This is a genomic window from Sphingobacterium spiritivorum ATCC 33861 (assembly GCF_000143765.1).
GTDB classification, from domain to species: Bacteria; Bacteroidota; Bacteroidia; order Sphingobacteriales; family Sphingobacteriaceae; genus Sphingobacterium; species Sphingobacterium spiritivorum.
In genome coordinates this window covers 345,565-403,235 of sequence record NZ_GL379772.1, presented here as the reverse complement: position 1 = coordinate 403,235, position 57,671 = coordinate 345,565, and the positions used below count along the sequence as shown (strand labels likewise).

Annotated in this window: 49 protein-coding genes and 3 tRNA genes (2 of these 52 only partly in view); 28 read left to right on the top strand and 24 right to left on the bottom strand. The window is 39.0% G+C overall.

Features of this window, described 5'->3' with window-relative positions; all coding sequences use genetic code 11:
* On the top strand, positions 1-289 hold the 3' portion of the coding sequence (locus tag HMPREF0766_RS16225; RefSeq protein WP_002999502.1) for a hypothetical protein. It extends 215 nt beyond the left edge of the window; only the last 289 of its 504 coding nucleotides appear in the window; its start codon lies beyond the left edge, outside the window; its stop codon occupies positions 287-289.
* A gap of 39 nt (positions 290-328) precedes the next feature.
* On the opposite strand, the gene HMPREF0766_RS16220 is transcribed toward HMPREF0766_RS16225, so the two are convergent.
* On the bottom strand, positions 329-2,068 hold the full coding sequence (locus HMPREF0766_RS16220) for a M61 family metallopeptidase (protein ID WP_002999501.1): 1,740 nt from the start codon (positions 2,066-2,068) through the stop codon (positions 329-331).
* Positions 2,069-2,261: 193 nt separating this feature from the next.
* Between HMPREF0766_RS16220 and HMPREF0766_RS16215 the strand changes: the two genes are divergently transcribed.
* Both HMPREF0766_RS16215 and HMPREF0766_RS16210 read left to right on the top strand, forming a co-directional pair.
* The gene (locus HMPREF0766_RS16215; RefSeq protein ID WP_002999499.1) at positions 2,262-3,128 is read left to right on the top strand and encodes a hypothetical protein; all 867 of its coding nucleotides are present in this window, start codon (positions 2,262-2,264) and stop codon (positions 3,126-3,128) included.
* Positions 3,129-3,139: 11 nt separating this feature from the next.
* Positions 3,140-3,652, top strand: coding sequence for a glutathione peroxidase (locus tag HMPREF0766_RS16210; protein WP_002999497.1), 513 nt, complete (start codon positions 3,140-3,142; stop codon positions 3,650-3,652).
* Between the two features lie 238 nt (positions 3,653-3,890).
* Here HMPREF0766_RS16210 and HMPREF0766_RS16205 read toward each other — a convergent pair whose 3' ends face one another.
* Positions 3,891-4,469, bottom strand: a complete 579-nt coding sequence (locus tag HMPREF0766_RS16205; RefSeq protein WP_002999496.1) for a thymidine kinase — start codon at positions 4,467-4,469, stop codon at positions 3,891-3,893.
* Between the two features lie 221 nt (positions 4,470-4,690).
* Between HMPREF0766_RS16205 and HMPREF0766_RS16200 the strand changes: the two genes are divergently transcribed.
* Positions 4,691-5,752, top strand: coding sequence for a hypothetical protein (locus tag HMPREF0766_RS16200; protein ID WP_002999494.1), 1,062 nt, complete (start codon positions 4,691-4,693; stop codon positions 5,750-5,752).
* Between the two features lie 61 nt (positions 5,753-5,813).
* Here the strand turns inward: HMPREF0766_RS16200 and HMPREF0766_RS16195 are convergent, their stop codons facing one another.
* Positions 5,814-6,467 (bottom strand): substrate-binding domain-containing protein, encoded by a 654-nt coding sequence (locus HMPREF0766_RS16195; RefSeq protein WP_236590424.1) that lies wholly within the window; start codon positions 6,465-6,467, stop codon positions 5,814-5,816.
* Positions 6,468-6,551: 84 nt separating this feature from the next.
* On the opposite strand from HMPREF0766_RS16195, the gene HMPREF0766_RS16190 reads away from it, so the two are divergent.
* Together HMPREF0766_RS16190 and HMPREF0766_RS16185 are read left to right on the top strand one after the other, a co-directional pair.
* Entirely contained in the window at positions 6,552-6,866 is a 315-nt protein-coding gene (locus tag HMPREF0766_RS16190) for a YbaB/EbfC family nucleoid-associated protein (RefSeq protein WP_002999491.1), read from the top strand.
* Between the two features lie 12 nt (positions 6,867-6,878).
* On the top strand, positions 6,879-7,562 hold the full coding sequence (locus tag HMPREF0766_RS16185; protein ID WP_002999489.1) for a metal-dependent hydrolase: 684 nt from the start codon (positions 6,879-6,881) through the stop codon (positions 7,560-7,562).
* 80 nt (positions 7,563-7,642) lie between these two features.
* Here the strand turns inward: HMPREF0766_RS16185 and HMPREF0766_RS16180 are convergent, their stop codons facing one another.
* Together HMPREF0766_RS16180 and HMPREF0766_RS16175 are read right to left on the bottom strand one after the other, a co-directional pair.
* A complete protein-coding gene (locus HMPREF0766_RS16180) occupies positions 7,643-8,500 on the bottom strand; it encodes a hypothetical protein (RefSeq protein WP_002999488.1) in 858 nt (285 codons plus the stop codon).
* A 257-nt stretch (positions 8,501-8,757) separates the two neighbouring features.
* Positions 8,758-10,485 (bottom strand): MFS transporter, encoded by a 1,728-nt coding sequence (locus tag HMPREF0766_RS16175; RefSeq protein WP_002999486.1) that lies wholly within the window; start codon positions 10,483-10,485, stop codon positions 8,758-8,760.
* 341 nt (positions 10,486-10,826) lie between these two features.
* Between HMPREF0766_RS16175 and rho the strand changes: the two genes are divergently transcribed.
* Both rho and HMPREF0766_RS16165 read left to right on the top strand, forming a co-directional pair.
* The gene (gene rho / locus HMPREF0766_RS16170; RefSeq protein WP_002999484.1) at positions 10,827-12,314 is read left to right on the top strand and encodes a transcription termination factor Rho; all 1,488 of its coding nucleotides are present in this window, start codon (positions 10,827-10,829) and stop codon (positions 12,312-12,314) included.
* A gap of 79 nt (positions 12,315-12,393) precedes the next feature.
* A complete protein-coding gene (locus HMPREF0766_RS16165) occupies positions 12,394-13,083 on the top strand; it encodes a CDP-alcohol phosphatidyltransferase family protein (protein ID WP_236590425.1) in 690 nt (229 codons plus the stop codon).
* On the opposite strand, the gene HMPREF0766_RS16160 is transcribed toward HMPREF0766_RS16165, so the two are convergent.
* Both HMPREF0766_RS16160 and folK read right to left on the bottom strand, forming a co-directional pair.
* Positions 13,080-13,430: an Hpt domain-containing protein gene (locus tag HMPREF0766_RS16160; protein WP_236590426.1), complete on the bottom strand. Its 351-nt coding sequence runs from the start codon at positions 13,428-13,430 to the stop codon at positions 13,080-13,082. The two genes, HMPREF0766_RS16165 and HMPREF0766_RS16160, sit on opposite strands and share 4 nt — an antisense overlap.
* Positions 13,431-13,437: 7 nt before the next feature.
* Complete coding sequence (gene folK, locus HMPREF0766_RS16155) at positions 13,438-13,920, bottom strand: 2-amino-4-hydroxy-6-hydroxymethyldihydropteridine diphosphokinase (RefSeq protein WP_002999477.1); 483 nt, start codon at positions 13,918-13,920, stop codon at positions 13,438-13,440.
* 109 nt (positions 13,921-14,029) lie between these two features.
* On the opposite strand from folK, the gene sppA reads away from it, so the two are divergent.
* Both sppA and HMPREF0766_RS16145 read left to right on the top strand, forming a co-directional pair.
* The gene (gene sppA / locus HMPREF0766_RS16150) at positions 14,030-15,799 is read left to right on the top strand and encodes a signal peptide peptidase SppA (RefSeq protein WP_002999475.1); all 1,770 of its coding nucleotides are present in this window, start codon (positions 14,030-14,032) and stop codon (positions 15,797-15,799) included.
* Between the two features lie 115 nt (positions 15,800-15,914).
* A complete protein-coding gene (locus tag HMPREF0766_RS16145; protein ID WP_002999473.1) occupies positions 15,915-17,105 on the top strand; it encodes a phosphoglycerate kinase in 1,191 nt (396 codons plus the stop codon).
* Positions 17,106-17,188: 83 nt separating this feature from the next.
* Here the strand turns inward: HMPREF0766_RS16145 and HMPREF0766_RS16140 are convergent, their stop codons facing one another.
* Positions 17,189-20,014, bottom strand: coding sequence for a BamA/TamA family outer membrane protein (locus HMPREF0766_RS16140; RefSeq protein WP_002999471.1), 2,826 nt, complete (start codon positions 20,012-20,014; stop codon positions 17,189-17,191).
* Between the two features lie 757 nt (positions 20,015-20,771).
* Between HMPREF0766_RS16140 and mgtE the strand changes: the two genes are divergently transcribed.
* The 8 genes from mgtE to HMPREF0766_RS16095 all read left to right on the top strand — a co-directional run bounded on the left by mgtE (position 20,772) and on the right by HMPREF0766_RS16095 (position 30,934).
* Positions 20,772-22,151, top strand: coding sequence for a magnesium transporter (gene mgtE / locus HMPREF0766_RS16135; protein ID WP_002999469.1), 1,380 nt, complete (start codon positions 20,772-20,774; stop codon positions 22,149-22,151).
* A 126-nt stretch (positions 22,152-22,277) separates the two neighbouring features.
* Positions 22,278-22,351, top strand: a tRNA-Asn gene (locus HMPREF0766_RS16130).
* Positions 22,352-22,987: 636 nt separating this feature from the next.
* Positions 22,988-26,164 (top strand): SusC/RagA family TonB-linked outer membrane protein, encoded by a 3,177-nt coding sequence (locus HMPREF0766_RS16125; RefSeq protein WP_002999467.1) that lies wholly within the window; start codon positions 22,988-22,990, stop codon positions 26,162-26,164.
* 11 nt (positions 26,165-26,175) lie between these two features.
* Positions 26,176-27,708, top strand: coding sequence for a RagB/SusD family nutrient uptake outer membrane protein (locus tag HMPREF0766_RS16120; RefSeq protein ID WP_002999466.1), 1,533 nt, complete (start codon positions 26,176-26,178; stop codon positions 27,706-27,708).
* A gap of 18 nt (positions 27,709-27,726) precedes the next feature.
* Complete coding sequence (locus HMPREF0766_RS16115) at positions 27,727-28,425, top strand: hypothetical protein (protein ID WP_002999465.1); 699 nt, start codon at positions 27,727-27,729, stop codon at positions 28,423-28,425.
* Positions 28,426-28,433: 8 nt separating this feature from the next.
* Entirely contained in the window at positions 28,434-29,504 is a 1,071-nt protein-coding gene (locus HMPREF0766_RS16110) for a DUF5007 domain-containing protein (RefSeq protein WP_236590427.1), read from the top strand.
* Positions 29,505-29,880: 376 nt separating this feature from the next.
* A tRNA-Asn gene (locus HMPREF0766_RS16100) sits at positions 29,881-29,954 on the top strand.
* 59 nt (positions 29,955-30,013) lie between these two features.
* Positions 30,014-30,934: a PfkB family carbohydrate kinase gene (locus tag HMPREF0766_RS16095; protein WP_002999463.1), complete on the top strand. Its 921-nt coding sequence runs from the start codon at positions 30,014-30,016 to the stop codon at positions 30,932-30,934.
* A gap of 19 nt (positions 30,935-30,953) precedes the next feature.
* On the opposite strand, the gene HMPREF0766_RS16090 is transcribed toward HMPREF0766_RS16095, so the two are convergent.
* From HMPREF0766_RS16090 to murB, 3 genes are all read right to left on the bottom strand, one after another.
* Positions 30,954-31,202: a cytochrome b5 domain-containing protein gene (locus tag HMPREF0766_RS16090; RefSeq protein WP_002999462.1), complete on the bottom strand. Its 249-nt coding sequence runs from the start codon at positions 31,200-31,202 to the stop codon at positions 30,954-30,956.
* Positions 31,203-31,247: 45 nt separating this feature from the next.
* Positions 31,248-31,751, bottom strand: coding sequence for an RNA polymerase sigma factor (locus HMPREF0766_RS16085; RefSeq protein WP_002999461.1), 504 nt, complete (start codon positions 31,749-31,751; stop codon positions 31,248-31,250).
* Between the two features lie 310 nt (positions 31,752-32,061).
* Complete coding sequence (murB, locus tag HMPREF0766_RS16080) at positions 32,062-33,117, bottom strand: UDP-N-acetylmuramate dehydrogenase (RefSeq protein ID WP_002999460.1); 1,056 nt, start codon at positions 33,115-33,117, stop codon at positions 32,062-32,064.
* Positions 33,118-33,187: 70 nt separating this feature from the next.
* Between murB and HMPREF0766_RS16075 the strand changes: the two genes are divergently transcribed.
* Positions 33,188-33,793, top strand: coding sequence for a TetR/AcrR family transcriptional regulator (locus tag HMPREF0766_RS16075; protein WP_002999459.1), 606 nt, complete (start codon positions 33,188-33,190; stop codon positions 33,791-33,793).
* Positions 33,794-33,795: 2 nt separating this feature from the next.
* Here the strand turns inward: HMPREF0766_RS16075 and HMPREF0766_RS16070 are convergent, their stop codons facing one another.
* The 3 genes from HMPREF0766_RS16070 to HMPREF0766_RS16060 form a co-directional block, all read right to left on the bottom strand.
* Entirely contained in the window at positions 33,796-34,764 is a 969-nt protein-coding gene (locus tag HMPREF0766_RS16070) for a YpdA family putative bacillithiol disulfide reductase (RefSeq protein ID WP_002999458.1), read from the bottom strand.
* Positions 34,757-36,955 carry an FUSC family protein gene (locus tag HMPREF0766_RS16065; protein ID WP_002999457.1) on the bottom strand — a complete coding sequence of 733 codons (2,199 nt, stop codon included), beginning with the start codon at positions 36,953-36,955 and terminating at the stop codon, positions 34,757-34,759. Before HMPREF0766_RS16065 ends, HMPREF0766_RS16070 begins: the two co-directional genes overlap by 8 nt.
* A 91-nt stretch (positions 36,956-37,046) precedes the next feature.
* A complete protein-coding gene (locus HMPREF0766_RS16060) occupies positions 37,047-37,460 on the bottom strand; it encodes an organic hydroperoxide resistance protein (RefSeq protein WP_002999456.1) in 414 nt (137 codons plus the stop codon).
* Positions 37,461-37,666: 206 nt separating this feature from the next.
* On the opposite strand from HMPREF0766_RS16060, the gene HMPREF0766_RS16055 reads away from it, so the two are divergent.
* The 6 genes from HMPREF0766_RS16055 (at position 37,667) to HMPREF0766_RS16030 (ending at position 45,114) form a co-directional block, all read left to right on the top strand.
* Complete coding sequence (locus tag HMPREF0766_RS16055; protein WP_002999454.1) at positions 37,667-40,243, top strand: phosphoenolpyruvate carboxylase; 2,577 nt, start codon at positions 37,667-37,669, stop codon at positions 40,241-40,243.
* A gap of 63 nt (positions 40,244-40,306) precedes the next feature.
* Positions 40,307-40,882: a hypothetical protein gene (locus tag HMPREF0766_RS16050; RefSeq protein WP_002999452.1), complete on the top strand. Its 576-nt coding sequence runs from the start codon at positions 40,307-40,309 to the stop codon at positions 40,880-40,882.
* 18 nt (positions 40,883-40,900) lie between these two features.
* Positions 40,901-41,923, top strand: coding sequence for a Gfo/Idh/MocA family protein (locus HMPREF0766_RS16045; protein WP_002999450.1), 1,023 nt, complete (start codon positions 40,901-40,903; stop codon positions 41,921-41,923).
* Positions 41,924-42,033: 110 nt separating this feature from the next.
* On the top strand, positions 42,034-44,082 hold the full coding sequence (gene ppk1 / locus HMPREF0766_RS16040) for a polyphosphate kinase 1 (RefSeq protein WP_002999448.1): 2,049 nt from the start codon (positions 42,034-42,036) through the stop codon (positions 44,080-44,082).
* Complete coding sequence (locus HMPREF0766_RS16035) at positions 44,079-44,963, top strand: Ppx/GppA phosphatase family protein (protein ID WP_002999446.1); 885 nt, start codon at positions 44,079-44,081, stop codon at positions 44,961-44,963. The genes ppk1 and HMPREF0766_RS16035 overlap by 4 nt, the downstream gene beginning before the upstream one ends.
* A gap of 67 nt (positions 44,964-45,030) precedes the next feature.
* Positions 45,031-45,114 (top strand) — tRNA-Leu (locus tag HMPREF0766_RS16030).
* A gap of 87 nt (positions 45,115-45,201) precedes the next feature.
* Here the strand turns inward: HMPREF0766_RS16030 and HMPREF0766_RS16025 are convergent.
* Complete coding sequence (locus HMPREF0766_RS16025) at positions 45,202-45,597, bottom strand: hypothetical protein (protein WP_236590428.1); 396 nt, start codon at positions 45,595-45,597, stop codon at positions 45,202-45,204.
* A gap of 361 nt (positions 45,598-45,958) precedes the next feature.
* Here HMPREF0766_RS16025 and HMPREF0766_RS16020 point away from each other — a divergent pair, with 361 nt between their 5' ends.
* On the top strand, positions 45,959-46,693 hold the full coding sequence (locus HMPREF0766_RS16020; RefSeq protein ID WP_002999443.1) for a class I SAM-dependent methyltransferase: 735 nt from the start codon (positions 45,959-45,961) through the stop codon (positions 46,691-46,693).
* An 82-nt stretch (positions 46,694-46,775) separates the two neighbouring features.
* Here HMPREF0766_RS16020 and HMPREF0766_RS16015 read toward each other — a convergent pair whose 3' ends face one another.
* Both HMPREF0766_RS16015 and HMPREF0766_RS16010 read right to left on the bottom strand, forming a co-directional pair.
* Entirely contained in the window at positions 46,776-47,570 is a 795-nt protein-coding gene (locus HMPREF0766_RS16015; RefSeq protein WP_002999440.1) for a (Fe-S)-binding protein, read from the bottom strand.
* A 14-nt stretch (positions 47,571-47,584) separates the two neighbouring features.
* Positions 47,585-48,880 carry a 4Fe-4S dicluster domain-containing protein gene (locus HMPREF0766_RS16010; RefSeq protein WP_002999438.1) on the bottom strand — a complete coding sequence of 432 codons (1,296 nt, stop codon included), beginning with the start codon at positions 48,878-48,880 and terminating at the stop codon, positions 47,585-47,587.
* Between the two features lie 311 nt (positions 48,881-49,191).
* Here HMPREF0766_RS16010 and HMPREF0766_RS16005 point away from each other — a divergent pair, with 311 nt between their 5' ends.
* Complete coding sequence (locus HMPREF0766_RS16005; RefSeq protein WP_002999436.1) at positions 49,192-49,515, top strand: hypothetical protein; 324 nt, start codon at positions 49,192-49,194, stop codon at positions 49,513-49,515.
* Positions 49,516-49,785: 270 nt separating this feature from the next.
* On the opposite strand, the gene HMPREF0766_RS16000 is transcribed toward HMPREF0766_RS16005, so the two are convergent.
* The 7 genes from HMPREF0766_RS16000 to HMPREF0766_RS15970 form a co-directional block, all read right to left on the bottom strand.
* Entirely contained in the window at positions 49,786-50,358 is a 573-nt protein-coding gene (locus tag HMPREF0766_RS16000) for an OmpH/Skp family outer membrane protein (RefSeq protein ID WP_002999434.1), read from the bottom strand.
* A gap of 112 nt (positions 50,359-50,470) precedes the next feature.
* The gene (locus HMPREF0766_RS15995; protein WP_002999432.1) at positions 50,471-51,004 is read right to left on the bottom strand and encodes an OmpH/Skp family outer membrane protein; all 534 of its coding nucleotides are present in this window, start codon (positions 51,002-51,004) and stop codon (positions 50,471-50,473) included.
* Positions 51,005-51,078: 74 nt separating this feature from the next.
* Positions 51,079-53,655, bottom strand: a complete 2,577-nt coding sequence (bamA, locus tag HMPREF0766_RS15990) for an outer membrane protein assembly factor BamA (protein ID WP_002999431.1) — start codon at positions 53,653-53,655, stop codon at positions 51,079-51,081.
* 117 nt (positions 53,656-53,772) lie between these two features.
* Positions 53,773-54,510, bottom strand: coding sequence for an undecaprenyl pyrophosphate synthase (gene uppS / locus HMPREF0766_RS15985; RefSeq protein WP_002999429.1), 738 nt, complete (start codon positions 54,508-54,510; stop codon positions 53,773-53,775).
* 22 nt (positions 54,511-54,532) lie between these two features.
* Positions 54,533-55,351, bottom strand: a complete 819-nt coding sequence (gene porG / locus HMPREF0766_RS15980; RefSeq protein WP_169311221.1) for a type IX secretion system protein PorG — start codon at positions 55,349-55,351, stop codon at positions 54,533-54,535.
* A 100-nt stretch (positions 55,352-55,451) separates the two neighbouring features.
* A complete protein-coding gene (locus tag HMPREF0766_RS15975; protein ID WP_002999425.1) occupies positions 55,452-56,336 on the bottom strand; it encodes an NAD kinase in 885 nt (294 codons plus the stop codon).
* Between the two features lie 71 nt (positions 56,337-56,407).
* Entirely contained in the window at positions 56,408-57,070 is a 663-nt protein-coding gene (locus tag HMPREF0766_RS15970) for a CBS domain-containing protein (protein ID WP_002999423.1), read from the bottom strand.
* Positions 57,071-57,279: 209 nt separating this feature from the next.
* Between HMPREF0766_RS15970 and glsA the strand changes: the two genes are divergently transcribed.
* A protein-coding gene (gene glsA / locus HMPREF0766_RS15965; protein WP_002999421.1) for a lyso-glycine lipid O-acyltransferase GlsA crosses the window boundary here: on the top strand, positions 57,280-57,671 show its start. Its footprint extends 442 nt past the window's final position; 392 of the gene's 834 nt are visible here — the first part of the coding sequence; the start codon lies at positions 57,280-57,282; its stop codon lies off the right edge, out of view.

The following is a 57,671-nucleotide window of genomic DNA, read 5'->3' as shown; positions in this document are numbered from 1 at the left end:
TTTATATGAGTTTCACAAACCTTTGACCGGAGATTTTACCTGGTACTACGGATTTGGGGGAAGTGTGGGAGGATATACACGTAAGCCGTATACAGATGGAAACGGAAATCGTTTCAGCAGATCTTCTGAAGCTATTATCAGTGTGGATGGTATTGTCGGTATAGAATACAGCATTCCGAATGCTCCGGTTTCTATTTCTCTGGATGTCAAGCCTTATCTTGATTTTATTCAAAGCAGTAGCCTTAAGTTGATTGACCCGATCGGTTTTTCTATCCGGTATAAATTTTAATCTAACAAAAAAGACCTTGATCATTCAAGGTCTTTTTTGTTATCTGCTATTCAGCCAATACTGAGCCAGTTGTTTCTGTGCTGCTGTTGCTGCAGGCAGAGGGGATATTTTAAGTGATTTTTTGTTACTGATCCCTATCATAATCTCTAATTCCCGCATCAGACCATCGCGTGCAACGAGAATAGTTAATGTATCTCCCGCATTACCGGAGTTGAGTGCATATTCGAGTTCGCGCCCTGCAGGATCGAGTCTCACGCCATTGATTGCGATAAGTTCATCCTTTACGCTTAATCCTCCGGCCCAACCTGTGCTGCCGCGTTCCACATGAGTGATCATGACGCGTTGATCGTTTTTACTGAGCACGATACCCAGACTATGGGTCTGTGTGTCTGCCAGCGTATCCAGCATTTCGTAACCTACAAGATTGAAATAGCGGTTGTAGTCCAGTTCTTCATGAGCATATACGGCCTCGAATATTTCCTGAAATTTCTGACCTGTTACTTCTTTAGTTAGTGTTCTGAATTCCTCTTCTTCAAAACCTCTTCCTTTTTCTACATAAAACCGCTGATATGCTGCTCTGATGACGTCATCCAGGCTCTGTTTTCCATTGCTGTGCGCTATAATACTGATATCAAGAGCGCAGGCCAGCATCGCACCTTTGTTATAATACGAGATGGAGGTATTAATACTGTTTTCGTCAGGGCGGTATTGTTTGATCCAGGTGTCAAAACTGGACATTCCTACAGATTGCAATTCATAGCCTGGACGATTATAGACGGTATTGAATTCAGCTGCCAGCAGTTGTAAATACTCGTCCTCTGAAGTAAATCCGCATCTGCGAATGATATGATTATCATAGTAAGCTGTAAATCCTTCCATAATCCAGAGACCAGTAGTATAATTCTCTGCTTCATAATCAAATGGACCGAGAGCTTTTGGACGCAGTCTTTTGACATTCCACAGGTGAAAGTATTCGTGTGCGGCGAGACTTAGAAAATTTTTATAGATTGTTTCCTGATTATAACCATTACGTGTAGCCCCCAAAACGGTAGAATTGAGATGTTCCAGACCTCCGCCACCTGAGTAATAATTGTGTGTGATAAAGACATAACGATCATTAGGATTGGTTCCCCAGATACGCGTCTCTTCTTCGATGATAAGCTTAAGATCCTGCGATAAGCGCTCTTTGTCATAATTGCCACCGCCGACCATCGCAAATTCGTGCGGGATATCAGCTGCTTCAAAGTACCAGATATCCTGATTTCCTATTTCTATCGGACTATCAAACAGAATATCAAAATCCGGCGCATAATAAGTATTTGTCTTATCAGGGACAGCCGCTAATCCGGTCGAAATTTTATCCCAGTTCAGATAAGGAATTAATGTGACTTCAGAATCATGATCCAGATGGCCGTCAATATAGAAAAACGTAGCTGCAGGTACTATAAATGCATGTGTGTCATCTACAAAGTTTGTTCTTACGGATACTTCAAAACAATACACCCTGTAGTATACATGGATATCCTTTTTGCCGGCAAATATCCGCCATGTATTTTTAGACAGTTTTTCAAATGTTAAAGGCTTATCATCTGTATCTGAAGCACAAAAAGACTCCAGATTTTTAGCATATTCACGTATCAGATAAGATCCGGGTGTCCATACAGGCATCTTTACATCAATGTAATCCTGATTAAAGTTTGAGACAGACATTTTGATATCGGCATAATGCGCCTGAGGTTCAGAAAAGGATACTTGAAATGCTATGGATGTTTTTGCCATGTGTTACGATTAAGTTGCAACTGATAGTTATCGTGAATTTGTTACAAATGTAAGGGTATGTATTTGTTAAGCCAAATAAATCCGGATGTTATTGATTGTCTGTCTGCGGAATTCCCGATTAAGTTCTTTTTTTGATTCTGCTTTTTGCGTATATTTGAAGTTAGGGGATCTCCCACTTTTTGAATAAACACATATGATATTAGTTGCAGACAGTGGTTCGTCAAAATCAGATTGGATTTTGGATTTGCCGGATAGTAAACCGTTAACCTTCTCTACAAAAGGATTAAATCCCTTTTTTGTGAGTGAAAAAGAGATTGAAAGAGTTTTGAAGGAAGTTCCGGAGATTATTCCGTATGCTGATGAAATCAAAGAAGTATATTTTTACGGTGCCGGCTGTGTGACTCCGGACCGCCGTGAATTGGTTTCCAATGCGCTGACCCAATTGTTTCCTTCTGCTTTTATATCCGTTGAGTCTGATCTTCTTGGTTCTGCTCTGGCGACTTGTGGTATGAATAAGGGCTTTATTGCGACTATGGGTACAGGATCTGATGTTAGCTTTTTCGATGGAGAGCTTTTGCTAGCCAGTCACAATGGAAACGGATATGTATTAGGCGATGAAGGCTCGGGAGCGTGGTTTGGAAAACAGTTGATTACCAGTTTTCTTTATGGTAAAATGCCAGTTGATCTGGCTGGTAAATTTGAAGAGAAATATCGTATATCAAAAGATGTCGTCATTAAGAATGTCTATCAGAAAGAAAGACCTAATACTTATCTGGCCAATTTTGCCGAATTTATGGATGCAAACAGACTACATCCGTTTATAGATAGTCTGTTACGTAAGGGAATGGATGAGTTTGTCAAAACAAATATTCTTACTTATCCCAAATATTGGGAGTATGAATGCCACTTTGTAGGTTCTATTGCCTTTCATTTTGATTTGATATTAAGAGATGTCTGCAGAATCCATGGGGTTCGTGTAGGATCGATCCTTAAATCTCCGATTCAGGAAATTTTCAGTTTTGTAATAGAACGGGAAAAAAACTCTATCTTAGATATTTAAATGTTATAACTATGATTTTAATGACTTTAATGGTGTGTATGTCGATGATTACGAATACCCCTACAGTGTATGATTACAGTTTTAAAGATATGGAAGGGAAGACAATCAATCTTTCGGATTATAAAGGAAAAAAGATACTGATTGTCAATACAGCTTCCAAGTGTGGGTTTACCAAACAGTATAAAGATCTTCAGGCTCTTTCTGAGCAATATGGTGATAAAGTAGTGGTTATAGGCTTCCCTGCAAATAACTTCGGAGGTCAGGAGCCCGGTTCAAATGAAGAAATTCAGGACTTTTGCGAAAAGAATTTCGGAGTGACTTTTACACTTTCTGAAAAGGTAGAGGTAAAGGGAGATCAGATTGACCCCTTATTTAAATTTCTGACTAATCAGGAGAACCCGGATTTCAAAGGCGAGATTAAGTGGAATTTTGAAAAATTCCTTATCGATGAAAATGGTAAACTAATTCATCGCTACCGTTCAGCAGTGAATCCTTTAGATAAATCCATTACATCGCAATTATAAGACTGTAAAAAAATAAGAGAGCCGGAATATTATTCCGGTTTTTTTGTTTTATATCAAAAAGAAGCGACTCCTGTGGGGCAGGAGTCGCTAACTAACCAATTATAAACCTAAATTATGAAAAGTATTTTGTCGCTTATTACTAAGCTATCTTATTTGCTATATAAGGTATATATCAAATAGTTTGCCAAAATTATTTTTCAATATTAATATGATGTTAAGATTTTGTTAATTTTAATGTTTAATCCAGATTGTAATAGCATGAACGGCATCTGGGCTCATAACTTTCTTTTTCTCCTAATAAAACCTGCTTATCATTATTGGTTAAACGGTAAGAATAATTAGCAGGAGCACCACACCGGACACATACAGCATGCACTTTTGTCACGTGTTCTGCTACAGCCATAATGGCGGGGATAGGGCCAAACGGTTTTCCTTTAAAATCCATGTCCAATCCTGCCACAATGACACGTAATCCTTTGTTTGCTAATTGTACACATACATTAGGCAATTCATCATCAAAAAACTGGGCTTCATCTATTCCTACAACACGGGTGTCTGCGCTTAGCAGTAAAATGGCTGAAGAGTTAGATACCGGAGTAGAGGAGATACTATTCTGATCATGAGATACTACACGCTGTTCATCATACCGGATGTCTACAGAAGGCTTAAAAATCTCTACATTCAGTTTTGCAAACTGTGCTCTTTTAAGCCTTCTGATCAGTTCTTCTGTTTTACCGGAAAACATCGATCCGCAGATCACCTCAATACTTCCGTAGGTCGCTCTTCGCGCTCCAAAATTATGTTCAGAAAATAACATCTCTTAAAAAAATATGTGTCGAAATTATAAAATATAAGGGCTTGAAAAACGTTAGAATATTGACGTTTAACCGATATTACAGGACGCTAATATCGAAATAAAATGTTAGATTTGACATAGACAATTAGAGAGTCTTTCCGAAATTGGTAATTATCAATAACTTGAATTTCTAATTGTTCATTCCTTCGTTTGTATAAAAACATAACAGAAAAAATATCAGGATGGCAGCTACAAAACAAGACATCTTCGCTAAAATCGGCGATCTACTTTTAGAACTAAATGATCAATATGCTACTTGCAGTGAGCATGAAAACTGTGACTTGATTGAAATTTCACTGTTAGAAGCCAAAGCCAGGTTTCTGGCAGATCATATTAATATTTTAAAAACATTGAACCTGCAGGAGACTACCACTAACAACCAACAGCCGGTACATGAAGTGACTGAAACCTACAAAGTCAATTCGGAGGTCGAGAAAGTTCCTTTTGAAACATATTTTACACCTTCTTCTCAGGTCGAAAAAGAGGAAGTAGATGAGCAGCCTGTGCATGAAGAGATTGTTGAAAATATGCCGGAGACAACGAATATCGTTCAGGAGGAATCAGCGATACAGGAAGAAACAATTGAGGAATATACAGAAGCTAATGATACGGAGCAATATCATAATGATATTACAGGCGAGTCAGAAGAGGAACTTGTACAGAACAGTGAACCGGAAGAAATAGTAGCCGATAAAGCAGAGCCACAGCCTGTACAGGAAAACATTCGCTTTGAAACACCAGTTTCGTTTTCCCAACCGGAATCCGCTCCCGTTCAGCCGGCACCTGTTTCAACAACGCCTGTACAACAGCCTGAGCCACTTAATGAGCCGCCGATTGCAGAACCTGTAGTAAATACTGTTATTATTGAAGAAAAATCAATTGTTGTGGAAGAGTCTGTAGAGGAAAAACCCTCCAGACCGTTAACCCTGAACGAGCTGATTTCTCAACAGAAAAAAGCAGGGTTAGGACAAGGTAATATTTTTCAGACTTCACAAAACGGTACGGAAAGAATCAGTGATCTGAAAGTTGCAGTAAGTCTTAATGATAAACTGTTATTTATCAAAGACTTGTTTAATGGATACAGCCTTGCGTACAGTGAAGCTATTGAACTATTAAACAGGTTTGATAATCTGGCAGAAGCGGATGCATTTTTGCAAACAAACTATGCGTTGAAAAATGGCTGGAGTGATAAACCGCAGACAGTAGAAAAGTTGTACGCCATACTCCGTAAGAAATTTATCTAAAGAACTAACGGGATTATATAAAATAAGAGCAGGCATTCCAGATGGAATGCCTGCTCTTATTTTATCCCAGATCAAAGTTGATCCAGTCAACGCCATGATGACCAAAAATAAAATATTTGGGCTGTATGATCTCTGCCAGTATTTCCAGTTCCAGTAAATAATCTTTACCCGGTACATTTGCGAAATCATCTTTTTTAATAATATAGATTTTATTATTCTTAATAGCAGGAATACTGCTCCATTCTTCCTGTTGAATAAACTGGGGCAATTGTCCGTATAGTAAGAATTCGTCCTGCTTGATCAGGAGAATATCAGCATCCTTATATTCCTGAATCTCTAGAGGTACTCCACCAGCAATACGAATGCTCTCAGTTATCAAGGCAGACTGAAGAGGGGAGGCTGGGTCTATATTTTCAAGTAAGAGTACTTTTGGACGTGTCTCTGTCGGTATAAATTTTAGCTTGTGAACCAGTATATCTACCTCTTCTTCCAGTTCTTCTGCAAGATTACTGGCGGGCGTATGCATATGTGTAAATCGTTCAATGAACAATTTGAGGTCTTCAAAGGAAGCGATATCTTGTGCGGATTGTACGAGTGCAGGTTCAATGCTGATCGGTTGCAGATTTAATTTTTCTACCAATTCATCAATCAGTGCGTTTTTATATTCAAGCATGCTGCAAAGGTAATAAGGATCAGGATAACTACCTAATTCCATTGGTTTGCCACAAGTAAATTTGTTATTTCAGCGCTGTATTTTGTAAATTGCATCTTCAAAACAGCTAAATAAATATATAAAGATATGTTTGATAAACTTTTCGAAGCCCAACAAAAGGCACAGGAGATTAAAAAGAGACTGGATAATATTTCTGTTTTTGGCGAAGCAGAGGGAGGTGTGATCAAAGTGGTGGCCACAGCAAATAAAGAAATCAGAGAGATTACTATAGATCCTGTTTTTCTGGATAATGCAGACAAGGAAGAGTTGGAGGAACTATTGATCGTTGCGCTCAATAAGGCCCTTGTACAAGCCGAAAATGTCAGTCAGTCTGAAATGCAGGCTTCTGCCCAGGATATGCTGGGTGGTTTTGGTGGATTGGGTAATTTGTTCAATAAATAAACGGTACGCTATATGAAAATTACTTATTACGGTCAATCCTGTGTGTTATTCGACTTTGACGGACATCAGGTATTATTAGATCCTTTCGTTACATATAATCCGATTGCAGAGCATGTCGATGTCAATGCACTTAATCCTGAATATATATTTGTCAGTCACGCACATCAGGATCATGTCGCGGACTTGCTGACGGTACAAAAGAATAGCAATGCTATCGTTGCTACAGTCGTGGAAACTGCTGCATGGGTAAGAAAACAAGGTGTTCCTGACGATAAAGTTGTGGAGTTCAATCTAGGAGGTACTATTGAGACGACTTTTGGAAAAGTCAAAATGGTAATCGCTATTCATACCAACAGCACTCCGGACGGAGCATATGGGGGCTGGCCTGTAGGTTATGTATTTTTTGCAGGAGATAAAAAAATCTATTTTGCAGGGGATACAGCATTAACATACGATATGAAATTATTGGAAGATTTGCAACTGGACTGGGCATTTTTACCGATCGGAGGTCATTATACTATGGATGTAGAGGATGCTGTAAAGGCAGCTCAGTTTATTAACTGTAAACACATTGTAGGTATTCATTATAATACATTTCCTCCGATTACAATTGATGTAGAAGTAGCTAAGCGTAAGTTTAGTGACGCCGGATTGCAATTGTCTTTGCCGGGAATAGGAGAGACAATCTCACTTTAGTACAGGGTTGGGAAATGCAAAAAACATGTAATATAAAAAAAACCGGAAAATTAGTTTTCCGGTTTTTTTATGTTTAATTCTTATTTTTTTGCTGCACGGTTCATGTGGAACTGTACCAGATCATCGATTGGAGAACGCAGGATTTTTCCAACTTTCATTCCATATTGACCAGCTTTTTCTTCCAGTACATTGCGGAAATTGTAACCCACAGAACCGATACAATTGAATGTATAGCTCTGGTAGTCTGGATACTTACTTACCAGGTTGCTGAAGAAGGCCTCAAAAGAGTCTTCTACAATTTTGCGGGTATATTGAATATTGACATTGTTGTCATATACGAATTTGCTAAAACTTGCACAGAAACGGTTAGCTAACGGCTTAGTGTATACGCTGTCCATAATTTCATCAGGTAATAGCTTATAAGTTTCATAAAATACTTTTTTTACATCTGCAGGCATAAGATCACGGATATAATCTATCAGTAATTTTTTACCGATGTAGCTTCCGCTTCCCTCATCTCCTAATATATAGGCACCTGAGTCAATGTTTTTTGTAATCTCTTCACCATCATATATACAGCTGTTGGTACCTGTGCCTAAAATAGCTGCAAAGCCAGATTCTGTACCTAATAGTGCTCTTGCTGCCGCAAGCAGATCGTGACCAACTTCAACTTTAGAATTAGGGAAAACCTGCTGAATAGCATTGACTACGATTTGAGCTTTCTCCTGATTGTGAACTCCTGCTCCGTAATAGTTTACTTCAGAGATTTTGTCAAATGGTAAGTCAAGAGGAAGTCCTTTTTTTAATGAATTAACGATGTATTCACTATCCACAAAGTATGGATTGTATCCTTCAGTATTAAAGTAAATTTTCTTGTTGGAATCATCTAACAAACACCAGTTTGTCTTGGTAGATCCTCCGTCAGCAATTATAATCATTATGTATGAAGTTAATTTGTGTTTATATTGTTTGTTTGTTGTTTCTTGTGCTAAAATGATATGTTTATCTCTCCGAAAATACGTTTTTTATGCATAAAACAATAATATTTAGATTGTTTATTTTGAATAATAATGAGTCGGTCATTACTTTTTAATAAAAAACGCCGCTTACAGTGCTGTAAACGGCGTTTGTGAATTTCGTCACAATTTTATTCAATAGTGTACTAAATACAATTAGTCATTCAGTTTTTGCTTAATTAATGACCTCCTTCAGCTTCTATTTCATCAATATTGATTCCTTGTTTCTTTAAGAATCCTCTTACCATTATGGCAAAGATGACAATATAAACGAAACCGAATAGTGGTAATATATACGAATTGTGGATACCGATAATGTCCGCCAGTTTCCCCTGAATAGGAGGTATTACACCGCCACCTAAGATCATCATGACCAGGAATGCAGAACCTTGAGCCGTATATTTGCCTAATCCAACGATGGATAAACTGAAAATAGACGACCACATAATAGAACATGCAAGTCCGCCGGCAAGGAAAGCATAAATAGCTACAACACCTGAAGTCAGCAGACCTGTCAGCATCGCGCCGATTCCGAATAATCCGAAGATAATCAGAGTACGCACCGGTTTTTCTTTACTCAGGAAGAATGCGATGATCTGAATCGCTATACAAACAGCGTAGAAATAAAGGTGTGACATTTCAAATCCAGCCAATGTATTGACTCCTATAATAACAGAGAATGCTATAAACGGAACAATGATCAATAATAATTGCTTAGTAGATTTTGCCAGTTTAAACGCACTGATCGCTCCGGCCCATCGTCCTATCATCATACTTCCCCAGTACATAGATACATAAGGCGTGATTTGCGAGGATTGCAGACTGCCGAATTCTTTCAACGTCAGCAACTCTCCCAGATTACTTCCGATTGCAACTTCTACACCTACATATAAGAATAAGGCTAACATCCCCAATACTAACTGAGGATATTTCATAGCCCCCCAACCTTCTGCATTTTTCTTAGCACTCAGATTAGAGTATAATAAACCTCCTACTACCACTATAAATGCACCTGCCAGCCACATCATTCTTGTTTTTTCAAGAGGATGGGAGATTTCTGCAATTTGTGCCTTTAACTGGTCAATAGCAGAGACGTCTGTCAATGTTTTGAGTTGTTCGCGCAGGCCTTCAAGCTGAATGGCTTCATCACTTTTGTAGCTTAGAAATACAGGTGCAAACATGGCAAATAACAGGATGGTCATGATTATGAGCGTTGTCAATGCTTTACTTGCTTTTTCCATAGGTTCATCACTGATACCTGCAGGTACTTTTTTAGAGAAATGGAACAATGCTGCCGCCAGAACAAATAATAAGCCAACACCTATATATAGAATGATGACTTTATCTAAGGGAAGATTCGCAATCTCGCTGTCAGATATGGTTTCGAATGTTCCGAAAAGCGCAAATCCAATAACCAGAGGGCCGATTGTTGTTCCGAAAGAGTTGATTCCTCCCCCAAGATTTACACGCGAAGATCCGGTTTTAGGATCGCCTAAAAGAACAGCAAACGGGTTGGCAGCGGTCTGTTGTAGGGAAAAACCCAAAGCAACAGTAAACAGCCCCAGTAACATTCCTACATACAAGTTGACTTCTACAGCAATGATCATAGCTCCTGCACCGAGTGCAGAAAAAAGCAGACCATAGACAATACTTTTCTTGTAGCCCCAATGGCCAACCAGATCTTTACCTTTTACTGTGCTGAAAATAAACAACAACAGGGCACCAATGTAATAAGCCGTGTAAAAAGCAAAGTCAATGAGTTGGGATTGAAATTGATCTAAATGGAAATAGTTTTTACAAAAAGGAATGAAAACACTGTTTCCAGCAGCAATAAAACCCCAGAAAAAGAATACCACTACTAACGTATAAAGGGCAGGGTAATTAGTTTTAATTTCGTTTTCTTTCATGAAAGGTGATTTTAAATAAGACAGCTAACATACAAAGAATTCAAAACAAATCTCCATAATTTAACCAAAAAAGTTATGTTAAAGTGTTTAGTAAAACGATTTACTTAGAATAGGATTATTATAATTTGGTTTTTTTTGCATTTTTTCTTTGAAATTAGAATACTTATGTTTTTCTTTGTGGCGGTTCTCAAAGATTATCCGTTTCTGGCATAAAAGAATTCACTCAGTTCTGGAAGCCAAACATTTTAACACATACAGCATAAGTTGATATTGTTAAAACTAAATGGATAGTTTTCATGTTAAGTAAAAAATCCTATATCTTATAATACATATAAAAATTAATGGATGTTAATGAATTGAATGCAAAGCTCGTTTCCGAATTGCGCGAGATTGCCAAAGCCATTGGTATAGAAGATGCCGATAAATTAAGAAAGCAGGAACTCATTGATAGAATTATCCAGACCGGAGATGACAATAATGCTGAAGCTGCCTCTTCAGAGCCTTCTTCTATTCAAGATGATGCATCTGAACGACCTAGACGCCGTACCCGCACTGTAAAAGCTGAGCCGGTAACTATCCGTAGAAGATCAGATGACGATGTTGAAACTCATGATCATCCTGAGAAAACTACAGAAGCAACAGAAGATATAAAGGTTGCAGCAACTCCTAAAGCTGCTCCTGTAAAAACAGAAGCCGCTGTTGTACCTACAGATTTTGATAATGTTATTGTAAATGAGGGGGTACTTGAAATTATGCCTGACGGATACGGTTTCTTACGCTCCTCTGATTATAACTACCTAACTTCTCCAGACGATATATATGTTTCCCAGTCGCAGATCAAACTTTTTGGTTTGAAAACTGGTGATACTGTCCGGGGTAGTATACGTCCACCTAAAGAGGGTGAAAAGTATTTTCCGTTAGTACGGGTAGAGGCTATCAACGGCCAGAATCCTGCTGAAGTACGGGACCGTGTACCGTTTGATTACCTGACTCCATTGTTTCCGACAGAACGTTTGAACCTGAATATGGGCGCGAATAATTATTCAACCCGTATTATGGATCTGTTTACGCCTATTGGTAAAGGTCAACGCGGACTTATTGTCGCTCAGCCTAAAACAGGTAAAACAAATTTATTGAAAGAAGTGGCAAATGCAATTGCCAAAAATCACCCTGAGGTATACCTTATTATTCTTTTGATTGATGAGCGTCCGGAAGAGGTGACAGATATGGCCAGAAGTGTACGTGCAGAAGTGGTTGCTTCTACATTTGATGAACCTGCTGACCGTCACGTTAAGATTGCAAATATCGTATTGGAAAAAGCAAAACGTATGGTAGAGTGCGGACATGATGTGGTGATCCTCCTGGATTCAATCACTCGTCTGGCGCGTGCTTATAATACTGTAGCTCCTGCATCGGGTAAGATTCTATCCGGTGGTGTGGATGCAAATGCTTTACACAAACCAAAACGTTTCTTCGGTGCTGCCCGTAATATTGAAAACGGTGGTTCATTGACGATTCTGGCAACAGCGCTTACAGAGACAGGTTCTAAAATGGATGAAGTTATCTTTGAAGAATTTAAAGGTACAGGTAACATGGAATTACAGTTGGATCGCAAATTGGCTAACAAACGTGTCTTCCCTGCTATTGACCTTACAGCTTCAAGTACTCGTCGTGACGATCTGTTGTCTGATAAAGATACTTTGCAGCGTGTCTGGGTGTTACGTAATCACCTTGCGGATATGAACTCCAATGAAGCAATGGAATTCTTGCTAGCTCAGATGAGAGGTACGATGTCCAATGAAGAGTTTTTGATCAGTATGAATGGGTAAAACCATTTAAAATGTATAATTTTAAGCCATCTTTGAAGATTATGATCTTTCAGAGATGGCTTTTTTAGTTATTTACTACATGAAAAAATACATTCCGAATACGTTGACCTGCCTGAATCTTTTTAGTGGATGTGTAGGTGTCCTGTTTGCTCTTAAGGGAGAATTTCAATATACCTTTTACTGTGTGTTGTTTTCCGGAATATGTGATTTTTTTGATGGTATGGCTGCAAGAGCTTTGCATGTCAAGTCCACTATCGGCAAAGAGTTAGATTCTCTGGCGGACATGATTAGTTTTGGTTTCTTGCCGGGAGCTGTGATCTACTTTTTATTAAAGGAAATCAATACGGAAATGTCTTTTCTGCCTTATCTGGCATTTGTGATGACGGTATTTTCAGGATTAAGATTGGCAAAATTTAATGTGGATGAGCGTCAGTCTACCGATTTTATTGGTCTTAATACACCAATGAATACCTTTTATATTATTTCTTTGCCTTTTATTGCGCAGATCTATCCGGAGATCATTATGAATAATGTATTCCTTTTGGTTACAGTCGCGGTATCCAGTACATTGTTAGTCTCCGAATTGCGGCTTTTCTCCATGAAATTATCTTCTTTAACCTGGAAAGCTAACCAGTTTAAATATCTGTTTCTGATCCTGAGTATAGTGCTGCTGGGCTTGCTGAAGTTCCTCGCAATCCCTTTTATTCTTTTAGCCTATATTGTATTTTCTATTATTCACTTCCGTACCCTGCAGCAGGATAAAGACTAACGAAGGGAGTTCAGGTAGTGTTGCAATTCCTGATATAAATCCTGTAATTGCTTTTCCAGTATAGCAAATTCATCTTTTATCAGATTTATATCTGCCTGCTCTTTGGCTAAGGATTCTATTGTGATGATCCTGTCTTTTAAGGCAAATGCTCCTATATATTCCATTGTTGGTTTGATATGGTGTGCCTTACTTGCTATTTCATTCAGATTGTTATTTCTTATTGCAGTTCTTAGAGCTTCTTCATCCACCGGGGTCTGAGCCACATAAAGTGTTATAAACTCACGTATAATATCACTGTTGTCCATCATCGTAGACGAGATTAAACTCGGATCAATTAGGTTATACATAATCTATTTATTTAAGGATGTTAACAGATAAAGAGTCTTTGCAGTTTTGAAATAGTACTAAATTAGTTTTATGCAATACAGGGTGTTCAAAATCTGCTGCAATCTCGGCTAAAGGCGCCAGTACAAAGTTTCTTTCCTGAATGTAGGGGTGAGGGATTGTCAGGTTTTCCTGATTTATACAACTGTTGTTGTAGTATAGGATATCGATATCAATCAGGCGTGCACCCCATTTTTCATGACGTACTCTGCCGAGATTGGTTTCGATTTGTTGCGTTTGTTTTAAGAGGTCATCCGGAGAGAGTATAGTCTCCACTTTTATTACCTGATTGATAAAATTCGGCTGATCCTCAAGACCCCATGCTTCACTTTCGTACAGGCCGGATGCCTTTGTCAGCCTGCCGATGTGATGCTCGATCTGTATGCGCGCTTCTGCCAGCTGTTCAAGAGGCTTTCCAAGGTTGGCTCCCAATAGCAGATATGTCTGATTCATTTATAAAACTATATTTTGATTTACTTGTATAATATATTGTATTAAATAATTTATTGATTTACATTTATGACAGCTTACAAAAGTTAATTCAAATTATATACGCACAAACATGAAATCATTTTTAAAATACGTACTGGCGACTATTACCGGTATTGTCATTGCAACGATTATTCTATTTATTGTCATTGCAGGGATAATAGGATCTTTGATCAGCAGCGCATCTACAGATGCTGCTCCGGTTGTTGCCGATAATTCTGTTCTTTATATTACGTTGAATCATGAAATAAAAGAACGGAGTGAAACAAATCCGCTTGAAGGTGTCGACATTCCGGGATTTGGTACTACGAAAACCCTCGGGCTGGACGACATTCTGGAACGTATTCAATCCGCAAAGAGTGACAGCAAAATTAAGGGAATTTATTTGAATATATCCGGTGCAAATACAGGTTTTGCAACTTTACAGGAAATACGTGATGCGCTGATAGATTTTAAAGCCTCGAAGAAATTTATTGTATCCTACAGTGAAGGATATACACAAAAGGCGTATTATCTGGCTTCTGTAGCGGACAAGATTTATTTAAATCCGGAAGGAAGTCTTGATTTTCGGGGGTTAAGTACTTCGATCATGTTTATGAAAGATGCCTTGGATAAGCTGGGAGTAGATATGCAGGTTGTCAAAGTTGGTACATACAAAAGTGCTGTGGAACCTTTTATGTTAAACGGTATGAGTCAGCCCAATCGTCTTCAGGTCGAATCTTATTTAGGAAGTTTGTATACCACATTTCTGGATAATGTATCCGCGAGCCGTAAGGTACCTGTAGACTCTTTACGTGCTATAGCAGACCGGTATGCTGTGCGAGATGCAGAAGATGCCGTCCGTTTGAAACTGGTAGATGCAGTGCTGTATAAAGATGAATTGATAGATGAGGTAAAGAAAAGATTAAATATCAAAGATAAGAAGAAGGATTTTTCAACGGTTTCTATTCTTGATTACCGTGCGAATTCCACTACTTCTGAGGGTGAAGGACGTGTTGCTGTATTGTATGCCGAAGGGGATATCGTATCAGGTGAAGGAGAAAGTGGTCAGATTGCTTCCGATAAGGTTTCACGTGAATTACGTAAACTGCGGGAAGATGACAGGGTTAAGGCAGTGGTTTTTCGTGTGAATTCACCCGGAGGCAGCGCTTTAGCCTCAGATGTGATCTGGAGAGAGGTGGTTCTGACAAAAAAAGTAAAACCAATCATCGTTTCTATGGGTGACTATGCTGCTTCAGGAGGTTATTATATCTCGGCTGCAGCCGATTCAATCTTTGCAGAAAAGAATACAATTACAGGTTCTATAGGTGTATTCGGGCTAATTCCTAATTTTAAAGGATTGCTGAATGATAAACTGGGGATTCATTTTGATGGTGTAAAAACAGGTACATACGCTGATCTGATGTCTTCTCCTGATCGTCCATTAACAGCGGAAGAGCGTAATATTATTCAACTGGAAGTGAATAAAACTTATGGTTCATTTACAAAAAAAGTAGCTGAAGGACGGAAACTGTCAGTAGCTAATGTAGATAGCATCGGACAAGGCAGGGTGTGGACGGGTGAACAGGCCGTTGAGATCGGACTGGTAGATCGTATTGGCAGCATTGGTGACGCGATCCGTTCTGCTGCTAAAATGGCCAAATTAAAGGATTATAAAGTAGTTAAATACCCTTCACTTAAAGATCCGTTTTCTTCTATCCTCTCGACATCTAAAGAGAAGATTAGTGTCTGGTATATGAAAGATCAGCTGGGTGATCAGTATCGATACATTCAGGAACTGAAATCAGTAACCCAACAATCGGGTATTATGGCCAAATTGCCGTATTCGATTGAGGTTCACTAATATTTTGATAAAAAGGGAGTGTATTTTTTTAAGAAACACTCCCTTTTTTATATATTTATTCCCTCAACTTGAATCAAACAGATTCGACGCTCAAAATTTAAGTTTTAAAAATATCATGAAAACGATTGACGATTTGAATTTCTCAGGCAAAAAAGCCTTAATCCGTGTAGATTTTAACGTCCCTTTGGACGATCAATTTAATATTACAGATGATAACCGTATTCAGGGTGCAGCTCCAACGATCAAAAAAATATTAAAAGATGGTGGATCTGTTATCTTAATGTCTCATCTGGGAAGACCAAAAGATGGACCTACAGATAAATATTCCTTAAAACATATTGTTTCCCATCTTTCTAAAGTGTTAGGTGTAGATGTACAGTTTGCTGCGGATTGTATTGGTCAGGAAGCTGTAGATAAAGCTGCTTCTTTGAAGTCAGGTGAAGTTTTATTGCTGGAAAATCTTCGCTTTTATAAAGAAGAGGAAAAAGGTGATGTTGCTTTTGCAGAGAAGTTATCCAAATTGGGCGATGTATATGTAAATGATGCTTTTGGAACTGCACACCGTGCACATGCCTCAACAGCTGTTATTGCTCAATTTTTCCCTGGTAATAAATATTTCGGATATCTGATGGCTGCTGAAGTGCAGAATGCAGAGAAAGTATTAAATCATCCGGAGCGTCCTTTTACAGCTATCATGGGCGGAGCAAAAGTGTCTGATAAGCTGGAATTAATTGAAGCTTTATTAGAAAAGGTTGATAACCTGATTATTGGTGGTGGTATGGCCTATACTTTTGTGAAAGCAAGAGGTGGAGAAATTGGTCAGTCACTGGTGGAACTGGATAAACTGGATCTGGCTAATCATCTGGTGAAAAAAGCAGAAGAAAAAGGTGTCAATCTGGTACTGCCTACAGACAGCCAGATAGCAGACAGATTTGCTAATGATGCTGAAGTGTACGATGGACCAAATGATCAAATCCCTGCTGATAAAATGGGACTGGATATCGGTAAAGAGTCCGGAGAACATTTTGCGGAAATTATCTCTGCTTCTAAAACTATTTTATGGAACGGCCCTATGGGTGTATTTGAAATGGATACTTTCGCTAAAGGAACCAAAGCTGTAGCGGATGCAGTTGTAGCCGCAACAGAAAGAGGTGCATTCTCCCTGATTGGTGGTGGTGATTCGGCTGCTGCGGTATCTAAATTCAAAATGACAGAGCATGTAAGTTATGTGAGTACAGGTGGTGGTGCTTTGCTGGAATATATGGAAGGAAAAGAACTTCCGGGTGTAAAAGCTATTAACGAATAATAAGGTTCTTATAATACAATGTATACTAAAGGCCTGTCTGATGAAGACGGGCCTTTGGTATTATATGGAGAATATAAATGAATTTAATAGGTATATCCAAGACTAAAAGCTGTGACTACCTTTTGTCTTGCTGTAGGATCATTGATATAGGTGAATTTGACTCCGCAATCAAAATCAGGCAGGACATACCGCAGGAAGTTGACATCCGCAGATAGGTTTAATCCGAATGTTTTAGGAGCAACGCTGCTGTTGTGAACATTCTGATAATCTGCGAAAAATCCACCTTTAAACCGTTTGATATAAGCTAATCCGCCAATAGTCCAGTCTGGATAAGCTATCGGGAATCTATAGTTAAATAGTAAGGTGTTTGTGACCCGTGGTGAATTGAAGAATCCGTAACCACTTACTACAGGGATATCCATACTGTATTGATATATATTTGAAGCCTTCTGAGCCCCGAATCTGACTTGAAATCCATGATTGGAGACTAATCCCGGTAAGTAAAAATTGCTTCTGAAAGAAAGCAGAGTGCCACTCACAGCACCTTCGAAAGGAGAATGGCGATAGGTCACACTGAAGTTTTGTCCCCATTTTGGTGCAAGATCCATTCTGCTTTGCATTGCATTTCTGTTGAAATAAGCCTGGTAACTTAGCGGGAACTTTAATTCTCTTCTGAAATTAGGGATATTCTGAAGGCTGGGATTATACCTGTTTTGATAATATGTCGCTATGTTGAACCCGAAGCTGTAGACCTGATTGTGCCGGTATATGGTCCAGGGCAGGCTCATCTGAGCAGTAATCAGGTGCTCCTGCCAGTCAAAGGATACCGAACTGTCTGGCTTATTTATAAAGGATGCCCGGCCAATCTGTCCTTTATTCTCGTATCGGACCGTGAATTTTGGGAAATACTTCTGGTACTGGATCTGTGCAGAATAAATTCCTTTATCCAGATCGGTATCGTACTCGTATCCTAAGCTGATCTTAGTTGTGTTCAGCAAATTGTTGGAAATCCAGAAAATTCCCGGCTTATAGTTGTCAAAACTTGAAAAATCAGTACTGCTGATGGTTAAACTATGGAAGTTGACTGTTCTTTTTATTCCGGTATAGGGTTTAATTTCGAATGCTGTTGTATCATATAGAGCTTCGTGTGCAGGAATTCCGGCCAGTGAAGGTTTGTAATAATGAATAAACCGGTCGGGAGTTTGCCGGATATCTTTTGCCTGTACACTATTCAGTGAAATTTGGGCCAGTTTGTATCCGTCTACTGCATAATCATTGAAGAATAACTGATTGGTTTTGCTGTCTACAAAGGGTGAAAAAGCACCGAACCGTGCATTTGTCAATGCAGAAATTTGTTTGTCGGATCTTGTATATCGGTAGATATTATCTGTCCCGTTATAGTGGGCTTTAAATATAACGTCATTTTGGCTATACACAGGGCGTTCAAGTTGCTGGTTGTCCCAATCTGTCAGTTCGCTCCAGTTATTGTCTTTAAGACTGTATTCTACAAGGCAAGTTCCTTTTTCACTTACTCCGATCATTACAATTTTGTCTCCTGAAGCATCGAACTGAGGTTGTTGGAGGTGAATGTGATGAGGAGAAGCGACTGTTTCCATCACTTGACCAGTCTCACTATCCAGTATTACAAGGGTTGCTTCATTAGTCATATTTACATCTATGCATACAATCTGATCTCCAGAATAGCTTAGCGCAGGTGTATAATAGCGCGTTTTTGTCGTCAGTGTTTTTGTCTTTTTTGTGTTCAGATTGTGAATATTGATGACGTTATAGCTGCGCTTGACATACCTTGCATCTCTTCTGTATTCATCCCAGACAAGCAAATTGCCTTTCAGATCGAAGTAGGGCATTAGCTGAATTCCGAGGTTTAAAATAGTCTTTTGCGAACCGGACAGGGTATCGATCTGTACGATTTGAGAAACATTCTGAGGGGATTGGTAGAGGCTGTAAAGCTGTCCGTTTTGGTCAATCTGAGGAAGCATCCAGTGCTGCGGGTATCTTGATTTCTGAGTTTTTAAATGAGTATAGCTATTCGGTTGAATTTGATTTTCCTGATTTTTCCAGTAGTCTCCAAGCTCTTTTATTGTGCTTTTAAACAGACGGGACCCGGTCATGTTTGTGTGTTTTTTTAGGGCTTTGTTAAAGCTGTAAGGTCGTAGCAAATGATGTCTGATGTCGGTCAGTATCTTTTGCTGAATGTCTTCTCCGAAATCATTTTTCATCTTGGTTGCCATGAAATATCCAATGGTATAATAAGAGGGTACGATGTCCTTAAATGATCCTAATGTATACTTCTCATAGCTGTATTTTTTGCCTTCCAGTATATTTGTCCGTATAGGCATTTCCCATGAAGGGAGCCTTCCGCGGCCACCTTCAGAGAGTACAGTTTCTGTATATACGGCGTCTCCTTCAAAGTACCAGCTCGGCAGATGGAGGCCGTATAAAGCTAAGCCTAATTGTTCGAAAAGAGGAGCCCGGAAAGAGCCTGTCAAATTGTCAAACTGAAGCACGTGCCGGGACTCGTGTAAGGCAAGGTTATCCAGCCATGATTGGTTTGATGCAATACCTGAAGGTGTTGCATACAACTCCGATTTTCGTGGTGCGAGTTGTACATAACCATTCTGGTCAAGTGTGTTTGTCTGGATAATAAATGAAATTTTTCGGGGCTTTCGTTTGAAATCCTGTCCTACGCGATGGATGATTCTGGTTAGCTGATGAGATAGGGTAGAGGCCTGTTTGTGGAATTCATGAGGGAAAATCAACTGGAAATCTTTGGTGTTGATTTGCTCCCATTTTATACCAGGAGGAGCCTGGGTGTCATCAAAAATCTGAGCTGATGATATAAGTGGATATATAATTGATATAATTAATATTAAAAATCTGTTTTTCATTATGTTATGATTAACAAAAGTGGCTAATTTCGAATTTGCTAATATTTTTAGTTTAAATAATGTAATTTATATGCTTTTATTATTTATATTATATAGTTTAATAAACTGAATTTTAATTATTTAAAATAATTTTTAAAACACGTTAAATAATGCATTTTTATATGTATTTATGCTTTTAAAGTTCCTTTTATCTTATAGATTTCAGGATGTGGATACTGTAAAATACAGATTGCTAATGTACATTTTCTTTTGCTAATTTCTAATAGGAATTAAGGATTTGATATTCGATCCTGTACAGGATGTGAAAAATAACAGATGCCTCGTTTTCTTCTCTGCGGCGATGAAGATTATGAATTTATGCTTTTCTGCTGAGTAGGGGTGCAGCCGGGAGATACCTGTAAAAACCTGTGCTGCCTGGTCGCATTAAAGTATATGTGTTTTGATGAGAACTTGTATTCAGAATGGAAGTAGATGGTGCAGATAATGTTGGTTTTATTTTAGTGACATTTTGGCGTTTTTAGTATTTTATAAATAAGCCTTCGCTTCTAAAAATGTAGCAGATAAAGTGAGGGACAACTGTGAAATTTCGATTGATGACCCGTTCTTAAATTCACTCTTTCTTTTCAAAAAATGAGTGTTCAAACAATTATTTTTAGAGATGTTATTTTAGGTTATAATATTCCATCAAAAAAAACGATTTTTGCAGAACTAAAATAATTACCCGAATGTAAAATTCAAAAATAAAGTAAGGCCCGATATGGAGAATTTGGAAATGCAGGTGGAACGCGTAGAGCAACTTTTCGAGTCGCAAAACTTGGAGGAGCTTGCCGAATATTTGAACGAACTGAACATCTCAGATGTTGAAGAGTTAATAGATGAATTGCCCGAACACGCTGCCCTTTTTCTGGAGGTCCTTAGTTTGAATCGCGCAGTAAATGTATTCCGGATTTTAGACTTCCCCACTCAGGAGAGAGTCTTCAAAAAACTTCCCCCTTCGAAAGTTCGTGAAATCTTAAATGAGATGCCCCCGGATGACCGGACTTCGTTTTTCAGTGAGCTGAAAGGTGATGTTGTAAAACAGCTGATCATCATGCTTACTCCGCAAGAGCGGAAAGAGGCACTCTCTTTACTTGGCTATCCTGAAGATAGTGTAGGGCGTCTGATGACACCCGATTACATCACGGTAAAGGAGTACTGGAATATGCCAAGGGTTTTGGATCACATCCGTCGGTATGGTAATGCATCGGAGACTATTGATGTACTGTATGTCATCGATGGAAACGGTAAGCTGATTGATGACCTTCGGATCCGGGATGTTCTCATTGCAAAGGAAGATGCTGTAGTAGGTGATCTGATTGATAACAGATTGATTTCATTAAAGGCGAATGATCCGCAGGAAGAAGCGGTTACTGTGTTCCGTATGAACAATCGTGTGGCGCTCCCTGTTGTCGATGATCAGGATATCATGTTAGGGATTGTGACGATAGATGATATCCTTTGGGTTGCAAACGAAGAATATACAGAAGATATGCAACGCTTCGGAGGAACAGAGGCACTTGATGAGCCTTACCTTGATGTAGCTATCTCTCACCTGGTTAAGAAGCGGGCGGGTTGGCTGGTAATCCTTTTTCTTGGCCAATTACTGACGGCGACAGTTATTGAGCATTTTGAGGCACAATTGGCTACCGTCATTGCATTATTCGCGCTGGTGCCTCTCATTATGTCCAGCGGGGGTAATAGTGGTTCACAGGCTTCGACATTGATTATTCAGGCTATGGCTCTCGGGGAGGTAACATTGTCAGATTGGTGGCGGGTAATGAAAAGAGAGTTTTTGTCCGGATTATTTCTCGGGCTTATTCTCGGGACGTTGGGTTTTATCCGTATCGCTACCTGGCAGAGTTTTTCGCATGCCTACGGTGATCATTGGGCAATCATAGGGGTAGTCGTGAGTCTTTCATTAGTGTGTGTCGTGTTATGGGGTTCTCTTACTGGATCCATGCTTCCGTTTTTACTGAAAAAACTTGGAGCAGATCCGGCAAGCTCTTCAGCACCTTTTGTATCGACATTGGTCGATGTAACCGGCCTTTTGATCTACTTTACATTCGTGACCTTATTGTTGAGCGAAGTCCATCTGTAAAAGATGAAAATTATTTCGCTTGAAAGCGAGGTAGTTGATATGTAAAATGAAAAAATATTTGCACGTTTCAGATAAACTTCCGATACTTGCATCACTTTAAAGGGAAGCCAATAAAGTAACAGTCATTCCTGAATAGCTCAGCTGGTTAGAGCATCTGACTGTTAATCAGAGGGTCGCTGGTTCGAGCCCAGCTTCAGGAGCAAATGGAACAAAGCCTTTCAGTATAAAACTGGAAGGCTTTGTTATTTTATATTGTTCCTCAAGTATTTCTTTGTTTATGTCAAGCGGCCAAATGTATTCACAAATCCTTTTATTGTATGCTTTCCGTTTACAGATATATCCACAGGTAACTGGATAGCTAAGAAGATTTTTTAGTCGTAATATTTAATCTTGTCTTTCTTCCCTCTATACATACGCCTCCCGTTCTGACATTCCGGTACAATCAAAAAAAATCCCGGATTTGAAGAAAGATTCTTATAGCTATAGCTTGTCCTGAAGTAAGAAAGTATTCTGATGGTTTATCTCTTTTACTTATTTCCGTTTTAAAAGATGATGTGTTTGTTGCCATTGTGAAGTTACCCACGCCAGGGAAAACTAAACCGTTTTATTCCAAAATACAAATGTCCCTTTAAATCCGTCATTTTTGTAGGATTTAATTTACATAACATTTAAGTGTTAAAAAATGTGAAAATTACGCAAACGTTTGAGTTTGTAAAGACAAACGTTTGCATAGACAAGCATTAAAAAACGCATGATCTGGACGGTTTCTAAAATGTAGCATTATTACTACCTTGGCCGAAACATGTGGTTTACATGTAGCTAACTAAATCCATATTATGATTATTAAGATTTTCGAACTTTTTAGAAGGTCAGGACCTTTAGTGTTGACTTTGCTATTTTCCTCCTACTTTTATTACAGTGCTGCACAAACAGGCGTTTCCGGTAAGGTAACTTCAGGGACAACACCTTTAGCCGGTGTAACTGTAAATGTAAAGTCTAATCCCAAAACAGCTTCAGGGACTGATATTAATGGTCAATATAGCATTAATGCCGGACCATCTGATGTTCTCGTCTTCAAGTTAATCGGGCATAATTCTGTAGAAGTCTCCGTAAACGGAAGAAGCCGTATCGATGTGGTTATGGAGGAATCTTCTGATGAACTAAGTGAGGTTGTTGTTACAGGATATACGACCATTAATCGTAAAAAAGCTACGGGTTCTATAGCTTCTATTACATCAAAAGATATTGAGAATTTGCCTGCGGCTAGTATTGATATCTTATTGCAAGGAAAGCTTCCGGGGGTCAACGTGCAGAATTTCACTGGTCAACCCGGTGTTAAGACTTCTCTGGTTATACGTGGAAATACCAAAATTTCAAACTCTACAGAAGGTTTTAACACAGATGACCTGTATAGTAATCCGCTGTACGTTATTGATGGGATACCGGTATCTGATGACGAAGTGAAGGCATTTAATACAACCGGAACCAATTATCTGGCGAGTTTAAATCCCAATGATATTGAATCTGTTGACGTTCTGAAAGATGCATCAGCTGCAGCATTATATGGTTCACGGGCTGCAAACGGTGTAATACTTATCAAGACCAAGAGAGGTTCCTCCGGAAAACCACGTCTGAGTGTGAACACTTATCACGGTTATATTTCAACACCAAGTAAAGTGGGTACATTAATTGGTGCAGCAGAAAGACGTAAAAAGCTGGATCTGATTTATCAGTATGCAACTGATGCACAACTGCAAAATGGTTTACCACAGATGTTAACGGACAGCTTAAACCCATCTTTTAACAACAGTAATGATTATCAGGATTTATTTTACCAGTCCGGAAAGGTTCACAATGCGGATATTGCAATTTCGGGTGGAAACGAGAATTTGAATTACCGTGTCAGCGGAGGATATTACGATGAAAAAGGGGTGGTACTTAATACAGGACTGAAACGCTATTCATTTACTTCTAATATTCTATTCAAAATCAATAAGGATCTGGAATTGCTAACCAATTTAAGAGCTTCCACGTCCCGTCGGTTTGATGGAAAGGGAAGTACAGACTTTAGTAAAGTAAATAATTACCGCGATATCTTTACCGTTAGTCCCGTGAATATGCCTTCTTCTTTACTGCAACTAACGCAGAAAGATCTTAACAGTATTCTTAATCCGTATGAATATCAGCGTGATGATAATGTAGATGTGAGTCTCAATGGTGTTGGAGAATTGCGCTATACTTTCCTGAGAGATTTCCGGATCAGTACTCGTAATATCATCAGTTATTCGACTGCCAAAAATGATTTTGCTTCACCTTCTGAAATAAACAGCGATGGTTTAGCTGTTGCGAAGTCAAGTTATTCTCAATACAAAAAATATGTATTGACAAATAACCTGATGTGGAACAGAACATTTGAAGATAAGCATGCATTCAGTGTAAACCTGATTCAGGAATTTGAAACGCGGAGAAATGAATCTATGTTCCTGTTGGGACGCGGTATTCCAAGTGACAATATTCAGGTGGTCAAAGGTGTACAGGGTACTAATCTGCAGGGAAATACTAACTTGTCTACTTATTCCAAACTTTCTTTTTTAGGAGCATTGCATTACGATTATAAGAGCAAGTATCTTTTTGATGCCGTATGGCGTGCAGATGCTTCCTCCCGTTTCGGTAAAAATAATAAATGGGGATATTTCCCTTCATTGGCCGCAGGTTGGTTATTGTCTGAAGAAGAATTTGTGCAGGATCTGGGTTGGGTGAATGAGCTGAAGCTGAGAGCCAGCTGGGGACGTACCGGAGACGAAAGTTCTATTACTGATTATGACCGTTACAATGCATACTTAGCCGGTAATGGACGCTATCCGGGATCAGAAGCTCCTTCTTACGGCGGAGTAGCATCGGTTATTCCAAACTATAATGGGATTACTAATGATGATATCACGTGGCAGGAATCAAATGAATGGAATCTCGGATTGGATGCTTATCTGTTGAATAACCGTATCAACCTGAATGTCGATGTGTACAAACGTGAGACCACAGGACAAATGCTTCGTATTTTGTTTCCGGAATATACAGGTTACGACAATACATTTACGAATGCTGCAGGTGTCAGGAATACCGGGTTAGAAATCAATTTACTTGGAAAGGTCTTTAGCCAGTCCAGTGCTTTTCAGTGGAATCCTTCCATCAATATTTCTATAAACAGAAATATGGTTACCCAGCTTCCTAATGGAAACAGAGATTTGTACTACGGGTCTGCTGTATATGTTGTAGGCATGCCATTAAACATGTATTATGGTTATTTAGTTAATGGAGCTATTTCTTCTCAGCAAGATATCATTACGAATCCATACACGGGTGCTGTAGGTTCTACCAAATGGGGGACTTTGAAACCAGGTTACCCGAATTGGGTAGATGTCAATGGTGATTATAAGATTTCAGACAATATTGGTGAAAATGATATGACCTTCTATGGTAATGCCAATCCAAAAGTAACAGGTGGTCTGACCAACTTTTTCAGCTATAAAGACTTTACGCTTCAGGTGTTGACGACTTTTACATTCGGACGTGATATTATGAACAGGACTTTTGCACAAAGAATGTCAAATGGCTTTTTCTATGGCAACCCTGAGGATTTTGCCAAAGCTTCTGTCGTCGATCTGAATGCTTACGACTTCTGGCAAAGAGAAGGCGATCAGGCGAAATATCCTGCAGCCAATCCATACATGGGCTTATATGTATGGAGAACCGGACAATCTATGTTTATGGAGCCGGGATGGTACATCCGTATCCGTAATATCAGCTTAGCGTATAATTTCAGACCGGCAAATCACGAGTGGATGCAAAGACTTAAGCTGAACTCCTTCAGGTTGTACGGAAATATGGATAATGTTGCTTTATTCCAGAAGTTTTCAGGAATCGATGCAGAGCGTGTGGACGGACAGGGAAATGACTACGGAGACGGGTATCCGATTCCTAAAAAATTCACTTTAGGACTTCAGTTTGACTTTTAATAAATATTGCCATGAAAAGACTTTTAAAATTATATAGCACCAAATATACCATCCTTCCTATGCTTGCAGCAGTAGTATCATTGAGCTCTTGTGAAAAGGATCTGGAGAATAAACTTCGTAATGATACGTATGCAGATACTTATTGGAAGAATGAACGTGAAGCCAACAGCGCTTTAGCCGGTACTTATTCGCTTTTTCGTAAAGCACATGTAACTAATCAGGCATTTTTTATCTGGGGAGATGGCCCGATAGGTATCATGACTTCAAAAGAAAGTACCAACTATACGGGCATCTATACTGGAGGCAATTTTGTTACACCATACCGTGAAGAAGGTGTGCACAACTGGAAAAACTGGTACCGGATCGTAGATGCTTCCAGTGCGGCTATTGAGAATATTCCAAAGATCCCGGATGATCAGTTTGAGCCCGGCCGTAAAAGTTATCTGTTAGGGGAAGCGTATTTTCTACGTGCGCTGGCTTATTTCTATATGACTAGGGTATGGGGAGATCTTCCTTTACAAACAGAGGCTACGACAACGGCGGGACAGGGAGTGTTAAAAGGGCGTACTTCTACTGAGGAAATCCTCAAGTTTATAATGACTGATGCCCAAAAAGCCTCTTCTTTGTTAACCTGGGAAGGTATAAATACCGAAGGCAGGAGAAGAGCGAGTAAGGCTGCTGCTCTGGCATTGCTGGCGCATACTACTGCATGGGAAAATGATTATGCAAAGACAATTCTTTATACCGATTCAATTATCAACCGTGCGGATTATTTTGCGTTGCAAGGCCGCGATGCTATTCGCGATGTATTTAAAGATGCCACAGCACGTGAAAATATTTTTGTCATTACCAATAAAGATGCAGAAAATGAATCCAGTGCTTTTAGTCAGGCATTAGGAACGGATAATAATAACAGTTGCTCGGTAGGTTTCCTGACAGTCAGTTCTGATATCATCCGGAATATGCCATATGCTGTGCCTACCTATTTTGGGGAAACACCAAAACTGGATTTACTTTATGAAGTAGTGGCCAATCCTAACGATATCCGCAGAACTCAGTTTTTCAGATCTACCAATACACCAGATGTCAACTCCCTGATGAAGTATTCAGATGTTGTTTATAAAAATCCGGCATCAAGTTCTGATCCGAGAACGGAAAGTAATATGGTTATCTTCCGACTGGCGGATATGATTCTGTTAAAAGCGGAGGCACTGGAAGCAACAAGCAGACCGGGAGAGGCTTTGATCGAGATGAATAAAGTCCGGGCACGTGCCGGTGCAAATCCTGTCTCCTCTACAATAAATCTGAAACGTACTATCCTGCAGGAAAGACAGCGGGAGTTGGTAGGTGAGGGGCAAAATTACTTTGATATTGTCCGCAATATCCGCATATCAGGGAATTATACCTTGGTGAGTCTGCTCACTTCATGGTCAATGGACAGAACACGGTTTGAACAAAAAGGCTATCTTTTCCCGATTCACAACAACAATATTAATACAAACAGACTGATTACACAGAATCCATATTGGATGGGTCGCTACTAAACGCTAAATAAAGAACTCATGAAAACGAATATTATCCTCATATTATGTACCATTGGTCTATTTGCGGTATCTTGTAAGAAAGATCCGGTAATTGACGGAGGCATACATCAGGCTAAGGTCAATATGACGACCTATGACTTTTTGAAATCGCATTCCCGGAATATGTTTGATACCACTATTCTGATTATAGATAAAGCAGGGCTTAAAGACCTTGTGAATAGCCGTGGTACTTTCTTTGTGCCTAACGATTATTCTATTGCTAACTTTCTGGCGCTGAAACAGGCTGAAGTACGCAAGAAAGATGAACGTCTCAACTATACGTTAGATTCCCTGTTTAAATACTTTACACCACAAATGTTAAAAGATTCTATAGGTCTGTATTTTATTCCCGAAAGACAGGTTAACTGGCCGGATTTGGCACAGACCTGGAGTGAATATAAGACTTCGGTGTCTAATCTTACCTTATGGGTCAACGTGGAAAGTCTGGATGGATACAACGGAAGCGGTATATTCTCTGAAAAACCTAAGGTAGTCTACCTGAATAAAGTAGTAGGTGAAAAAGACCTTCTTGTCAATGGCCGATATGAAGATCCGACTAAAGATCCTAAAAAGCTGGATTTGCGTTCAGTCTGTCAGACGTCAGGTATAGAAACAACTACAGGAATTGTGCATGTGCTTGCGAATACACATATCTGGACTTTTAAGACAATTAACTAATGACAACCATGAAATCAACAATAAAATTATGGACTATGGTCGCTACAATTGCGGCAGTAGGCTTTGGAAGCTGTAAAAAGGTCGAAACTGGATATCTGAGTGACAACATTCGCTATGCTTCCAATCCGGTTACAGTAGAACAGGGTGTGTTTGTTATTACACAGGGTATAATTCCGGATGCTTCTACACCGCCATTTAAAATTACACTGCTGGATATCCGGAATAAAGAAACAGGAAAACGTGAAGAAGCTTTTTACAAAGATTATAATGTCACAGTATGGAAGCAGCCTTACAATCCTAAAACGGATACAACATTAGCCTTAATTACTGCCAAGCAGGGAATTGAGAAAAAGGCAGCTTTTTCTGTTCTTGAAAAAAGCGGACAATTTCTCTTTACTCAGGCTACGGATAGCATCCCTGCAGGGGATTATCTGGTCGATATCAGGGTTGAAAATCCGAGAGGCGTGAAAACGTACGAAGGTGTTACAACTATACGCATTAAGCCCGTTCAGCAGTATACCTATGAAAATGTTCCTTACTTCCTGGCATTACCTGCTAACAGTGAGACCGCGATTCGTTTTCCATACGATGATCAGTGGTTCAATCCGGATAAAGGACAATCTGCTTCTATGACACTGAAGATTACCCGTGTGGCTGATGGTCCTAACCAGATTGTATTGAAAGTGGTGGATAAAAATGGGAAAGTATTCCCGGGTAAAGCATTGGAACGCAGACCAAGTGGTAACAGCTATTTAAATACATTATCGACTTTTGCCTATAAGACAACTGTAACGGATACGGCTGTGCTTTACGATTATGCGCAGGCCAGATTCCCTGATGTGTACTGGGATACGCAGACCAATGGTATAAACTGTTACTACAGGATTTACGAAAAATGGCTGGCATCCGTGGATAAGGTGGACCCGGCTTCCTGGAACCCGCCAAATTCGGTGGATTATCTAACATATACCGATCAACCGGTCAAAATCAATATTCGATTCAACACCAAAATTTATAAGCCCGGTAAATACATTTATGAAATGAAACTTCGGGCTACTCTGAAAGAGGGTGCAAAATAATTACTAGTAGTATTACTATATACAAGGCCGTGACTGTTCAGTCACGGCCTTTTTCGTAGCAGATATTTGCTGTCTGATTGGATTTAGTCATTAGGGGAGTTTTATCCCGACTGATCAAAATACCATTTAAGATGGTTGATAATGTCAGAAATAAAGGATTTGTAAGCTGGTCTGCAGTCTTCAAAAACTGACTCTGTATGCATTGAAGGCATTATATAGATGTTTAACAGCAGTTATTTTCAAATAATAACTTTGAAAATCAGGGAAATACCGCTTTGTTTCACTAATTCCACGTGAAATATTTGTAAATTTGTAGAAAAGCCGTATTTTTGTATCGCTTTGAAAAACAAAGATAATTTGTTTGAGAAGATGAAATTCCTGAATAGCTCAGCAGGTTAGAGCATCTGACTGTTAATCAGAGGGTCGCTGGTTCGAGCCCAGCTTCAGGAGCAAGAATAGAAACCGGCTATAAGGCCGGTTTTTTTGTTTTGGAATATTAAACAGCAACTATGAGTTTAGTAATTATTGGTACTGTTGCGTATGATGCAATAGAAACTCCATTTGGAAAAACAGACAAAATTGTAGGTGGTGCAGCTACTTTCGCAGGTATGGCTGCATCTTATTTGTACGACCATGTGAAATTGATCTCTGTTATCGGAGAAGATTTTGGAGATACAAACCTGAATCTTTTAAAAGATAAAGGTATCGATACAGAAGGAATTCAGATCATCAAAGGAGGGAAGTCTTTCTTCTGGTCCGGCAAATACCATAATGATATGAACAGCAGAGATACATTGGCTACGGAGCTGAATGTGTTGGCTGATTTTGATCCTATTGTTCCTGAAAAGTATCAGGATTGTGAATACCTGTTATTAGGAAATCTTACTCCACAGGTTCAGCTGACTACCCTTGAACGTCTAAATCACACTCCAAAACTGGTTGTACTTGATACCATGAATTTCTGGATGGATGTGGCTCTTGACGATCTCAAAGCTGTACTGAAGAAAGTCGATGTGCTGACGATCAATGATGAGGAAGCCCGTCAGTTGTCCGGAGAATATGCATTGGTGAAGGCTGCGGAAGTAATCCTGAATATGGGGCCTAAATACCTAATCATTAAGAAAGGTGAGCACGGAGCCTTACTCTTCGGAGAAAATCAGGTGTTCTATGCTCCTGCATTACCGTTGGCAGAAGTTTTTGATCCGACAGGAGCAGGAGATACATTCGCCGGTGGATTTGTAGGGTATCTGGCGAAAGTAAATACAGTAAACTTTAATAATATGAAAAATGCAATCATTTATGGATCTGCATTAGCTTCATTCTGTGTGGAACGATTCGGTACGGAGCGTTTGCAAAATCTGACTCAGGAGGATATCAGCAAACGTATTCAACAGTTTATAGCATTGTCAAAATTTGAGATAAGCGAATAATAGCTTATCTCAAATTTTTTTATAGTTCCAGCTTCCCAATAACCGGAAATCTTTTAAATACCTCATCTGTATGTGGCGCATCAGCAAGCTCAGCTGTCAGATCCTGACCTGCCCAATGCTCATAGTGCTGTCCTTTACGCCACAGGCGACTGGTTGATACATCATATATCAATCCATTATAAGCTACCCATATTTCTGGTCGATCCTGCCCGTTTCTTAAGGCAAGCCGCGATTTTGTAAAAAAAGGAAGGTTATTGTCTTCGATCATTTTACAAAAGTAATAAACTTCATAGGCGTTTCCAGCAGATTGTGACTACTTGTAGGCAGTCAGCGTTTTTTTCATTGCTTTACGTGCAACATGGATCCGTGTTTTGACAGTACCTATCGGTATGTTCAAATGGTCGGAAATCTCATGATACTTATACCCTTCAAAATACATGCTGAAAGGGATATAATATTCGTCAGAGAGATTGGTCAATGCTTTATTGATGTCTTCCATAATGAATTTGTTTTCACCGTCATTGTGGGTAGCAGATACGAACAGGTTCGCACTGGTAATTTCTTCTTCTTTGGTAATAAAAGAATTGGTCTTTACAATACGTCTGTAGTTATTGATAAACGTATTTTTCATGATGGTGTATAACCAGCCTTTAAGATTAGTTCCTTCTTTGAAATTTCCAAAGTAGGTGACAGCTTTTAATAAGGTGTCCTGTACTAAATCGTTGGCGTCATCTTGGTCTCTCGTGAAATTTTTAGCGTAGAGTTTGAGAGAACTCGCTTGTTGGATAACCATTGAGTTAAATTCGAATTTAGTCATACTAGATCTGTTTTTTTAGTTTATACACAGTAGTGTATAAAAGTTAACACTATGATATTCAGATACTCTATTATATATGCACTCTTCTATTTATTTTTCCGGAAATTTTAAACCAGAGCTACGGTTTCAAGTCTAATGGTGCAAATACTATGCTAAAAAGTAAAGATATTGAGATTCAATAAGGAGGTAGCTAAGATTCTACTGGGAGTTAATATGAAAGAATAGAGCCTTAAGGTGGGATGAGGCTCTATTCTGGATTTTTTTATTTACTTTATGAGGGTGTAATTTAACTTAAAAATAATATTGAATTTTATAAAATGTTTACTTCGCGCTCCAGTCTGATGCCGAATTTTTGATACACATCGTTCAAAATTGTGGACGATAGGTTATAGATTTCTTCACCCGAAGCGTTATCTGCATTGATCAGTACCAAAGCCTGATTATGCCATACACCCGCGCGACCCAGTTTTTTTCCTTTCCAGCCACATTGTTCTATCAGCCAGCCGGCAGCCAGCTTTACGTGTTCCTCATCTACATTATAATATACAATCTCTGGAAAGTCAACAATCAATCTGTCCAATATGTTTTTGGAAATGATAGGATTTTTAAAAAAACTACCCGCATTGCCTACTGTACTGGGGTCAGGAAGTTTTTCGACACGTATATAGGATACTACTTCTGCAATATCTTTTATGGTAGGGTTGCTGATCTGTCTGTTGCTGAGTTCTTTTTCAATAGCTCCATACGAAGTATTGAGCGGAGCATCCAGATTTAGTTTATAGGTAACTTCGACGATAATATACCGGTTTTTATGTTTGGATTTAAATACACTGTCTCTGTAAGAGAATTCGCAGTCCTCTTTTGCAAAGGTTACAAACTGTCCTGTCCTTGTATCAAAAGCTACACAACTGTAGAAGATATGCATCAACTCAGATCCGTATGCACCGATATTCTGTACAGGAGATGCGCCTACAGTTCCGGGGATTAGCGCCATATTTTCCAGTCCCGGAAAATTGTTGGATACGCAGTGCCATACCAGGTCATTCCATATTTCGCCTCCCTGGGCTGTTACAAAGACAAAATTTTGCTGAATGGTATTGTGAATGCCTTTCAGTGCTATTTTGATCAAAAGTCCTTCATAGTCTTTGGTGAAAAGCATATTGCTGCCTCCGCCCAGGATCAGGAAATTATCATTGAAATACCCCTCATTGTATATTTGCAGTAGTTGTTGTCTGTTTTCTATTTGTACAAAACGCCTGGCTAAAACGTCTACTCCAAAAGTATTATATGATTTCAGTGAGATATCAGACTGTATGAGGTTATTCATTTTTTTGACTCTTGTTTTCAAATGTTCAAAAAAAAACATTAATTTTATCAATGATTTAAGGGGATAAAGATAGTACATAGCATTTACTTAGAAGAATTAAAAAGAAGAAATGGCAAACGCAGATTTGAAAAGAACGAAAATTTTAGAGGCGGCAACGAGGAGATTTGCGCATTTTGGAATGGCTAAAACAACCATGGCAGAAATTGCTAAGGATTTGTCATTCTCTAAGGCATTACTATACTATTATTTCCCGGACAAAAACAGTTTGTATTCCGCTGTATTTGAATATGTGATGGATGAAATGATGACCGAAATAGGTGATTATATCAGTAAATCGGATAATTACGAAGATGCTATGATGTTTACGCTGGATAAGCGAATTGAGCTGATTAATAAATACTATAGCTTGTTTGAGCAGTCCACGGCTTTGGTGAAAGAGATGCCTGCTGAAATTGAAAAAGTAATTAAAGAATGTTTTGAGAAAGAGGCTACTCTTCTTGGTAAAGTATTGCAGATAGGTATTAATAAAGGCCAGCTTGAAGTGGATGATCTGGAGGATACTGCTAAACTGTTACTTTACTCTCTGTTCGGTATGCGCATCGGTATTATGAAGGATATGAAATGTCTGATCTTCCCGACCAAGGAAGAGTTTGATTTTATATTGACGCTGCAAAAGAAAATGGTGAAGATATTCCTCAACGGTTTGAGAAAGTAAGCCTACCTGCCGGATGTAATATGATTGATAATTTGAGTAGCATGAACCCTTGAATTCTCAATAAACCACAGGTGCGTATTTAATCCTCCGCAGACTACGCCTGCAAGATATATTCCCTTCATATTCGTTTCCATGGTTTCTTCGTTATGCTCAGGAATCATAGGAGATTCTTCCGGCACATTTATTCCGATTTTTTTCAGAAAGCCAAAGTCAGGCCTGTACCCTATAAGTGCCAGTACAAAGTCATTCTTGATAGTAATCAGCCCCTGAGGAGTGGAGACTTCGGCAGCTTCTTCGGAGATGCTGTGGATATGACTGTTGTATAAGACATCAATCTCTTTAAAAGCTATGCGGTTTTCAATGTCCGGGCGTACCCAATATTTTACTCTTGGACTGACTTCATGGCCACGAATGACCAGTGTTACCTTAGCTCCTTTTCTGTAAGTCTCCAACGCGGCATCTATAGATGAGTTACTGGCTCCGACAACAATGACATGCTGACCTGCATAGTAATGGGGGTCATTATAATAATGCCTGACTTTTGGCAAATCTTCGCCAGGGACATTCAATAACATCGGAATATCATAAAATCCTGTTGCGACAATGATATGCTTTGCGCGATAGGTAGCCTTATTCGTCGATACGATATAGGTACTGCTTTCTGCCGGATCAACGGTTAAAACCTCTTCAAAAAGATGTGTGTTTAATTCAAATTTCTGACAGATGCGTCTGTAGTATTCTAATGCTTCCGCCCGCTTAGGTTTTGGATTTGTCGTTACAAATGGTGTCTCACCAATTTCAAGACGTTCGGCTGAAGAAAAAAATGTCATATTCACAGGATAGTTATACAGCGAATTGACCAGGCATCCTTTTTCTACAATGATATACGATAGATTTGCTGCTTTTGCTTCGATTCCACAGGCCAATCCTATGGGGCCTGCTCCGATAATTAAAATATCTAAATCAACCATTTTGTACTGCTTCCTGCTGAAGATCGAGTTTTGCTTTCTCTTCAACGTCTATTATTTGAATTACTGATTTTTGTAAATCTGAGCAAATCTTATTCAAAAACTGTAATTGTTCTGTAATTAATTTAGATTCTTCAGATATTGCACCCTCTTCTTCTTCTTTTGGAACATTGTATTTGACCGGATAGAAAGTATCTGTATCCGATTCATCCGTGAGCAGTACTATTACATTTTCCAGAGAACTTAATGCTTTTTTCACAAGTTTGAGGTGTTCATTGTTCAGCTCCGATGCATCAGCTTCCCACACTCTTCTGGTTAAAGTGGCAGAGTAAGAGGATAGGATATGATTAAAGATTACAAACCTGTTCACTTCTTTGGTGTTCTTCTGTTTCCTTTTGGGCTCAGTCAGCATACGTTGAAAAGTTGACCCCATATTGGCTGTTGCAATATACACTTGCTTACGGGCCAGCTTGTATTCCGTAATAGTAGGTTTCTGCCCCGAAATAATGGCAATAATCTGTGAGATATAATTGTAATTGGCAATAATCAGTTTCCGCATATTACCACGGACCTGCGTGCTTTCCCAATTCGGAAAAATAACATAACTGGAAACAAAGGCCAGCATCCCACCCAGAAAAGTATCAATTATTCTGTTTTGAGCCATTTCCATCGTATTCATGCCGTTGAAACTAAGCATGATTAATACATATGGAGTCATAAACATGACCGCAATAATGTAATTGACACGGAATAAGCTGTAAGCTGTCAGGAAGAAAAAGACAAGCAGTACAAAGCGTGTCGTATCATCCTTTATAGTGATCAATATAATCGTTCCGATAATTCCCCCGACAACAGTTCCGATGAGACGTTGTACATTTCTTTCTTTGGTCAGTCCGAATCCGGGTTTGAGAATGACCATAATAGTCAGCATGACCCAATAACTGTTGAATTGTCCGAAGCCCAGCATATGGGTCAGTACATATCCGAATGTCATGACAATAGACATGCGTAGGGCATGTCTGAAAATTGTGGATTTAAGGGTAAGGTTTTCTTCAAACTGACGAAAATCCAGATTAACCTTATTTACAAACTTGTCCGCATCTTCAATGTCCGAATTTGTAATTTCTTTGGGAATAGCGTATCCGAAGCTGTATATGCGTTCCAGATGCGATACGATATTCTTTATATTGATGACGACCTTTTTGAGTGCAATGGTGTTATATTGATACTCTTTTTCTATTTTATCAATGGACTCCATCAGGTGGTCCACATCGGTTCGGAAATTGTAAAGTGGTTTGGGAATCTTGTTTGCATTGAGTTGGTAAGCAAGATGATCCAATTCGTTTGTCACTTTCAGAATAGTGAATTTGAATTCATTCAGTATTCCTGTATGGCCGAATTTTTCACTGACAGCATTGTAATCGTAGTGTGTAGCCATACTTTGTTCAAACAGATCGACGATATCCGAAAATACCAGTGTGAGATATCTGCCTGTTTTGGTGGTGTCTTTTATGGAGCGCTTACTCTGAAATAAATGATCCCGCACATTTTCCTGATGTTCATGTACAAGAATCTGCTGTTCGATCAATTTGAGATAATTACTGTCATTATCGATTTTTACGTCGTAAAAATTCGCTTTAATACGAATATAGTCCGCTACTTTACGAATCGTTTCCGAAAGCTCCTGCTGTGCCAGTCTGTAAGGTCTCACCTGGGTCAGGGAGAGGCTGATGATGATGTACCATAATGCCCCGATAATGAAATAAAGGAGATGAAAGGCAAAATCTGTAAACGACTCAGAGACATCGATATGGATGAGCAACATCAGTATACCCATAGAGCCTATATTTGCCGCCCTTGAGTTAAAAACGGCAAGCATAGCATAGAGAAAACACAATGAAGCAATCACAATGGTCGTGAGGATCAGCGATCCGGCAGACAGGTAAGTGACAATATACGTAAAGACCGTAATGCCCAGACATGCAAACATCCCGAATCTGCGGTGTGCAGGAGCTCCCGGCGTATCTGATAATCCGACAAGTAAAGCTCCCAGGGAAATAAGTGTTCCGGTACGGAAATCACCCAGTGCCGCACACACAAAAATAGGGACTATACAGCCAATGGTAATCCGTACGCCATCTGCAAAGTATTGACCGTTAAAGAAGTTTGTAATTTCCTGAATTATTTTCTTCATAATCTATGCAACGCAAAGATACAGATAGATTTAGGATAAGTGTTGAAAAAGATAGCAAAAAAGACTGCTGAACAGTCTTTTTTGTAAAGAGTTATATAGCTTTTATGCTGACTTCGATATTCCCTTTTGTAGCTTTTGAATAGGGACACACTTTATGCGCTTTATCTGCCAGTTTCTGAGCTTCTTCAATGGATAGGGAAGGCACATGTATTTCTAATTCGGCTGACAGAAAGAAAGAATGATCTTCTTCATTAAAGGAAGCTTTTACCGTCACTGTAGCATCTTTCAGATTCACATGATCTTTTTCTCCTACAGCGCCCATTGCTCCTAAGAAGCAGGAACTCCAGGCTGCAGCAAATAGTTGCTCAGGATTAGTTGCTCCGCCTTTTCCACCCATTGCTTCGGGTTTGTGCACCTCAAAATCAATTATTCCGTCCGAGGACTTTACAGCACCGTCTCTTCCTCCTGTAGCGGTGACTTCTGCAGTATATAGTTTATTGCTCATGGTAGTGTGTTATTTGTTTTTCAATAATATAATAACACTAAAGTCGGTATAATGTTGTTGTTAAAATTTTAAAATTTTGAAGTTTTGTATTTAAAATTTACATTATAAAGGATATTTGAGTATAAATTTTATATATTTGATTTTCGGAGGTTGAAATCAACTAAATCAAACAAACAAAACACACAACCTCGTGTTATTTCAAAACCATGAAATTAAGTCAAAAAGAAGCTACCTTTCAAAACGAGGTGTTGACCCGTTTTGAACTTTTCAAGAGTTTATTCCTTACTTTACCGTTTCAGCGCGTAAAGCATACGGGTACATTATTGCCTTTTTTTACTACACATTGTGAGAAGGGAGTGGAAGAGCATCTCGCTCCGGAGGAGATCATAGATAGTTTTTTTGGACAATATGAGCAATATGTACAAGAAGAGGACCGTGTTGATCTTCTTTTCAGAATCGTACAATATGTAGAGCGTCAGGTTGTTTTATTTGATGCCGTAGAGGATTCTTCTTTTCAGTCTATAGGGCGTGCAGATGAAGCGGGTCTTTTGGAACCTCTTTTCCGCCAGACGGAAACAAATAGCAAGCTCAGAAAACAAATTGTCAACAAGCTGAAAGATTTTTCTGTTCGTTTAGTCCTGACAGCACACCCTACACAATTCTATCCAGGAGCTGTACTTTCTATTATAAATGACCTTATTGAAGCAATTAAGGACAATGATATCAATAATATCCATTTACTTCTTCAGCAACTGGGTAAGACTCCGTTTATCAATAAGCTGAAACCTACTCCGGTGGATGAGGCAGCGAGTCTGGCCTGGTATCTGGAAAACGTATTCTATAAAGTGGCTTCCGAAATTCAGGCAACAATAGATGATGAACTGGAGATGCCTACTGAAGATGTGAAACAACTTATTGAACTAGGATTCTGGCCGGGCGGAGACCGTGACGGAAATCCAAATGTAACCGTCGAAAGTACCCGTAAAGTGGCGACAATGCTGCGGACTATTTTGTTCAGATGCTATTATCGCGATTTCAGAGTCATCAAGAGACGCATTACGTTCAGAGGGGTGGAACAGTATATGGATACGCTGCAGGAATTGTTCTATGAAAACAGTTTTAATCCGGTAGAGAATCCTAAGGATGAAACGGATCGTATCCTCACGAATCTGAAAGCTATTAAAAAAGTACTGATTGAAAAACATAATAGTTTATTTATAGATGTAGTGGAAGACCTGATCCGTAAAGTCGTGACTTTCGGATGCTATTTTACGACACTTGATATCCGTCAGGACAGCCGTGTATTACGGAATACCCTAACTTACCTGATTACCAAGGATCAGAAAAAAACAGGATTAACAGAAGATTTTGAAGGATTGAGTGAAACCGCCAAGCAAAAGGGTTTTCCTTTCTCAGAGTTGGATCTTGAGGTTGGAGAGGATGCTGCCTTGTTGGTAAAAGATACTTTGGAAGTCATTCCTTTATTAAAAAGTATTCAGAATGCAGGAAGTGAGCGGGCAGCGCAACGCTTTATCATCAGTAACTGTCAGCAGGCTTCGGATATTCTGGGATTGATGCAGTTGTTTCTGTGGTCGGGTTGGAAGAAGAAAGAGCTGACTATAGATTTTGTGCCTTTGTTTGAAACAGTGGACGACCTGATCAGAGCAGGAGATGTCATGAAAGCATTGTACACACATCCTGCGTATGTAGCACATCTCAAATCCAGGGGTAACAAGCAGACGATTATGCTTGGATTCTCAGACAGTACAAAAGACGGAGGATATCTGATGGCAAACTGGTCTATATATAAGGCCAAAATGGATCTGACGGCCATTGCCAGAGATTACGATGTAGATCTGGTCTTCTTTGACGGTCGCGGAGGACCTCCTGCACGTGGTGGTGGTAAAACGCAACGCTTCTACGCTTCAATGGGACGTGAGATTGAAAATAAACATATCCAGCTGACTATTCAGGGGCAGACGATCAGCAGTCAGTATGGCTCACTCGATACAGCTAAATATAATATTGAACAATTGCTTCATGCAGGTATCATCTCTGAAATAAGACAAAATGAAGGCGATACACTGACTGCAAAACAAAAGGATGTGATCGATCAGATGGCTGAGGTGAGTTATGAAAAGTTTATGTCTTTGCGTAAGGATCCTTTATTCCTGAATTACCTTGAAAATCTGAGTCCGCTTAAAGTGCTCTCCACCATCAATATCAGTAGCCGTCCTGTGAAGCGGAATTCGGATAAAGAATTGAAACTGGAAGATCTGCGTGCCATCAGTTTTGTGACTTCATGGAGTCAGCTGAAACAGAATATTCCGGGATTCTTCGGGGTAGGATCTGCTTTGCAATTTGCAGAAGAAAATAACCTTTGGTCTTATGTCCGGAATCTTTATGAGCATTCGGGGATGTTTAATACTATTATTGATAACTGTATGATGTCCATGACAAAATCCAATTTTGACATCACATCTTATATGCAGTTTGATGAACAATACGGAGATTTCTGGAAAATGCTGCATGCAGAATACGAGCTTACTAAGAAATATGTCCTTAAATTGAGCAATACAAAAATTCTGATGGAAAATTATCCGGTAGAACGGGAATCTATTCTGGCAAGAGAAAAGATTATTCTGCCTTTATTAATTATTCAGCATTATGCAATCAGAAAGCAAAAGCAGCTGGAAACAGAAGACCCAAAATACGATGTATATTCAAAACTGATTGCCAGAACAATATATGGGGTTGTAAACGCCGGAAGAAATTTAGCATAATCACAGAAGAATAGGGAATTTAGCATATTATTTATATTTTTGTGGTCGTAATCAAAAGAGAATATGAAACTTAATACTTTATTTGTAGTAGCAGTTATCGGAGGTAGTACATTATTTGCTTCCTGTAGTAATAAGACAGCTGAGCAGAATCAGTTGAAATATACACACACTTCATTGGTGGATGGTGATGCATACCGCTTTTTCCAGACAGTAGGTGAGAAGGTTCCTTATGAATTAGCTTATGCGGAATATGCAGCGAGTGTCTCATCTGATGCAAAAGTGAAATCGTTAGCCGCTAAAATTAAAGAAGTTTATGGATCATTAGTTCCTCATTTGGATAGCGTAGCTACAGAATTGCATGTTGACTTCCCGATCAGAGGAGCACAGGCATTTCAGGCACCGGCTCAGCAAACTGCAGCTACAGACAGTACTGCTGTTACTTCAAAAGTTGCAAGCTACTCGGATGCTGCTTTCCTGAAACATGCAGAGCATGAGCAAACCCTTATCAAAGAGCAATTCGACCGTGTTTCCAGAAATACAAATGTGAAATTGCAAAAATTTGCTGCTGATCATGCAAAAGCTTTGGAAGAAGTGTATCACGCTGCCGGAGTAAAACATGATGAGCATGCTCACCATTAATAATTAAAATAATACTGTATGGCTGTAAAGCAAGTAGTTACAGGAATATTATCGTATGGAATGTCCGGAAGGGTGTTCCATGCGCCGTTTATAGGGGGTAGTGAGAGCTTTCAGCTGAAGGCTATTGTGGAACGTAAAACCAAACAGGCTCACCTGGATTATCCGGGCATTATAAGCTATTCTAGTGTGAAAGAATTACTGGAAGACCCGGAGATTGAACTTGTCATTGTCAATACGCCCAACGATACGCATTTTGAATTTGCCAAAATGGCTTTACTGGCAGGTAAACATGTCCTGGTAGAAAAACCTTTTTCTCCGACTGTTAAAGAAGCAAAAGAACTTTTTGCGCTGGGACGCAAAATGAACCGACATGTACTTCCTTACCATAACAGACGCTTTGATTCTGACTTTCAATCCCTGAAAGCAACATTGGAATCAGGAAAGCTGGGTAAGCCTGTTGAACTACATCTTCGATTTGACCGGTATAAGACTGAGATTGGTGCTAAAAAATTTAAAGAAACCAAACGTCCGGGAAGTGGTATATTGTATGATCTGGGATCACATCTGCTGGACCAGACAATTTCGCTGTTCGGCAAGCCCAAATCAGTAACGAAGATTCTGTCTAACAACCGCCCTAAATCTAAGGTAGACGATTATGCCTGCCTGCTTTTGAATTACGGGAAAGGACTGAGTGTATTTATTACCGTCAGCCTAATGGTTGCCAATCCGCAAAAAAGCTTTGTCTTACATGCTCTGAAGGGATCTTTTGTAAAAGAGAGAAGTGATGTACAGGAGCAGCAGCTGCTGGCAGGAATGTCTCCGAATGACATCGCTTACGGAATCGAACCGGAAGGGAAAGAAGCTTTACTTACCTTAGCAGATGACGAAGGAAATATGCAGACCGAATCTTTGATCGCTGAGAGAGGGGATTATCGTAAATTATTTGAGGCTGTGTATCAGACTTTACGTCACGGAGCTCCCTACTTTGTAACTGAAGATCAGATTTTATTGCAACTGGAAATACTGGCGCCATCAGGTTAGCATAGATTTAAATTAAGAAAGTGTTAATTATTTCTTAACGAATAATTAACATCAAGTCTTTAATATTGGTCTGAAAAATATTAAATTTAAAGATCTAAAATCTTACTATTTTGAGCGACCAATTTCCCGTCCTTAATCGCGAGCTTAGCTGGCTGCAATTTAACGAACGTGTGCTTCAGGAGGCCGCAGACGATACGGTACCTTTGTTGGAAAGATTGCGTTTTCTGGCTATTTATTCCTCCAACTTATCAGAGTTTTACAGTGTTCGTGTAGCCATTCTTCACCGTATGGTGGAAAATGAGTTGAAGAACAAAAAAATAGGATTTAAACCTAAAAAAGTGCTGAAACAAATTCAGCACAGCGTTTTGAAGCTGGACAAAAAGTTTGATTATCTTTTTGATCAGGTGTTAATGAAACGTCTGGAAGAAGAAAATATCAATATTCTGGAGGCGGACGATCTGAGGGATGATCAGCGCGAATATCTGCATACTTATTTTCAGGAAGAAATTCTAAAATACCTTATCCCGATCTGGGTCAATGATCAGTTCTTTCCAAATATCAATGGCAGAAGTCTGCATTTTATAGTAAAATTATCCCATAATGATCAGGAAAGGATTTCTATTATAGAAATGCCTAAAAATGTTATCAGCCGTTTTCATCATGTGCCTAACAGTACAGGACAACATGAGATTATTCTTCTGGATGAAATCATCATGATGTTTTTGGAAGATATCTATACGGCGGTGGAATTTGATGAAATATCCGGTTACCGCTTTCAGATTACGCGTGATTCAGAGTTAGATCTGGATGTAGACCGCAGTGACAAATTTCTGGAAGTATTAAAAAAGAGTTTGATTGACAGACAGACGGGAAAAGTCATTCGGCTGGAGTATGATGCCAATATGCCTCCTTCGTTATTGAGTTATCTGGACAATCAACTGGAAGTAGACGATGACGGGTTTATCCCTATGAATCGTTATATGATCTTCAGTGATTTTATTAATTTCCCTATAGGAAACCGTTCGGATCTGGCGTATGAACCGGTAGCGGCGCTACCAGTATCAGGATTGGATATTAACAGGAGTCTTTTCAAACCGATAAAGAAGAGAGATTATCTTATCCATTTGCCTTACCAATCCTATGACTATGTTTTGCATTTCATACGGGAGTCGGCTATTGACCCTACTGTAGAAGAGATTAATATCACCTTATACCGGGTAGCGAACAATTCTAATATTATGAATGCACTTATCATCGCCGCCAAAAACGGAAAACGGGTCAATGCATTTTTAGAAGTGAAAGCCAGATTTGATGAAAAAGCAAATATCTACTGGCTGACAAAACTGGAAGAGGCGGGAGTGAATGTTTTTTTAGGAAATGTCAATATTAAGCTTCATGCTAAATCATGTCTGGTATTCAGACGTGAAGGTAAAAGAAGAGTAGCCTACACATATTTATCTACCGGTAATTTTAACGAAAAGACAGCCAGAATATATTGTGATATTGGATTATTTACCTCCAACAAGCTCATTACACGGGATCTCAAACGTCTGTTTACAGGGTTAAAGAAAAGTGTATACCATGACAATTATAAGTCACTGATCACTGCGCCTCTGGCTATGCGGGATATCTTCTATACGAAGGTCGATCAGCTCATTAAATTAAGTCAGCAAGGTATAAAAGTATCTCTGATTCTGAAGATGAACAGTCTTACGGATGAAGATATTATTCAGCGTCTTTATCAGGCAAATAATGCCGGTGTAAAGATTAATCTTATTATTCGCGGAATGTGCTGTCTGATCCCGGGAAAAGAAGGTTTCAGTGAACATATCCATGTGACCAGTATCGTTGACCGTTACCTGGAACATGCACGGGTATGGATCTTTGATTACGGAGATACGAAAGAGATCTATCTTTCCTCAGCAGATCTGATGACACGCAACCTGAACAGGAGAGTGGAGATCGCCTTTCCGATTGAAAATAAAGACCTGATAGCCGAAGTATATGATCTGATCAAGATTCAGCTGGCCGATAATACGAAGGCAAGGATTATCGATGCCCAACAGAAAAACAGATATAAACGTAGCCCGGTAAATGCCTCTAACCGTGCTCAGGTGGATACTTATAATTATTTAAAAAATAAAATCGAAATTTTGTGAGATACGCAGCAATAGATATTGGGTCCAATGCTGTCCGGTTACTGATAGCCGACATTGACCAAACCAAAGAAGAAATATCGTTTATCAAAAATACCTTGTTGCGTGTACCCCTGCGCTTAGGCGATGATGCTTTTATCCAACATCATATTTCTGATGTGAAATTTAAAGATATGGTCAGTACAATGACTGCATTCAAAAATCTGATGGATGTATACAGAGTGACTGATTATATGGCATGCGCGACCTCAGCGATGCGGGATGCCGGAAATGGAAAGGAAGTCGTGAAGGCATGTAAAAAGGCCGGAGTGGATATTCAGATCATAGATGGCAGTCTGGAAGCAGAAATCATCTATAACAGTCATCTGGAGCAGGATATGGATAAGGATAAGGTGTATCTGTATATTGATGTAGGTGGTGGTAGTACGGAATTGTCTTTGTTCGCTAATTCCAGGCTGGTCGCTTCCCGTTCGTTTAATCTGGGGACTATCCGTATTCTGGATAATCAGGATCAACCGGAGACATGGGATGAACTGAAAGATTGGGTGAAGACACATACACAGATGTATAAGCAGGTGTATGGTATCGGAACAGGTGGCAATATCAATAAACTGTCCAGACTGGCCAATGCAAAAGAAGATAAACCTATGTCTTATTCTAAGTTAAAGGCAATCTATAATCATCTTACTTCTTATTCGCTCAAAGACAGGATCAATGTATTGGGATTGAAACAGGATCGTGCAGATGTTATTATCCCTGCAGCAGAGATTTTTCTTACGATTATGAAGATCGGTCATTTGAAAACTATTGTAGCTCCAAGGGTCGGTCTAGTCGATGGAATTATCCAGACGCTGATCCGCAGAAATCTGAAAAAAAACAACTAGCATTGCACTAAAAGATGATTTTTAGGTTGCAGGTTCCGAAAAAAGGATTATTTTTGCAACTCAAGATGCCCAGGTGGCGAAATTGGTAGACGCACCATCTTGAGGGGGTGGCGCCTGAATGGGCGTGGCAGTTCGAATCTGCTCCTGGGCACTTCAGCAGCCATATCTTTAAATCAAAGATCTGGCTGCTTTTTTATGGTTTACTTTCCGGAAAAGAAAAAGTACGTGTTAAATATTATTAAGAATATGGCCAGAAACCGGATATTACTTCATCAGTTACATTGTTTTTATACAGATATAGTCCTCTGTACATAAATACATAATCAGATTCTTCAGCATATCCTTCTTCTTCAATCTGTAAAAAGAAGGAATAATTATCCTTTTCCAACTGTTCATAATAATAACTTTTGGGTTGGATAAGACGAGGCTCTCCTCCGGCTTTTAGAAATAAAAAATCACTTTTGTTTATTGCAGAATACTTACTTATGGAATAGATCCCAAGCGAGGAAATAATCTTATCTGTTCTGTCTCCAATTTCCGAGTGCTCATGTTCTATAACCTGCACAGCTATGTTGGGATAAATATTGTTTTCTAAAAGCACATCAAAATTACTGTGTATGAGTATAGAAAGCATTTTATCTGGTTTTTCCGGATGATGGATAACAGCATAAAATTTGTAATCATCAGGAATACTGTTTTCAATTATTTCAGGAGGTTTACCCCCTATTCTTGCATGTAGATTGTTGTCATATGTCAACCAAGATGCATAAAGTTCTTTAATACTGGTTATAATATCTTTTAATCTGATTTAGAGCTTTGTACATAATGCACTTCAAATTTCTATCCTAATTTAATGAATTTAAGGAGTTTTTTTAGAAAGATTAATCTTCAATAATTCGCTGTTTAGATATGTAGTTTATTTTGCGTAATTTTTGTAGAATATAATATTCGGCAGGAGTACTTTGTTAAGTCATGTCGAAAAACAAAAGCATGTTATGAAACAGAATATTTATGATGATAGTGGATTCTTTGATGAGTATGGAAAAATGCCACGTTCTAAAGAGGGGTTGCATGCCGCCGGAGAATGGCATGTTTTAAAAATGATGTTTCCTGATTTTGAGAATAAAAATGTGCTTGATCTGGGCTGTGGATATGGCTGGCATTGCATATATGCTAAGCAGCAGGGAGCAAGCAATGTAATTGGAGTCGATCTCTCTGCAAAGATGATACGTAAGGCAAAAGAGAATTCTGCAGGACTGGATATTGATTACCGGCAGATGGCCATTGAACATGTTGATTTTGCAACGGAAGAGTTTGATATAGTAATAAGTTCATTGGCTCTTCATTATATAAGAGACCTGGAGAACGTCTTTCATAAAGTGAATCATTTTTTGAAAAGAGGGGGGAGCTTTATCTTTTCTATGGAACATCCGATATTCACAGCAAGAGCGGAGCAGGATTGGTATAAGAATAAGCAAGGTACACGCTTGCACTGGCCTGTGGATCATTATCAACAGGAAGGCAGAAGAAATGCAATGTTTCTGGGGCATGAGGTCATCAAGTATCACCGAACCATGGAGACGTTGTTAAATGGAGTTATTGCAGCTGGATTTACGATTAACCGAATAGCAGAACCGAAGCCTTCAGATGTGATGTTAGAAGAATTTCCTGAGATGAAGGATGAATCCAGAAGACCTGTTTTTATTCTTATCTCTACGACAAAGAATTAAAGGGATTGAGAATTTTTGTGAGTAAAGGTTGGTGTGAGGAAAGAGCTTGTATAACAGGCAGTCCTCAAAGACTGCCTGTTGATTAAAGTTTATTTGCTTTGACCGTGATCTCTGCGATATCCAGGACCTGAATCTCGGCTTCTTTATCTTTTATTTTGACGCCATCCCGAAGCATGGTCATACAGAACGGGCAGGCCGCTGCTACTATCTGAGCTTCAGAAGCAATTACATCTTCTATTCTTTCAATATTGATATCTTTATTTCCCGGTTCGGGTTCTTTAAACATCTGGGCTCCACCTGCACCACAGCAGAGACCATTGCTGCGGCATCTTTTGAGTTCCACAAGCTGGCTGTCCAATACTTCCAGAACCTTGCGCGGAGCTTCGTACACCTCATTTGCTCTTCCCAGATAGCATGGATCATGATAGGTAATCTTCTTTCCTTTAAACTCATGTCCGTCACTTGGCTTTAACCTTCCTTCATCAATAAGAGACTGAATCAGCTGGGTGTGATGTATGACCTCGTAGTTACCTCCTAATTGCGGATATTCATTTTTAATGGTATTGAAACAGTGCGGACAGGCCGTTACGATTTTTTTTATTTCATAGGCATCCAGTACCTGAATATTGGTCATGGCCTGCATCTGAAAAAGAAACTCATTGCCTGCGCGTTTGGCCGGATCTCCTGTACAACTTTCTTCAGTCCCCAGAATGGCATATTTAAGTCCCACATGATGCAGAATCTTACATATATCTCTGGTGATACGTTGTGCCCGTTCATCAAAACTTCCTGCACAGCCTACCCAAAATAATATCTCGGGAGCTTCGCCTTTGCCGGCCAATTCGGCTACAGTAGGTATGTGTAATTGATCTTCCATAGTTGTTGAGTGATTTATTGATTCGCCCAGTTTGCTCTGTCAGCCTGTGCATATTTCCATGGAGCACCATTGTTTTCCAGATTACCAAACATGGCATTAATACTGGAGGGAGCCTGAGATTCTTCCATGACAGCATACTGTCTGAGCCCCATGATGATCTCCAATGGATTAATATTAACCGGGCATTGTTCTACACAAGCATTACAGCTAGTACACGCCCATATTTCTTCTCTGCTGATATACGTATCAAGCAGTGATTTATTATCTTCTACAGCGCTTCCGTTCTTGTCTATACTCTTACCTACTTCTTCCAGACGATCTCGTGTATCCATCATAATCTTACGTGGAGAAAGAAGTTTACCGGTCATGTTTGCAGGGCATGCAGAAGTACAGCGTCCACACTCAGTACAGGTATATGCATCCAACAGATTCTTCCATGTCAGGTCCTGCACATCTTTCACGCCGAATCGGGAAATCCCGTCAGCAGCAGGAGGAGTAAAAGAGGGATCAAGCATAGCTTTGACTTCATTGGTTACAGAAACCATATTTTCAAACTTACCCTTAGGCTCCAGCTTGCTGAAATACGTATTCGGGAAAGCCAGTATGATATGCAGATGCTTTGATATAGGCAAATAATTCAGGAACAACAGTACACCTATAATATGAAACCACCAGCAACCTCTTTCAATAGCTATCAGCGCAGAAGGATTATCCGGAAGTATACCCATTAACCAGGAACTAACAGGAAATGAACCTGCCTGATGATAGTGGCTTACACCTGCCAGTTGAAGCTTGTGATCTGCTGCATTCATAAAAAGAAAGGCTGCCATTAAAAGTATCTCTGTAATAAGAATCAGATTTGCATCTGTCTTTGGCCAGTTATTCAGTTCCTTTTGTTGAAGGCGTTTTATTTTTAATACATTTCTGCGGATAAAAAAGACCACACAAGCAGCTAATACACTAAATGCTAATAATTCGAAAGCATAGATCAGAAAATTATAGAAGCCTCCCATGAAAGAAAGAACACGATGTGTACCGAAGATACCATCGATAATAATCTCTATCATCTCGATATTGATAATACAGAACCCGGCATATACAAAGAGATGAAGCAGGGCAGGAAGGGGTTTTTTGAACATTTTCTGTTGTCCAAAAGCAACCAGTAACATTGTTTTCAACCGCTCACCCGGACGGTCAAAGCGATCTACATTTTTCCCCAAACGTATATTGCGCCATATCTTACAGGCATTGCCTGTGAAGAAAACTATAGCTGCAATAAAAAGAATACTAAAAATGATTTGACTGATCATAACTATTCAAAATCAGGTGTAACACAAATATAAAATAAATTAAATACTATGCTTGCATAATATTTAATTTATAATGGTTAAAAATAGAAGCCAGTTGCAAAGATGACTTTGCAGGTATTGAAAAATAAAAACAAGAATATATGAAAAATAGTTTTGAGATATGGATTTGAATCTTTAGTTTTGAATATTATTTTTAATGAGTCTAAATAAATATAACAAAGTATCCATGGAATTTTATCCTGTTCCTGGTATCAGGGAGATACTGTTTAGGAGGACCGGATATAGTAGAGACAAAAGATATTTTTAAGCATATGTGTCAATCCATCTTATTGAGTGAAAAAGGAACTACGCATGTAAGTCTATGCAATAAGTGTCAAACCTTTTACATTTGGCAATCTTCATTCGTACTGACTTTCACAAGACGTCAGTTTGAGACTTTTGTAGAAACGACGCTTAGTCAGGGTAATGATCATTGTTTTGTTAATTTTCCCGACGGTGAATTCAGGCTGTTATTGAATACTCCTTGTCCGGAGATTGTTTTCAATTTCAGAAAAGAAGAATGGGATGACTTTGTAGAGGCGCTGACAGAATCATTTTATATGCAGGAAGTATATAGTATGATCGAAAAATCTTAAAAAAAATTAAGTCCTGGGCTGCTTTTTTTATCATCGTGAGTGAGTTTTACAGTATCCAGGCACAAATGTTCAGCACAGCTTCCTTACTTATACTGATCTGATTAGATTGTTGTTTTCTCTCTCTCTTTGCAACAATTGAATAAGCACCACGATGAGTATTTAAGTAGGGGGGATGGCGCTGAGAAGGGTAGGTTGGTAAATGGCAATAGTTCTAAACAAAAAAGACAGCTCATATTTATGAGCTGTCTTTTTATTATACGTTTTTACGTCTTATTTTTTTGCCGGTGTTGTAGCTGCAGGGGCTGCAGTAGCAGAGATTCCCAACTTGGATTTTACATCAGTAGTCAGGTCATCACCACCTGCAAAGTAAGGAATATTAGTGCTTGATATATCGAATACGTAAGCATACCCTTTTGCTTTCGCGATATCGTTTACTGCATTCATTACTTTTCTTTCGATCGGTTGGTATAGTTCTTCTTGTTTTTTACCCACTTCTTCCTGCGCCAGACGTTGCACTTCATTGATACGGGTTTCGATATCACGAAGTTCTGTACCTAATTTATTTAATTCTGCATCCACAGTTTCTTTATTAGCTTCGCTGCGGTTGCGCATTTTCTCATTTGCATCAGTTTGTTTCTTTTGGTACTCTGCGTACATACCTTGCAATTCTTTTGTTTTGCTGTCATTCAACGTTTTAAGTTGATCCTGAGCAGCTTTGAATTCTGTAGTACCGGAGATAATTTCTCCAAAATTAATATGTCCGATTTTTTGTTGAGCATTTACCAATTGAGTTGAGAAAAGCAATCCCGCTGCCAATGCTGCACTTTTTACTAAATTTTTCATTCTTTTGATTTTAATCTTTGGTCTTATCCAATTATGGGAATAAGATAATTGTTTATTTTTTTAAAAATTATAATACCTTTTAATTGTCCGTCGCAATGATAGTAAAAAAAAGTTATTTTACAAGCGCTGCGTCTGGTTTAAATCCTAATTTTGTAATTACTTCATTACTTTTATCCAGTTTTGGATTTGCATACAGGAATGTTACTTCATTTCCCTTATCCAATATAATGTCTAATCCCTGATTACTGGCAAGATCCTGAATAGCTTTCGCTACGCGATCCTGAATAGGTTTGATCAGACGGATACGCTGCTGATACAACTCTCCCTCATATCCGAATTTCTGACGCTGGAATTCTTTAGCTTCTTTTTCTTTCTTAACGATCTCATCTTCTCTACGGCGGCGCATGTCCTCGTTTAGTAATACCTGATCATTTTGATACGCTTTATACAGTTTTTCAATTTCACCATATTTGGCATCTACCTGTTCCTGCCATTGTACAGAGAGATCATCCAATTGTTTTTGTGCGGAAACGTATTCCGGAATATGTTTTAGAATATATTCCGAATCCACATATGCGAAACGTTGAGCAAATGTAGCAGTCGTAGCCAACGTTAAAAAGGCGATAATAGCTATTATTTTTTTCATTTTTATCTAGATAAATCGTTAAACATTTCTCTTTGTTGTTATGGACAATATTTATTCCAAAAAGTTTAATGGAATTAAAATCCTCCCATATTTTGCATGATGCTGAATGTAAAATTCTGTTTCCATGAACTTTCAGGTAATCCCGGGATCGGATCAAATGCATGACCGTAATCTATACCCAGCATACCAAAGATCGGTAAGAAGATACGCGCACCTACACCTGCAGTACGTCTTACTTTGAATGGATTGAATTCACTGAATTTGTTCCATGTGTTACCTGCTTCCGCAAATGCCATTACGAATACTGTAGCCTGATCATTTAACATTACAGGATGTCTGAGCTCGATCTGGTATTTCGTATAAATAGGACTACCCGAGTTGATAGCGATTTGCTGGAAGTTGTTAGGTGTACTTTCAGGAATGATTACACCATTGGCATATCCTCTGAGAGCGATAATCTCAGAACCCTGAAGGAAGTCAAATCCTTGCATACCGTCACCCCCAAGTTTGAAACGTTCGAAAGTAGAAGTCTCGGTTTTGTTGGTGTAATTTCCTAAGAATCCAAACTGTGCCTGTGTTTTCAGGACAAGTTTACCTGCAATTTTGATATACCACTGTGAATCAAATTTCCATTTGTGGTATTCTGTCCATTTGTATTTCTCTTCCTGAGGAGCTGTTTTGTAATTAATATTGTTCCATGCAGAGTATGGAGGAGTCAACTGAACTGAGAATTTGATATTCGAACCTGATGTAGGGTAAATAGGAGCATCCACTGAGTTACGACTGATTTCCTGCGTGATGTTCATATTGTACGCTGTACCGTTTGAGAACAGGAAGTAGTTACCGTAATTCTGTAATTTGTAACGTTGGAAAGACAGTGAAGTGTTGATCTGGAAGTAGTTATCAGGCCATTCCAGACGCTTACCTAATGTCGCAGTTACCCCTGTCATCCAGATACGTTGCAGTTCAGAATCTTTAACCATTTGCTCTCCGGTATAGTAGTTGAATCCACCATATGAAGAGTTAGATGTATAGGCACTCAATCCAAAATAAATAGGTTTTTTACCCCCTAACCATGGATCTGAAAATGAGAAGCTATAGGACTGGTAGCGTTTACCGGATGTCTGTCCACGAAGACTTAACTTTTGTCCGTCACCACGAGGCAATGGTTTCCATGAACTTTTGTCAAAGAAATTACTAGTAGAGAAGTTATTAAAGGTCAAACCTAAGGTACCAATAATCTGTCCTGCTCCGTAACCACCAGATAATTCGACCTGGTCGGAAGGTTTTTCAGTTACATTATAAAGGACGTCTACTGTACCTTCAGCATGATTAAGATTTGTAGGTACAGGATTTGTTTTCTGTTCATCGAAGTTTCCAAGCTGTGCAATCTCACGTACACTTCGCATAATCAGATCTTTTGAAAACTTCTGACCCGGCTTCGTATATATCGAACGTAACACTACTTTATCATTTGTTACGTCATTTCCTTTAACAATTACATTATTGATCGTGTACTGCGCTCCTTCGTACATACGGATCTCAAGATCAATTGAATCATTATATACTCTGGTCTGAACCGGATCTACTGAGAATGTCAGATATCCGTCATTCATATATAAGGAAGAAATGTCATCACTGTTACGTGTAGGACCAGAAAGTTTGGTTACTAACTTTTCTTCACTGAATACGTCTCCTTTTTCAATACCAAGGATCATATTCAATACGGAGTCTGAATATTTAGAATTACCGGACCAGCTGATATTACCTACATAGTACTTCGGACCTTCATAGATTTCCATATCAATGGTTACTTCGTTGGCATCGAATTTTTTCACAGAATCACTGATGATCTCTGCATCGCGGTACCCTTTGTCATGTAATTTGGCTACTAATTTTTCTTTAGCTTCCTTGTATTTTTCATCTTTGAACTTACCAGGTCCGAAGATGCGGTACCATTCCCTTTGTTTTACTCCTTTCAGCGCTTTTCTTAAAGCACGTTGTGAAAACTCTTTATTGCCGGTAAAAGTGATCTTACGTACTTTCACCTTTTTATTGCGTTGTACATCCACCACAAGGATCTCATTATTTACCTGTGCGGTATCTTTAAGTGTTTTTGTAGTGATGTCCGGATATAAATACGCTTTTTCTCTCAAGAAGCGCTGTATGGTAAAACGAGTGGTGTTGATCAGGTTTTCGTTTACGATTTTACCCGTGTTGCTATTCAGACGTTTGCGAACTTCTTCTGTCTGACTTTTACTCAGACCATTGATATCAATACGTGTCAGACGCGGACGTTCCTGCACTCTGATATTAAAGAATATATTGTCTCCGTCTATGCGATCAGCATATAGTTGTACATCATCAAACAGACCCTGAGCCATTAAATTTTTGATTACATTGGCCGTAGCATCACTTGGCACTTCGATGTGCTGGCCGACAACCAGTTTGGATATGGTGATCAATACATCATTATCCAGATACTGAGTACCTGAGATTGTAACACCTCCAATTACGTAATCTCTGGGAGTTAAATAGCTAATTTCATCAGGGTTACTTAAATTAATTGGTTTATTGCCGGTGATTTGCGCAAGGGCAGAATAAGAATAAACCGAAGAAATAAAAGTTATTAAAAATACTATACGCTTCATCTATGAATTTTTATCGATGCTAAAGTACACCAATCTGTTGTTAAATTTTGTTAAAAGAAAATATTGCTAAATTATTATCTAACAATGGTATTTTGCGTGCAAAGTTAAGAATTAAGATTATAATTGCTCACTTGTTTTTCCGAATCGTCTTTCCCGTTGCTGATAGTTATACACACATTCATAAAGATCTTCCCGGGTAAATTCCGGCCACATTTTAGGCAGAAAACTCAATTCAGAATAAGCGATTTGCCAAAGCAGGTAATTGCTGATACGTTGCTCACCGCTGGTTCTGATCAACAGATCGGGGTCTGGCATATTCCTGGTATATAAATGATTTGCAAAAACCTTTTCATCGATCGCATCAATATCGAGATTGCCCTGCATAACCTGCTTACAGATTTCTTTTGTGGCATCTACTATCTCTTTCTGTGAGCTGTAGCTTAATGCAAGAGTAAGCACACAGGTCGTGTTTTGAGCTGTTAATTCCATAGACTCAATAAGTTTCGCACGACAATTTTTAGGCAGCTTATCAATATCTCCTATTGTATTGAGCCGTATTCCGTTATCCTGAAATGTTTTGATTTCTTTACTGAGGGTAGTGACCAGCAATTCCATCAGAGCAAGTACTTCTAATTTTGGACGATTCCAGTTTTCTGTAGAAAAAGCATACAATGTGAGGTAGGGTATACCCAGTTCTACAGCGCCCTCCATTGCTTCCCGTACTGCTGACACCCCGTTCTGGTGGCCAAATATTCTTAATTTACCTAATCCTTTGGCCCATCTTCCATTGCCATCCATAATGATAGCAACGTGTTGTGGCAAATTATTACGGTCAATTTTATCTTTGATATTCATGTTTTTATTGAATTGTGCCGGCTTACCACCAGTAACATTTTTGGCTGATAAAGGTATAGGTTACCGTTAAACCAAAAGTCATATATGCATCATGCGGACGACCATCTCCGCGAAGTTTTCCTTTATTTGCTTCCCAGTTTCCGGATCTGTCAGCAAGACTTTCCCAGACAAGGGGATCTATCTGTTGCTCGATACCCTCTTTCATACTGGTCGCATAGTTTCTGTTTACGTTATCAATATTATCGGACAATACTACCCGATAATTCAGTTCCGCACCTACACTCCACGGACCTTTAATATTGTATTTAAAGCCTGCTCCAAATGGTATAGCTAGTGCAAATTTACTGTATTTTCCGGGATTATTAGCTGCATCGTATTCCAGTTGCAGATCGCGGAGATCATATTTTTCTCCTGTGCTGAATTTGACATACGGATTGTGATAGATCGCTGCTACTCCTGCGAATATATAAGGTGTGTAGGCCAGTTTGTTTTTACCGGGCACGAATCTGAAGAAATTGAATTCACCAATGGCCGAGATTTCGACTACTTTATTTTGAAAAGCAAGATTTCGCTGGATCTGACGTTCGTTGCTGCTATTGGCATCTGATCCGAACAGGTGCAGATAGTTGATGCCTCCTTTTACTCCCCATGTTGGATTAAAGTTATATTTGCCGGTCAGGCCGCCGCCGAGACTTCTGAAATACAGCGGATTATTGGGGTTGATATCGCCCATATATCCTGTTGTTCCCAGATTGGCACCCAATTCCCATTGCTGGGCGGAAAGGTTACAAATTGGAAAAAAACAAATCAGTACTAATAAGCTATAGAAAAGTCTTTGCAAAATAGTTTTTTTTGCGGTAAAGATAATGTATTTCAATCAATAGCATTGTATAAAAAGTTGTTAAAATACATTAAAACAAAAGACGAAGCTGCATATACTCCTAATAATTTCGCACATCTATTCCCCAGAGCAACTTTTCTCTTAAGGTGCTGAAATAGCCTTCTTTATCTAACCGGATAAGGTTAATAAAGAAAGGAGCCTTTTTTATTTTCAATTTTGTAGTAGAGGATAGGGTGACACTTTGTGAGTCACAGCTTAAAATGTATTTTCCGGTACGGCTCTCAATTTCGAGGTCCAGCTCAAAATCTGAAGAAATGACAATTGGTCTTACGTTGAGGTTATGGGGTGATATGGGGGTGACGACAAAATTGCCGCTTCCGGGCATAATAATCGGACCACCACAACTTAGCGAATACGCTGTAGAACCTGTGGGTGTAGCAATGATTAATCCATCTGCCCAATAGGAATTTAGCAGTTCTCCGTTGATATGGGCATTGACCGTGATCATGGCTGAACTATCGTATCGAAAAACGGTGATATCATTCAAGGCGAAGTTTTTTCCTTCAAAAAGTTTTTCTTCATCAGATTCTACAGTCAGCAATGCTCTTTTTTGTAATGTATAGGCATTATTGAGAATCTGAATCAGTGCTTTTTCAATATCGGTTTTATTGATGGTCGCTAAAAATCCCAGACGTCCAAAATTAATACCTGCAACGGGCAAACCTGAATCTTTTATAATGGAAACGGCTGAAAGCATAGTCCCGTCTCCCCCAAGACTCAGCATAAAGGCTACATCTTTGGGAATATCTTCGTGGCTGGTAAATGTGCTGAGATTATCCTGACAGGGGAATTTGCTTTTTAAAAATTCATAGAAATCTGCATAAATGCATATCTCCAGATCCTTTTTGTTTAAAAAATCAAACAATTGTTGTACATACGACAAAACCGAAAGGTTAAATTCTCTTCCGTAGATCGCTATTTTCATACTTATATTTCTGCAGCAATACGGGATTGCTATTTATTTTTTTTCAAAGATGAGAAAAAAGTACGCGAATACTAAATATTAAGGTAATTCATAAGCAAATCGTATCGCTGTTGCATATCGTTTTCACCATTTCCATCATTAAACGTAGCCTTGACCACATAGTCAAATCTCCAAAGTGTGGCGACCAGGGACGAAATATTTGTTTTGTTGACTTTTATTGTCAATTCAAGTTTTGATGAATCCGGTAATGTTTTGACAGCGGTGCTCAGAATGCTGGCATTATCTGACTCAATGATATGTGCGATATGAGAAAGGGCATTATCTTTTGCGCCGATCTCCAGAACGATTATCGCTCCTGTTTCATTATTTGATTGTAAACTGTTAAGAGCTTGCAATACGTCCTGCGCTGTAATAATGCCTATGTAACGATTGTCTTTATTCAAAATCGGTAACAGCTCGATTTTGTAATTAGTAAGATACAGCATTGCATCATATATGTGCTGATACTCATAAAGATACAGAGGTGCCAGATTTAGTTTGAGATTTTTGATAATATCTGTTTCGTCTTCATGATTCAGAAGTTCATCTTCATTAATCATTCCGATGTATTCTTTATTTGAAACAACCGGAAGATGGGACAGGTGAAATTCACCTATCTTGTCTAGTCCCTTCTGAACAGTATCTGAAGGACTGACTTCACAAAATTTTTGAGATAGTATTTCACCGATGTACATATGCCGTATTGCTTTTCTATATTAAACACTCAAAAAAGGAAAACGTTTAATCTTATCAAGGTATTTGTACGAAGTTAAGCAATATGTAAACATATGCAAATAGTATGAAGAGTATTTAATAAGGTATTTAAAATTTATGTGACGATATAAAAGAGCGTTGGATTTTCACTATTTTTACATTTCATTAGCGTATCGACTATAGCAATTATATGCAGCAGGAAGAACATAAGAAGTTTATTGAAGTAAGAGAAGTAATTCGTAAAAAGAGTCCTAAACTGGCTAAATGGATTCCATCTCCTTTTATCCGTTATCTGGAAAGAGTGATTCATGAAAATGAGATCAATTATATCATGAATAAATTTGAGGATCGCTACGGATTAGATTTTGTAGATGATTTGCTGGAAGAGCTTGGTGTGGAGGTAGTGTTGGAAGGAGAGGAGAATATTCCGCTTGAAGATAGTGTGATCTTCGCTTCTAATCATCCTTTGGGAGGATTGGACGGGGTAGCTTTTATGCATGCTGTAGGAAGATATCGTAGAGATGTCAAATTTTTGGTCAATGACATCCTTTTAAATATTAAAAATTTGCAGCCACTTTTCAT

Coding starts and splice junctions, on each gene's coding strand:
- HMPREF0766_RS16220 (WP_002999501.1), bottom strand. CDS start 2,068: ATGGCAAAAACATCCATAGCATTTCAAGTATCCTTTTCTGAACCTCAG.
- HMPREF0766_RS16215 (WP_002999499.1), top strand. CDS start 2,262: ATGATATTAGTTGCAGACAGTGGTTCGTCAAAATCAGATTGGATTTTG.
- HMPREF0766_RS16210 (WP_002999497.1), top strand. CDS start 3,140: ATGATTTTAATGACTTTAATGGTGTGTATGTCGATGATTACGAATACC.
- HMPREF0766_RS16205 (WP_002999496.1), bottom strand. CDS start 4,469: ATGTTATTTTCTGAACATAATTTTGGAGCGCGAAGAGCGACCTACGGA.
- HMPREF0766_RS16200 (WP_002999494.1), top strand. CDS start 4,691: ATGGCAGCTACAAAACAAGACATCTTCGCTAAAATCGGCGATCTACTT.
- HMPREF0766_RS16195 (WP_236590424.1), bottom strand. CDS start 6,467: ATGGAATTAGGTAGTTATCCTGATCCTTATTACCTTTGCAGCATGCTT.
- HMPREF0766_RS16190 (WP_002999491.1), top strand. CDS start 6,552: ATGTTTGATAAACTTTTCGAAGCCCAACAAAAGGCACAGGAGATTAAA.
- HMPREF0766_RS16185 (WP_002999489.1), top strand. CDS start 6,879: ATGAAAATTACTTATTACGGTCAATCCTGTGTGTTATTCGACTTTGAC.
- HMPREF0766_RS16180 (WP_002999488.1), bottom strand. CDS start 8,500: ATGATTATAATTGCTGACGGAGGATCTACCAAGACAAACTGGTGTTTG.
- HMPREF0766_RS16175 (WP_002999486.1), bottom strand. CDS start 10,485: ATGAAAGAAAACGAAATTAAAACTAATTACCCTGCCCTTTATACGTTA.
- rho (WP_002999484.1), top strand. CDS start 10,827: ATGGATGTTAATGAATTGAATGCAAAGCTCGTTTCCGAATTGCGCGAG.
- HMPREF0766_RS16165 (WP_236590425.1), top strand. CDS start 12,394: ATGAAAAAATACATTCCGAATACGTTGACCTGCCTGAATCTTTTTAGT.
- HMPREF0766_RS16160 (WP_236590426.1), bottom strand. CDS start 13,430: ATGTATAACCTAATTGATCCGAGTTTAATCTCGTCTACGATGATGGAC.
- folK (WP_002999477.1), bottom strand. CDS start 13,920: ATGAATCAGACATATCTGCTATTGGGAGCCAACCTTGGAAAGCCTCTT.
- sppA (WP_002999475.1), top strand. CDS start 14,030: ATGAAATCATTTTTAAAATACGTACTGGCGACTATTACCGGTATTGTC.
- HMPREF0766_RS16145 (WP_002999473.1), top strand. CDS start 15,915: ATGAAAACGATTGACGATTTGAATTTCTCAGGCAAAAAAGCCTTAATC.
- HMPREF0766_RS16140 (WP_002999471.1), bottom strand. CDS start 20,014: ATGAAAAACAGATTTTTAATATTAATTATATCAATTATATATCCACTT.
- mgtE (WP_002999469.1), top strand. CDS start 20,772: ATGGAGAATTTGGAAATGCAGGTGGAACGCGTAGAGCAACTTTTCGAG.
- HMPREF0766_RS16125 (WP_002999467.1), top strand. CDS start 22,988: ATGATTATTAAGATTTTCGAACTTTTTAGAAGGTCAGGACCTTTAGTG.
- HMPREF0766_RS16120 (WP_002999466.1), top strand. CDS start 26,176: ATGAAAAGACTTTTAAAATTATATAGCACCAAATATACCATCCTTCCT.
- HMPREF0766_RS16115 (WP_002999465.1), top strand. CDS start 27,727: ATGAAAACGAATATTATCCTCATATTATGTACCATTGGTCTATTTGCG.
- HMPREF0766_RS16110 (WP_236590427.1), top strand. CDS start 28,434: ATGAAATCAACAATAAAATTATGGACTATGGTCGCTACAATTGCGGCA.
- HMPREF0766_RS16095 (WP_002999463.1), top strand. CDS start 30,014: ATGAGTTTAGTAATTATTGGTACTGTTGCGTATGATGCAATAGAAACT.
- HMPREF0766_RS16090 (WP_002999462.1), bottom strand. CDS start 31,202: ATGATCGAAGACAATAACCTTCCTTTTTTTACAAAATCGCGGCTTGCC.
- HMPREF0766_RS16085 (WP_002999461.1), bottom strand. CDS start 31,751: ATGACTAAATTCGAATTTAACTCAATGGTTATCCAACAAGCGAGTTCT.
- murB (WP_002999460.1), bottom strand. CDS start 33,117: ATGTTTTTTTTTGAACATTTGAAAACAAGAGTCAAAAAAATGAATAAC.
- HMPREF0766_RS16075 (WP_002999459.1), top strand. CDS start 33,188: ATGGCAAACGCAGATTTGAAAAGAACGAAAATTTTAGAGGCGGCAACG.
- HMPREF0766_RS16070 (WP_002999458.1), bottom strand. CDS start 34,764: ATGGTTGATTTAGATATTTTAATTATCGGAGCAGGCCCCATAGGATTG.
- HMPREF0766_RS16065 (WP_002999457.1), bottom strand. CDS start 36,955: ATGAAGAAAATAATTCAGGAAATTACAAACTTCTTTAACGGTCAATAC.
- HMPREF0766_RS16060 (WP_002999456.1), bottom strand. CDS start 37,460: ATGAGCAATAAACTATATACTGCAGAAGTCACCGCTACAGGAGGAAGA.
- HMPREF0766_RS16055 (WP_002999454.1), top strand. CDS start 37,667: ATGAAATTAAGTCAAAAAGAAGCTACCTTTCAAAACGAGGTGTTGACC.
- HMPREF0766_RS16050 (WP_002999452.1), top strand. CDS start 40,307: ATGAAACTTAATACTTTATTTGTAGTAGCAGTTATCGGAGGTAGTACA.
- HMPREF0766_RS16045 (WP_002999450.1), top strand. CDS start 40,901: ATGGCTGTAAAGCAAGTAGTTACAGGAATATTATCGTATGGAATGTCC.
- HMPREF0766_RS16025 (WP_236590428.1), bottom strand. CDS start 45,597: ATGCTTTCTATACTCATACACAGTAATTTTGATGTGCTTTTAGAAAAC.
- HMPREF0766_RS16020 (WP_002999443.1), top strand. CDS start 45,959: ATGAAACAGAATATTTATGATGATAGTGGATTCTTTGATGAGTATGGA.
- HMPREF0766_RS16015 (WP_002999440.1), bottom strand. CDS start 47,570: ATGGAAGATCAATTACACATACCTACTGTAGCCGAATTGGCCGGCAAA.
- HMPREF0766_RS16010 (WP_002999438.1), bottom strand. CDS start 48,880: ATGATCAGTCAAATCATTTTTAGTATTCTTTTTATTGCAGCTATAGTT.
- HMPREF0766_RS16005 (WP_002999436.1), top strand. CDS start 49,192: ATGTGTCAATCCATCTTATTGAGTGAAAAAGGAACTACGCATGTAAGT.
- HMPREF0766_RS16000 (WP_002999434.1), bottom strand. CDS start 50,358: ATGAAAAATTTAGTAAAAAGTGCAGCATTGGCAGCGGGATTGCTTTTC.
- HMPREF0766_RS15995 (WP_002999432.1), bottom strand. CDS start 51,004: ATGAAAAAAATAATAGCTATTATCGCCTTTTTAACGTTGGCTACGACT.
- bamA (WP_002999431.1), bottom strand. CDS start 53,655: ATGAAGCGTATAGTATTTTTAATAACTTTTATTTCTTCGGTTTATTCT.
- uppS (WP_002999429.1), bottom strand. CDS start 54,510: ATGAATATCAAAGATAAAATTGACCGTAATAATTTGCCACAACACGTT.
- HMPREF0766_RS15975 (WP_002999425.1), bottom strand. CDS start 56,336: ATGAAAATAGCGATCTACGGAAGAGAATTTAACCTTTCGGTTTTGTCG.
- HMPREF0766_RS15970 (WP_002999423.1), bottom strand. CDS start 57,070: ATGTACATCGGTGAAATACTATCTCAAAAATTTTGTGAAGTCAGTCCT.